We start from the raw sequence: 56,090 nt of genomic DNA, 5'->3' as shown, positions 1-56,090 counted from the left end.
CCCACGAGCTCCCGCGACTCGGCGTCCGCCATCAGCTCCTCCTCCAGCACGTGCGCGTACGCCCGCCCGCCACCCGGCAGCTCGACCACCACGTACCCCCGCTCGGCACCCCCGTCCCGCCCATGCGCGACCGTGTACCCGGCCACCACCGCAGCCCCCTCGTACGTGTCGACCACCGGCACCGGCTCCGCCGTGAACACCGGCGCCCCGTCACCCAGCACGCCCCCCGGCTCGGTGGACCACACCGCGTACGCGTGCTTCGTCAGGTGCATGCCGACCCCGGTGACGAGCCCGTGGCCCGGCCAGGCACGCAGCAGCCCGGCCATGGTGGCGGTCGAGTGCAGCACGTAACCGCTGGCCGGCCCGCCCGCGTACGGCAGCCCGCCGGTGACGGTGAGCCCGCGCGCGTCCATCGGATCCAGTCCGATCGCATCGCACGCCTGCCGCAACGCCACAGCGAAACAGCTGTACACGTCCAGCGCGTGCATGTCGTCCAACCTCAGCCCGGCCCGCTCGAACGCGACGCCGGCCGCCCGCCCGATCGCCTCCGACGACCCCAGCGCCGGCCGCGCCGCGACCTCCCAGGTGTCCTCCGCGTACGCCCAGCCCCGCAGATACACCCGCTGATCGGCTGGCACCCCGAGCCGATCGGCCAGAGCCGTGCTGACGAGAACGACGGCCGCCGCCTGATCGACCTCCAGCACCGCCACGGTGTTCCTGGTGTACGGCCACCCGACGAACCGATTGCCCGTCACCAGCTCCTCCGGGCCGCGCACGCTCCGCCGCCACGCGTACGGGTTCGCGGCGGCCACCTCGGTCATCGGCGCCATCATCCGGCCCCGCTCGCGCATCTCCTCCTCGACGGACTGACCGCGCGCCGCCCGCCGCGCCGTCTCCATGATCGCGTACGTGTGCACCGGCAGGAACAGCTCATGCGCGAGCTCAGCGGGATGCGGCGGCCGTTCCCAGCCGTAGGGCGGCTTGGGATCGGCGGCATGACCCCACGGCACCCGCTCCCCCGCCAGCCGGTACGCCCGGCGCGTGGCCAGCGCCTCGGCCCCGACGACGAGCGCCGAGTCGAGGCGCCCCTGGGCGATCTCGCTCGCGGCGGCCCCGATGAGCAGCTGCGGCGCCGTGCCGCTGACCTTGGAGTACACCTGGTGCCGCGGCGTGGCGCCGAGACGCTCGGCAAGCCTGCCGGTGGGCGAGTCGTACTGCCAGGAGTCGGTGTACACGATCTGGATCGAATCGAGCCGCCCGACAGACAACCGCGCCTCCCGGGCAGCGGCGCGGGCCGTCTCCTCCCAGAGGTCGAGCGGTTCGGGACCGGGCTGCTCACGAACAGTGCACTGCGCGACGCCCACGAGGCAGGGGGTGCGTGGATCCATGCCATCATCTAACCAGAACAAGGTTCGGTTGATAAGAAGTGACGTTTGGTAAGTGCGGTTATCTCTGCCGTTCTCAAACAGAGGCGATTTCGCTGGTCCTCAACAAGCCCTAACCGTTCTATCCCATTTACCGCCGCCTCCTGGCCGACTTGCCCAGTTGACGATCCAGTTCTGGAAACCCGGACCGGCTCGAAGCTGCGGCCGATCACGACGCCCCGCATCAACAGCCTGCGCCCGACCAGGGCCGCAAGGGGTACCCAACAGCGTGGGCCACGCCCTCTCCACAAAGTGTGGGCGTCTACTGGATTTTCGCCTTACGCGCGCCGGAAACACCAATCCCCGCAACGGAGGCAACTAAAAGCAATTACGCCACCAGCCGCGCAACATGCACAGCGACTTCACAGCGATGGATGCCTTAGCCAAGCATCACGGTCGACTGAAAGAAGGACCGGCGCGAACGCCGACGGCCTCGACGTCAGTGTCGACGGCCAGGGCTTCACCCGGAACCGCGACGCCAGGGCGACGATGTTCTCCTTCGGCTACCTGCCGGCGGCAACCCTCGCACCGACAGCACGACGGAATGCGGCGAGACCGAGCCGATGCCCGCCTCGGTGGCCAGCACGTCAGCCGCGTTGCTCGTTCACCATCTGCTGCCGGCAGCAGGCAACCGCTGGACCGGCAACATGTCGCAACCAATCAGTATGCCCAGGGGCACCCCTCACCTCTGGACCAGGGCCTTCAGGTGGCGCCGGAAACCGCAGTCGACCTGGGGTGACGTGGTCCAATAAATGATCATTGGCGGCATGTTTGACATGCTCCTTATAGGACACGGGTCACGCTTGATCAGATAACGAATCTCCATCCGAGCTGCAATAAGGGCTGTTGATCTGGAAAAATCCACCCTTACAACCCCAAGAAAGGCAATTCATGATCCCCCGGGCCAGGCATCTGGCGGCCGCCGCGCTCAGCGGCGTGCTGCTGACGCTGCCTGCCCTCACCGGGGTCGCGCCCGCCGCCCAGGCCGCGTCGGCCAGCAAGGTGCAGACCGTCACGCTGGCCAGGACCAAGGCGGACGTGCAGAAGGTCGCCGACTACTGGAAGCCGGACAAGCTCAAGGACGCCGACAGCTACAGTCCCGCCGCGCCCGCCTCCGAGGCCGCGCCCGCCTCGTCGAGCGGCGCCGTGAGCGTGTCGAACCAGGCTATCGCCGCCCTCCGGAAGGCGCAGGGCACCCAGAACGTCGCTCCCGTCGCCCCCAAACAGGGCGCGGCCAAGACCATGGGCAAGGTCTTCTTCCGCTTCGGCGACAAGGAGTACTGGTGCTCGGCCAGCTCCGTCGCCGCCAGGAACCTCAGCGTGGTCGCCACCGCCGCACACTGCGCCTACGACCCGCGACAGGGCAAGGCCGCCGATTACTGGATCTTCGTCCCGAACCCCACCAACAGCGGCGAGATGCCCGACGGCATCTACGTGGGCTCCTCGATCAGCATCCACGAGGACTGGGTCGGCAAGAACGACTACGACTACGACTACGCGTTCGTCACCGTTCACCGGGGCTTCACCTGGGAGAAGCAGGGCGCCAAGTACGTCGCCAAGGACGTCGGCCGGCTACAGGAGAACGTCGGCGGCCAGGGCCTGGAGCTGGGCAAGAAGGCGCCCGTGTCGCGGGTCGACGCCTTCGGGTACCCCGCCGGCCCGCAGCCCGACGGCACCCGCCCGTTCAACGGCACGACACTTCAGACCTGCGTCGGCAGCACCCGCAAGGCCGTCGCCCCCAGCCTGGAGCTGAACTTCGGCGTCCAGCTCGCCCCCTGCAACTTCAGCAAGGGCGCCAGCGGCGGCCCCTGGCTCGTCGACTGGCAGTCCGCGAGGAAGCTCGGCAACCTCGTCGGAGTCAACAGCCTCACCTGGAACCGTGACGCCAAGGGTGAGTTCGACGCGGTGTCGTCCCCGTACTTCGGAGCCGTGACCGGCGACGTCTATCGCCACGCCGCCGCACAGAAGATCCTGTCAAATGTGATGTAAGTCATATGCAACTCCCCAGTAACGGGGGGTGATCAGCTCATACCTGGATCTCGGTACGATCACGGCAACCATTCAGAGGTTTACCTGATCTTCTTTCCGCCCGCATGGCCCGGGTTGGCCCTGTACGGTTCCGGACTGTCCGTTTGCTGACAATCAAAGCGCACGAAGGCGCCGCGTCAGCGTAAGGGAAAGCCTGGAGTTACCTTGAAGCGAATCCTTCTCCCCGTCGGCGGCGCCGCTCTGGCCACCGGCCTGCTGGCGACCGGCCTCACCGGCACCGCAGGGGCCAGCGCCGACGTGGCGATCGACCCCATGGCCAGGAACACGAGTCAGGCGGCCTCCGTCGCGTCCTTCTGGCTGGCCTCGAACGGTGCCGCCCTCCGCCGCGCGACCGCCTACACGTGGGACTCCAAGCAGGTCCGCAAGGTCGTCTCCACCGGCGGTTACAACCCTGACGGCCGTCCCGCCAGCGTCGCCCCGACGAGCAACGGAGGCGGCGGCAGCTCCTCCAACGTGAACCTGCCCAAGACCATCGGCAAGGTCTTCTTCGTCGACGGCAGCGGCAAGTTCCGCTGGTGCTCCGCCACGTCGATCCAGTCGAACTACCGCAACCTGGTCGCCACCGCCGGCCACTGCGTGTACGACACCGACGCCAACCGCGACACGATGGACTACTGGGTCTTCGTCCCCGGCTACTACCAGGGCAAGGCGCCGTGGGGCATCTACGTCGGCAAGACCGCGTACACCCACTACGACTTCGGCGTGTACGAGGACTACGACCGCGACTACGCGTTCGTCACCGTCTACAACGGCATCCAGTTCGAGGGTGCCAAGCGGGTCAGCAAGTCGGAGTACAACCGGTTCAGCGGGCCGAAGCGCTCCTGGGGCGGCCACCACTACATCCTGCTGTCCAAGGACGCCGGCCGCCTCGGCGACAACGTCGGCGGCCAGGGCGTCGCCTGGAACCAGCCGCCGAACCGCACGGTCCGCACCTTCGGCTACCCCTCCGCCCCGCACCCCGACGGCGACAAGCCGTACAGCGGTGTGACGCCGAAGCACTGCTACGGCAAGACCACCTCCAAGACGGTCGGCGCCTCCTGGCTCAAGATCGACGAGCACATCGGCCTCAAGTGCGCCGTGACCCCCGGGTACGACGGCGGCCCCTGGCTGTCGCAGTACAACAACGGCAAGCGCCTCGGCTACGTGAACGGTGTCACCAGCACCTTCGCCGACCAGGACGCCAACGACCGCATCGACTACATCACCTCGCCGTACTTCGACGGTGAGACGGCTTCGATCTACAACGAGGCCAAGAACAAGTGGTCCGGCAAGATCGTCGGCCGCAACGGCGAGCTGTACAAGTAAGCCCCCTCCTCGAAAGGCCCGGCCCTCACGGCCGGGCCTTTCGGCATTCCCGGCCTCCCTCTTCTTGGTACGTCGCCCTACGGCCGCATGGTCCTCGCCCATCAGGCGCTCCGCGCCGCGCCCTGCTCGGGCTGTGCTCCTGGGGCTCCGCCCCGGACGAGGGGCTCCGCCCCTCGCGCACCCCACCCCACGTGGGCCGTCTGGCCACGGAACAGAGGCGAACCATCGATGCCGCCACCGGAACCATGCAGCCGGAGCGGAACACCCCGCGTTCCTTGGGCGAAGCCATGACTCCCCGGATGTGGTCCCGCCGGCCTCACGGGGTGTCCGTCTTCCCTTGCTTCACCGGGGGGCGGGGTGGAGGAGAGGCGACGCCGTAGCCAGGCGTCCAGTTCACTCCGCTCGCCAAGCCGCCCACGCAGGAGCTCCTTTGCGCCTCACGCTCCAGCTGCGGCCGGAGACCGGCCACCACTGCCCGTTGCCCTGGTGGCGTCGCCGAGCAACCGCCCCGCATTGACGTACTCCCCAGCCGATCACCAGGGCCACCGCTGATGGCCGCGGCGTCACCAGGCCGAGCTCCCAGACCTCCAGCACACGAGCAAGCGCGTCGCGAACCGCCCATTCCCTGCCCTAGATGGCCGCCAGAGCGCGCTCGAGGCGTACGCGCGGGCCGACCGTACGACCTCCGGTCAGGCCGAGTTGCACGGGCCCGTGCCTCCAACGCGGAGTCGTCCACGTAGAGGCGACCCGGCCGCCGGGTCTGACCGGCGCAGGACGCTCACAGCCCCGATGCACGAGGCCGAAGGAGGATCAGCCCCCATGCTCTGTCCGAACGCCCCCTTCAGCAGCCGAATGCAGCCAAATCCGAGACAGCGCTCGATGCGGGCGGCAGACGGCACGCACACGTCCGACGCCACTACGGGCGGCCTGAACCCTCGGCACCAGCGGCCGGTGCACGAGATCCGCCACCGGCACCCACCGTTCCGCCCCACCGGCACCCCCGAACGCCCGGAACGGAAGGGAAAGCCGCCACCCTCAAACGGACAAACCGTCACGTATCTCCGACTGCGGAACCCGAACCTGAACGTTCCCTGTGAAGATCAGAGCGAATTAGACGGAACACACGCCAATCCGGTTCCTGTGATCTGAGTCACATTTGACTGGCCACCCTATGCACATGCCCGTTAACGGAACTTCGGCACCATCTGCCACAACCCCGCCATGCCCTGCAAAAACGCATCCAATCGATCACTCGCCGCATTCGACCTTGACTGGTAACGGAATGGTAACGCGAGTCGGGGCCCCAACCGATCGGGTCATTTCGGCTTTCACCTGCGGAGATCACCGCGCTATGTTCCTTGCTATCCCTTTACTGACGCATGGGTCGCACGTTGCGGCCCACGACAGACCAAGGAGCAGTTCCCTTGAAGCGCATCCTCATCCCCGCCGGCGGCGCCGTCCTCGCCACCGGCCTTCTCGCTGCCGGCCTCGCCGGCTCGGCGACGGCCACGAGCGACATCGCCAAGGACCCGATGGCGACGAGCGCTGCCAACGCCAAGGCCATCGCGGACTTCTGGGCGGACAACAACAACGCTGCCCTCAAGGCCGCTACCCAGTCCAACGTCTGGGACAACGCCGACGTCGCCAAGCTGAAGACCGCCGGCGGCTACAGCGCCGACACCAAGCCCGGCTCCGCCGCGCCGATCGGCGAGGAGAAGAAGAGCTCCTCGAAGTCCCAGAACGTCAACATGCCGAAGACCATCGGCAAGGTGTTCTTCGTCAACAAGAAGGGCGAGAAGAAGTGGTGCTCCGCCACTTCTATCCAGTCCAAGTACCGCAACCTGGTCGCCACGGCCGGTCACTGCGTGTACGACACGGCCACCAACGCCGACACGATGGACAAGTGGGTCTTCGTCCCGGGTTACTACCAGGGCAAGACGCCGTACGGCATCTACGTCGGCAAGCAGGCCTTCACCCACTACGACTTCGCCGTCTACGAGGACTACGACCGCGACTACGCGTTCGTGACCGTCTACAACGGCGTGTACCTGGGTGGCGGCAAGGCCAAGCAGGTCTCGAAGTCCGAGTTCGAGAAGCACCAGGGCATCAAGGAGGCCAAGGACGTCGAGATCAGCCGGACCGAGTTCCGGCAGTGCAAGCTCGACCCCACCTCCACGGTCGCCTGCTGGGTGAAGCGTGGCAGCAAGGCTGAGCCCACCGGTCCCGACTACCCCGGCGCCCAGGTCGCCAAGGTCGAAGTCAGCGCCGACAAGTACAAGGACGCTCGCGTCGGCAAGGGCAACGGCTTCAAGTTCGGCGAGCCGGTCACCGACATCGTGACCGACTCCGAGGCGGCTGCTTACAAGAAGAAGCAGGAGCAGAACGCCGAGAAGTACCCGGCGACCGTGAAGCAGGACGCTCGCGGCAACTGGACCATCACGCACTACTACGTGCAGCAGTGGTACAAGCCGGGTTCGGACACGAAGTTCTACAAGACCGTCTTCACGATCATCGAGGGCTACGTCAAGGACGCCGGCCGCCTCGGTGACGTCGTGGGCGGCCAGGGCTTCGCCTGGAACCAGCCCACCGGCAAGTACGTGCGCGTGTTCGGCTACCCGGCCTCCGCGCACCCTGACGGCCACAAGAACTACACCGGCATCACGCCGAAGTGGTGCTACGGCAAGACCACCAAGAAGCTGGTGGGTTCCGCGGCCAAGAAGATCGAAGAGCACGTCGCGCTCAAGTGCGCGATGACCGAGGGCGCCGACGGTGGTCCCTGGCTCTACAACTACAAGAACAGCAAGCGTCTCGGTTACGTGAACGGTGTCACCAGCACCTTCAACGACCAGGACGGCAACAACCGCGTCGACTACATCTCCTCGCCGTACTTCGACGGTGAGACGGCGTCCATCTACAAGGCCGCGGCCAACTCCTGGTCCGGCAAGGTCGTCTAAGTAGTTAGCTCGTCACTGTTCGACACTGTTTGACCCGAAGGGCCCGGCATCCGCCGGGCCCTTCGGCATTCCGGCGGGAAAGTGTTGGGCGTTTGGACGCACGGGAGGCTCAGACGGTGCCATCGAAGCAGTGTGATGTGCGCCACATCGCATCAGGAGAGGGATCGGCGGCGGCACCGGAGGCCCGGTTGTCACGCCAGTATCGCACGGCAAGTGATCTGCGGTTATGCGCCGTAGACGGCCTTTGCCCAGATGATCCGGCACGCTCGTTCAAACATCACAGAACGGTCACGCCCGCCATGTCCCATCTTTTCCTGTCAGATCAGCTACCGGTTCCCAAGATCGACACTGTATGTTCCTGGCTATCCCTTTACTGACGCATGGGACGCAAGAGGCGTTCCACGACAGCGCAAGGAGTTAAAAGTGAAGCGCATCCTCCTCCCCGCCGGTGGCGCCGTTCTGGCCACCGGTCTGCTGGCCGCCGGCCTCGCCGGTTCCGCCACTGCCGCTGCGCCCGACTGGGCGTACGACACGATGGCCAAGGACGCCCCGGCCGCCATCGAGGTGGCCCAGTTCTGGCTGGCCGCCAACGAGCACACCAACAACCTCGCCAAGGCGACTCCCTACACCTGGGAGAACAAGGCGACCTCGAAGCTCAAGGTGAGCGGCGGCTATTCGCCCGACACCAAGGCGACGACGGTTGCGCCGATCGGCGAGGAGAAGAAGGTCGCCTCCAAGACCAAGAACATCAACCTGCCGAAGACCATCGGCAAGGTGTTCTTCGTGGACTCCGAGGGCGACCTCAAGTGGTGCTCCGCGACCTCGATCCAGGGCAAGTACAAGAACCTGGTCGCGACCGCCGGTCACTGCGTCTACGACGAGGGCAAGAACGCCTCCGTCATGGACAACTGGGTCTTCGTGCCGGGCTACTACCAGGGCAAGACGCCTTACGGCATCTACGTTGGTAAGACCGCCTACACGCACTACGACTACGCCGTGTACGAGGACAACGACCGCGACTACGCGTTCGTGACCGTCTACAACGGCATCCAGATCGGTGGCGGCACGCCGAAGCTGGTCTCCAAGGCGGACTACGACAAGTTCGAGGGCGCCAAGGTCGACAAGCACGTCCAGGTTGACAAGGCCGAGTTCGACAAGGGCAAGCTCGACCCCAAGACCCAGGACTACTACTGGTTCGAGCAGGGCTCCAAGTCCCAGCCGACCGGCCCGGACTACCCCGGTGCCGAGGTGACCAAGGTCGAGGTCTCCAAGGCCACCTACGACGCCGCCAAGGTTGGCAAGGGCAACGGTTACAAGTTCGGTGAGCCCATCACCGAGCACGTGACCTTCGCCGAGGCCGACGCTTACCTCAAGAAGCAGCAGGCGAACGCCGAGAAGTACCCGGCGACGGTCGTCAAGAACGAGCAGACCGCGACGATCACGCACTACTACGTGCAGGCGTGGTACAAGCCCGGCAAGGACACCAAGTACTTCCGGACTGACTTCTACATCATCGACGGTTTCCTCAAGGACGTCGGTCGCCTCGGTGACAACGTCGGTGGCCAGGGCATCGCCTGGAACCAGAAGACCGGTTCCAAGGTGTTCGTCTTCGGTTACCCGGCGGACGCCCACCCCGACGGCCACAAGGCCTACACGGGTGTCACGCCGAAGTGGTGCTACGGCGCCACCTCCGGCAAGACCTACGCCTCCGCTGCGTACAAGGCTGAGGAGCACATCGCTCTGAAGTGCGCCATGACCCCGGGTGCCAACGGCGCTCCGTGGCTCATCAAGTACAGCAACGCGAAGCGTCTGGGCTACGTCAACGGTGTTACCAGCCTGTTCCACGACCAGGACGGCAACAACCGCTACGACTACAGCTCCTCGCCGTACTTCGACGGCGAGACCGGTGCGGTCTACGCGCAGGCCGAGAAGAACTGGTCCGGCTCCCTCAAGTAAGCCTTGAGAGAGTCATGAGGGCGGGGGTCCAAACCCCGCACTCACCCCTTGCATCACCCGAAAGGCTCGGCATCCGCCGGGCCTTTCGGCATTTAGAACGGAATCCAGAAGATCCCTTATCGTGTGACCAGAGTGGCGATAGGGTTCTTACGCCCGTTTTGTAAACTTCGTGGAGCACCCCAGTGAAGCGCCTCCTCATCCCCCTCGCCCTCGCCGGACTGAGCGCGGCCACGCTCAGCGCCCCGGCCAACGCCACCGCACCCACCTGGGCCAAAGACCCGCTCGCCCCCAAGCCCGCCGACGCCTACAGCAACGCCTTCTTCTGGCTGGACGCCAACGGCGCCGCCCTCCGCAAGGCCACCCAGTACCGCTGGGACGCCAAGAAGGTGGAGAAGCTCGTCGCCACCGGCAGCAAGACGCCGGACGACGGCAAGCCCGGCATGGTCGCCCCGCCGACCAAGGCCCCCACGCTCAAGGTCAAGAACGTCAACCTGCCGCGCACGATCGGCAAGGTGTTCTTCATCGACCACAAGGGCGAGTACCGCTGGTGCTCGGCCACGTCTGTCCAGTCCCGCCACCGCAACCTGGTCGCCACCGCCGGCCACTGCGTGTTCGAGAACGGCAAGGACGACGTCTTCGACAAGTGGGTCTTCGTGCCCGCCTACTACCAGGGCAAGGCCCCGTACGGCATCTACGCCGGCGCGTACGCCTTCACCTCCTACGACCTCGACACCTACGACGACTACGACGGTGACTTCGCCTTCGTCGCGGTGCACAACGGCTTCCAGTTCGACGGTGAGAAGCGGGTCACCAAGGCCGAGTTCGACAAGTGGCTGGGCGACAAGTGGATCAAGCCGCGCGAGATCGACCGCAAGGAATTCGAGAAGTGCCTGCTGAACCTGGGCGACTGCTACTCGGAGGGTGAGGACAAGCCGTCCGACCTGGTTGGCCCCGACTACCCGGGCGCGGTCCTGGAGAAGGTCGAGGTCAAGCAGGAGACCTACGACGACGCCAAGGTCGGCAAGGGCAACGGCTACAAGTTCGGCGAGCCCGCCGTCGAGCAGGTCACGAAGGACCAGTGGGACGCCTACAAGGGTCCCGGCAAGAAGGGCACCGACCAGACCGGCAACTACACCATCACCCACTACTACACGCAGAAGTGGGTCAAGCCCGGCACGTCCCGTAAGTACTACGAGCCGCAGTACATCCTCGGGATCGCCAAGGACACCGGGCGGGTCGGGGACGTCGTCGGCGGCCAGGGCATCGCCTGGAACCAGCCGCTCGGCGGCAAGGTCATGGCCTTCGGCTACCCGGCCGACCCGCACCCCGACGGTGACAAGCCGTTCACCGGCGTGACCCCCAAGTGGTGCTACGGCAACACGGCCAAGAAGACGTACCAGGCCAACATGTTCCGGGTCGAGACGCACCAGGTGCTCAAGTGCTCGATGACCGGTGGCGCGGACGGCGGCCCCTGGCTGCTGCGCTACAGCAACAGCAAGCGCACCGGCTACCTCAACGGCGTGACGAGCATGTTCCACGACCAGGACGAGAACAACCGCGTGGACTACATCAGCTCGGCCTACTTCGACGGTGAGGTCGCCGACGTCTACAACAAGGCGAACTACGCCGAGACGAAGAAGATCGTCGGCCCGAACGGCGAGCTCCTCAGCTAGACCAGTGCCTGAGGGAGCCCGCCGCACGGGGGCTCCCTCAGACCGGCAAACCTCAGGCCGGCGAAACCTCAGACCGCCGCCAGCTCCCGCGTCCGCTCGTTCAGCGCCCGGACCGCGGGTTCGTTCTTGTACGGCTCCAGCCGCCGGCGCAGGTCGGCCACGTAGGACCGGGACCGGACGGACTGCAGCTCCCCGGCCAGCGTCATGGCGCCGCTCGCCGCCGTGCACGCCTCCTCCAGCTCGCCGCACTGCAACAGCCCGGCGGCCAGCAGCGACAGGTTGAACATCCGCCCGCGCACGAACCGCCCGTCCATGTCGAGGGAGCGCCGCGCCTGCCGTACGGTGCGCTCGCCCTCCCCCAGGTCGCGGAAGCAGTGGGCGAACTTGGCCGACAGGTAGGCCTCGTCGAAGTAGCCCAGCCAGCGCGGCTCGTCGCCCGGGTTGCGGGTGTCGAAGGCGCGTTCGGCCTCGTGCAGCGACGCGGCGCAGGCGCGGGCGTCGCCGAGCCCGGCGTGCGCGTGCGCCTCCAGGACGTGGCCCGAGGAGGCCAGCGTGGAGACGCCCGCGCGGCGGGCCGAGAGCTGGGCGGCGCGCGCCAGGTCGAGCGCGTGCGCCGGCTGGCCCATGTAGATGGCCTGGTGGGCCATCCCGGCGAGGATCTCGCCGCCGAGCGCGTGGTCGTCGGCGCCCCTGGCCAGGCGTAGCGCCTGGATGAGGTAGCGCTGGGCGAGCCCGTGCTGCTCCATGTCGTAGGCCATCCAGCCGGCCAGCCGGGTGAGCTCTGCGGCGGCCGCGGCGAGCTGCCTGCCGGTGGCGTCGCCGTAGGAGCCGTCCTTCAGCAGCGGCGTGACCGCCGTGTCCAGATATTTGACCACGGAGGAGCGGACCCTGCCGCTCCCGAACCTGTTGTCGAGCTCACCGAATGATCGGGTGACCTCGTGGATGGCGGCGATGTCCGCCCTCCCCACGCGGCGGGGGCCCGAGCTGCTCGGGCGCCCCTCCTGTGGTGAGGTCAGCCACCGCACGGCTCCCACGGAGCCCGCGCCGATCGCGAACGTCGAGTCGATCAGGAATCTTCGTCTCTCCACATCGGCCCGCCACAGCGCCGTCACGGTCGCGACCCCCTCCTGCCACGTGTGCGTGAACTCCTGCCCGAGATCGAGGGGTGTAGTGATGGCCGGCATGCCCAGGTCTTCAGAACTGATGGGCCTGCCCAGCCGTAGTGCGAATATCTCGGTAAGGAGGCACGGCACCGGGTCGCGCGGGCGCTGGCCACCGATCCAGCGCAGCACGGAGCTGTGGTCGTACTTCAGCCCGGGGGTGCCGCGGGCGGCACCCAGATCGTTGAGACGCCTGGCCAGTCCCTTGTGGGAGAAGCCAGCCTCCGCGATGAGCTGCTGTAGCAGTCGGTTGGGCTCGCGTTCCATCGCTCTCCTCATAACGGGAGCCGGCGCCCGCATCCTTACAGAGAGCTATGTTTATAGCACGCCGAGTAAAGAGAGTTTGGCGTTTCCCGGAGCTCGTTTTGACGGATGCGGACGCCGCGAGGTCAGGCGCGGGCGACGCCGTCGATTCTGGCCTGGGCGGCGACGGCTGCCGTGACGGCGGGGGCGACCCGGACGTCGAAGGGGCTGGGGATGACGTACTCGGCGGTGAGGTCGTCGCCGACGACGGCGGCGAGCGCGTCGGCGGCGGCCACCTTCATGTTCTCGGTGATCGCGGTGGCGCGAACGTCGAGTGCGCCGCGGAAGACGCCGGGGAAGGCGAGCACGTTGTTGATCTGGTTGGGGAAGTCGGAGCGGCCGGTGGCGACGACGGCGGCGTGCCGGGCGGCGACCTCCGGCAGGACCTCGGGCGTGGGGTTGGACAGGGCGAAGACGATGGCGCCCTCGGCCATGGAGGCGATGGCCTGCTCGGTGACGGTGGAGCCGGACAGCCCGACGAACACGTCGGCGCCGGCCAGGGCCTCCTCGGTTGAGCCGGTGTGGCCGGCCTTGTTGGTGTCGCGGGCCAGGGCCTGCTTGACGGGGTTGAGGCCGTCGCGGCCGTCGTAGATGAGGCCCTTGGAGTCGGAGACGGCGATGTCGCCGATGCCGGCCTCCAGCAGGATGCGGGTGACGGCGACGCCGGAGGCGCCCGCGCCGGCCACGACGGCGCGCAGGTCGCCGAGCGAGCGGCCGGTGAGGCGGGCGGCGTTCTTCAGCGCGGCGAGGGTGACGATGGCGGTGCCGTGCTGGTCGTCGTGGAAGACCGGGATGTCGAGCAGCTCGCGCAGCCGGTCCTCGACCTCGAAGCAGCGCGGCGCGCTGATGTCCTCCAGGTTGATGCCGCCGAACGAGGGCGCGAGCCGGGCGACGGTCTCGACGAGCTCGTCGACGCCGGTGCAGGCCAGGCAGATGGGCACGGCGTCGACGCCGGCGAACTCCTTGAACAGCAGGGCCTTGCCCTCCATGACGGGCATGGCGGCCGACGGGCCGATGTCGCCGAGTCCGAGGACGGCGGTGCCGTCGCTGACGACGGCGACGACGTTGGAGACCCAGGTGTAGTCGTCGGCGAGCGCGGGCGTCTCGGCGATGGCGGTGCAGACGCGCGCCACGCCGGGCGTGTAGGCGAGCGACAGGTCGCCGGCGTCGCGGACGGGGATGGTGGAACGGATTTCGATCTTGCCTCCGCGGTGCAGGGCGAAGGCGGGATCCTGGTCGAGAGATGTGGGTGTGGCAGTCACTGTGACCCCTGTAAGTCGGCGGACGGAAGTGAACCTTCGGCGGACGTGCACGAGGGCTGGCTTCGGTAGGCGCCAGGATCCCCTCGTCAGATCGTCTCGGTGAGGGGTTACGGGGGTCACCCGTTTCTCCATACTGCCACATGCTGAGACGGACACACCCGGTGATCGTGCCCTGGTATCAGGGCCGACGCCGTTCTGTTGACGCATTGTTGCTCACCAGATGACGGACTGCTGCAAAAGCCCATCTAAACTGCACGAAACCCCAACATTCTTGGCATAAACACTGAGGAGGCCACCCATGGCCCTCTGGTCCTTGAACCGCCGAGCCTCCGCCGCCGGCGCGCTCGCCCTCACCGCCGCCCTGGCGCTGTCCGGCTGCGGCAGCGAGTCGTCGTCGAGCGGCGGCACGACCTCCGCCAGCGCCTCGGCGGCCGGTGGCGCCCAGCTGGTGAAGCCCGGCAAGCTCACCGTCTGCACGAACATCCCCTACGAGCCCTTCCAGTTCAAGCAGGGCGCCGACATCGTCGGCTTCGACGTCGACATCGTCGACCTGGTGGCCAAGAAGCTCGGCGTCGAGCAGGAGATCGTCGACATCGACTTCGCCGTGATCAAGAGCGGCGCCGCCATGGCCACCAACAAGTGCGACCTGGCCGCCGCCGGCATGACCATCACCGAGGAGCGCAAGGCCAACATCACCTTCTCGGACCCCTACTTCGACGCCACGCAGGCGCTGCTGGCCAAGAAGGGCACCGGGGCCGCCTCCCTGGAGGACGTCAAGGCCAAGGGGCTGAAGCTGGGCGCCCAGGCCAGCACCACCGGCCTCACCTACGCCACGGAGAAGGGCTTCAACCCGACCGAGTACGCCGACTCGGCCAAGGAGCTGCTCGCCCTCCAGGCCGGCCAGGCCGACGTCATCATCCAGGACCTCCCGGTCGTGCTCACCTGGCTGAAGAAGCCGGAGATCGCCGAGAAGTTCGAGCTGATCGCCAGCCTCGACACCGGCGAGCAGTACGGGCTCGGTCTGAAGAAGCAGGCGGACCCGGTCCTGCTCAAGACCATCAACGAGGAGCTCGCCAAGGCCAAGTCGGACGGCACGTACGAGAAGATCTTCGTGAAGTGGTTCGACAAGAAGCCCGGCGAGCTGGGCTGACCCCATGGCGGACGAGCCGAAGACGGCTGAGCCGGGACGCGCCCGGCTCAGCCCCCGCAAGAGACAGCGGATCAGCCGCGGCGTCCAGTACGCCGTCCTGACCGTCGCCTTCGTCGCCCTGGTCGTGTACGCCGACTGGGGCAGCCTGGCGCAGAACTTCGCCCAGCCGGACGTGGCCGGGCAGATGCTGCCCGAGCTGTTCACGATCGCGCTCAAGAACACGGTCATCTACTCGGTCGGCGGGTTCGCGTTCGCGTTCGTGTTCGGCCTGATCGTGGCGCTGATGCGGCTGTCCACGGTGGGCCCGTACCGGTGGCTCGCGACCCTGTACATCGAGATCTTCCGCGGCCTGCCGGCGCTGCTGGTCTTCCTGATGATCGTCTTCCTGCCGCTGGCGCTGCCCGGCTTCGAGGTGCCCGGCGGCACGTACGGGCAGGCCATCCTCGGCCTGGGCCTGGTCGGCACCGCCTACCAGGCGGAGATCTTCCGGGCGGGCCTGCAGGCGGTCCCCAAGGGGCAGACCGAGGCCGCCAGGTCGCTCGGCATGTCGGCGGCCCGGGCGCAGATCACCGTGGTGATCCCGCAGGCGATCCGGATCGTCATCCCGCCGACGACCAACCAGTTCGTGGCCCTGCTCAAGGACTCCTCGCTGGTGCTGTTCCTGGGCGTCTCGGGAGAGTTCGTGGAGCTGACGAAGTTCGGCAACGACATGGCGTCCACGCACGCCAACGCCACGCCCATCCTGGTCGCCGGCCTGACGTACCTGATCGTCACCATCCCGCTCGGCTACCTGGCGGGACGGCTGGAGAAGCGCAAGGGGACGGCCCGATGACCGAAGCCATCGAGATCGAGGACCTGCACAAGCACTTCGGCCAGAACGAGGTGCTGCGCGGCATCGACCTGACGGTCGGCACCGGCCAGGTCGTCTGCGTGATCGGGCCGTCCGGCTCGGGCAAGTCGACGCTGCTGCGCTGCGTGAACCTGCTGGAGCAGCCCACCAAGGGCACGGTGCGGGTGCGGGGCGTCGAGGTCACCGACCCGGACGTGGACATCGACGAGGTCCGGCGGACCATCGGCATGGTGTTCCAGCAGTTCAACCTCTTCCCGCACATGACCGCGCTGCAGAACGTGATGATCGCCCAGCAGCGGGTGCTGAAGCGGGGCAAGAAGGAAGCCGAGGTCGTCGCCAGGGAGAACCTGGAGAAGGTCGGCGTCGGGGCCAAGTGCGACGCCTTCCCGGCGCAGTTGTCCGGCGGGCAGCAGCAGCGGGTGGCGATCGCCAGGGCGCTGGCGATGAACCCCGACCTGATGCTGTTCGACGAGCCCACCTCGGCGCTCGACCCGGAGCTGGTCGGCGACGTGCTGGCGGTCATGCGCAAGCTGGCCGAGGAGGGCATGACCATGCTGGTCGTCACCCACGAGATGGGCTTCGCCCGTCAGGTGGCCGACCGGGTGGTGTTCATGGACGGCGGCGTCGTGGTCGAGGACGGGCCGCCCGCCCAGGTGATCGGCGATCCGCAGCACGAGCGGACCCGCGCGTTCCTGCACCGGGTGCTGCACCCGGAGGGCTGAGCGCGGGCGGGGCGTCCGGGGATTCCGGGCGCCCCGCCCTTTCGTGTAATACTCCGGCATGGACCTGACCTCTTACGCCGAGTGGGCGGTCCGCCTCGTCAACGATCCCGCTCCCCCGCCCGAGCTGGTGCGGCTGCGGGACGAGCTGGCGGCCGTGTTCGACGCCGCGGCCGACGCCGAGGAGCTGGCCGCCCTGCTCAACGCGCTGCTCGTGCGCTATCCCGTACGCCCGCAGCTCACCGACCACGACGGCCGGGGCTGGCACCTGCACCTGGCCGACCACTCCGGCGCGGCCGCGGTGATGGGCCTGGCCGCGGTCGTGGCCACGCTGGGCGCCGACCGGCTCGGCCGCTGCCTGGAGCCGCGCTGCTCGCGGGCCTTCCTCGACACCTCCTCCAACCGCTCGCGCCGCTACTGCTCGGCCCGCTGCGCCAGCCGCGCCAACGTCGCCGCCTACCGGGCCCGGCGCCGCAGCGGCCAGTAACGCAGCACGACCCGCCCGACGACGTCCTCGACCGGCCCGAAGTCCCAGCTGTCGCGCCGGCCGCCGGCCCGCTGGTTGTCGCTCTCCAGCCACCAGCCGCCCTCGCCGTGCCACTGCGCCCGCTTCACGATCAGCCGGCTCGGGTCGCCGGGCAGCCTCGCCACCACGACGTCGCCGGGGCGCACCCGCGCGCCCCGCCGCACCAGAAGCCAGTCTCCCGGCTCCAGACCCGGCCGCATCGAATCCCCTTCGACACGCACTCTCATCGCCGAGACCCCCTCCTCCACAGGCGTTTGGACCCGAGTAAGGTCGGTACAGGACCAAGCTGATTCGGCATCAAGGAAGGATTTTCTGATGCTCGCACGACTGCTACGACCCAAGCATGTCGCTTCCGCACACTGCGACCTGCCCTGTGGGGTCTACGACCCCGCCCAGGCCCGGATCGAGGCGGAGTCGGTCAAGGCGATCATGGAGAAGTACGCGGGCAACGAGGACCCGGTGTTCCGCGCCCGCGCCATCAAGATCAAGGAGGAGCGGGCCGAGCTGGTCAAGCACCACCTGTGGGTGCTGTGGACCGACTACTTCAAGCCGCCGCACCTGGAGCAGTACCCGCAGCTGCACCAGCTCTTCTGGGAGGCCACCAAGCTGGCCGGGGCCGCGGGCGCCAAGGGCACCGTCGAGGTGGCCAAGGCTGAGGACCTGCTCGGCAAGATCGACGAAATCTCCAAGATCTTCTGGGAGACCAAGGCCGCCTAAAGCGGCACATAAGGCTCTGTGCGGCTACCGCCCGCACAGAGCCTTTTTCGCTGATGGCGAGTCTGAAACCGCCAAGCACCTCCCGGGGGCGGTAAGTTGCAGTAGGCGTCGTATACGCGAGGAGGAACGTGACCGAGGAAACCGAGACGCGTGCGACAGGCGAGGCCGCCATCCGCGACGTGGTGAGCATCAGGCTCCCCGCCGACAGCGCCTACCTGTCCGTGTTGCGTACGGCCACCGCCGGGCTGGCCGCCCGGCTCGACTTCACGCTGGACGAGATCGAGGATCTGCGGATCGCGGTCGACGAGGCGTGCGCCATGCTGCTCAACGAGGCCGTGCCGGGCACCGACCTGACGGCCGAGTTCGAGCTGACCGGGCAGGAGATGCAGGTTCGCGTCGAGGTGGCCACGGTCGGGAGCTCCGCGCCCAAACGCGATGACTTCGCCTGGATGGTGCTGACCGCCCTGGCCGACGACGTCGACGCGGTGACCGACTCCCCCGATCGCATGGCGATCGTCCTGCGTAAGCGCCGAGGCGCGGCGAGGCCGGCGTGACGGAAAGGACTGGAGCCATGGCCACCAGCGAACACGCCGTGCCCGACAGGGTGCGGGCTCGCATGCTCTTCGCCGAGCTGTCCGAGCTCGGCCCCGACGAGCCTCGGCGCCAGCGCATCAGGGACGAGCTGGTCGAGCTCCACCTTCCGCTGGTCGAATACCTCGCGCGCCGCTTCCGCAACCGCGGCGAATGGCTCGACGACCTGACCCAGGTCGCCACGATCGGCCTGATCAAGTCCATCGACCGGTTCGACCTCAACCGCGGCGTGGAGTTCTCCACCTACGCCACGCCCACCATCGTCGGCGAGATCAAGCGGCACTTCCGCGACAAGGGCTGGGCGGTGCGCGTGCCGCGCCGCCTGCAGGAGCTCAAGCTCTCGCTGACGAAGGCCATCAGCGAGCTGTCGCAGCGCGAGGGCCGCGCGCCCACCGTGGCCGAGCTCGCCGCCTACCTCAAGATGACCGAGGAGGAGGTGCTGGAGGGCCTGGAGTCGGCCAACGCCTACTCCACCGTGTCCCTCGACGCGCCCGACTCCGGCGACGACGACGCCCCCGCGGTGTCCGACTCGCTGGGCATCGTGGACGAGTCGCTGGAGGGGGTCGAATACCGCGAATCGCTCAAGCCGCTGCTGGAGCGGCTGCCGCCGCGCGAGAAGCGCATCCTGCTGCTGCGGTTCTTCGGCAACATGACCCAGTCGCAGATCGCCACCGAGCTCGGCATCTCGCAGATGCACGTCTCGCGGCTGCTGGCCCGCACCCTGGCCCAGCTCCGCGAGGGCCTGACGGCCGACGACTAACCCGCGGGAGCGGCTTCGGCCGCTTCCGTTCTTCTCGCTCCCGCCCGCGCCGCCACGGCGAGCACGAGCAGCAGCGCGGCCACCGGCCAGCCCGCGCCCCATTCGGCGCCGGACGCCGGCGCGAACGTGCTGCCGAGCCCGGCCCGGTCGATCACCGCCGCCGTGGCCGTCCTGGTCAGCCAGGGACCGGCGACGACGGCCACGATCACCGCGAGGGCGATCCAGCCGAGCCGCGCCGCCTCCCCCCTCCCCAGAGGCCGTCCCGCCGTGAGGGCGCGCAGCACCCCGGGCAGCAGCAGCGCGGCCACTCCCGCGCTCAGCCCGGCGAGCAGCACGTCGGCCCGTGACAGCAACTGTTCCGCCGGCGTGGAGCCCCAGACGTCCAGCACGCTCTCCTCGCGCCGGACCTCACCGGTGACCTTCCGGGACAGCACCGTGACGGTGACGTAGCCGCCGGTCCTGGTCATCGCGTTGATCGTGTACGCGACTGCCCCGATCGGCGCGATCACCCCGGCGAACCTCGTCAGATGTACGACCAGACGGCCCATGGCCGCATTATGGGCGCCGTGGCCGCGCCCGTACAGGTCAGGACTCGTCGCCGTAGAGCGCGCGGGTGGTGGGCGGGGCGAGCAGGCCGACGAGGCCGACCAGGGCCACCACCAGGAGGGGGATGCCGAGCTCGGGGCGGCCGGAGTCGAAGAGCGTGACGGAGATGGGGATCAGGAAGATCTGCGCGAGCACGGCCGGCGCCCGCCCCCAGCGCTCGGCGGCCAGCAGGCCACCCCAGGCGACCCAGAGCAGCCCCGCGCCGATCAGCAGCCCGAAGGCGGCCTCGGCCAGCGCGGCGGTCAGGTTGGCCGGGGTCCCGGACACCGTCTCCACCCCGACGTAGACGCCCAGCCCGAGCGCGATCAGCCCTTCGAGGGCGACGACGAGGGCGGCGGCAACCAGGCTCCACGGACGCTTCGACACACCCCGCACCCTATCCGCCGCCATCGCTGCCCCGTTCGCCGCCGTACACACCCGATGAATGGGATTTTTCACGACAATATCGACAGGCACCACCGGTTACGCTGGCCATATGCGCGCGATGCTCCTGGTCAACCCCAAGGCCACCACCACCAACGCCCGCACCCGCGACGTGCTCATCCGGGCGTTCGGCGCGGCCGTGGACCTCAGCGTCGAGGAGACCGCCTACCGGGGGCACGCGGCGATGCTCGCGGCCACCGCGCGGGCCAAGGGGTTCGACATGGTGGCCGTGCTGGGCGGCGACGGGACGATCAACGAGACCGTCAACGGGCTGCTGAACCCGGTCGACGGCGACGACACCGGCCGCCCGGCGCTCGTCGTCATCCCGGGCGGCAGCGCGAACGTGTTCGCCAGGGCGCTCGGGCTGCCCAACGATCCGGTCGAGGCCACGGGCGCGGTGCTGGAGGCGCTGCGCGACGGGCGGCGGCGCGGCGTGGGCCTGGGGCAGGCGCTGTGGGACGGCGAGAGCCGCTACTTCACGTTCTGCTCGGGGATGGGCTACGACGCCGAGGTCGTAAGGGCCGTGGAGGGCCTGCGCGGAGCGGGACGGAAGGCTACCCCTGGCCGGTATGTGAACACGGCTCTGAGGCACTATCTGGCCACGGACAAGAGGCATCCCGCGATGACGCTGACCGGTCCCGGCATCCCGGCGGCCGAGGGGCTGTTCATGGCGATCGTGTCCAACACCTCGCCGTGGACGTACGTGGGCACACGGCCGGTCCGGCCGACCCCGTGGGCCTCGTTCGAGACGGGGCTCGACCTGCTCGGGCTGCGCCGGATCGGTCCGCTGACGCTGGCCCCGGTGATCCGTCACATCCTCACGGAGAGTGAGCGCCTTCCGGGCGGCCGGCACCTCGTCCAGTTGCACGACGAGGCCGAGTTCACGCTCACCGCGGCCCGCCCGGTGGCCTTCCAACTGGACGGGGACTACCTGGGAGAACGCGAATCCGTAACGTTCCGGTCTATCCCGAACGCATTACAAGTTCTGGTCTAGCTGGTTACATTCGGTCATTGTGTGACGCATCCGACATCCATTACCGCCAAAACTTCGGCCGTACCCTCTTGCGTGCACTCTCCGTGGCTGAAAAGCTCAACACTGACGTCGGAACGTAGGACCTTTAACAACCCCCAAGGGTCCTCCGCCGTCCGCGGGCATCCCCGGTTCACCTGATCCGGGGACTTGTTCGCACGGGTTAGTGAAACCTTTCACAAAGGATGCCGCACGGAGCCCATCTCAGGCTCCATCTACTAAGGAGTGGACGCATGGACTGGCGCCACCGAGCTGCCTGCCGTGACGTGGACCCCGAGCTGTTCTTCCCGATCGGGAACACCGGACCGGCACTCATGCAGATCGAAGAGGCCAAGCAGGTCTGCCGTTCCTGTTCGGCCATGGAAGCCTGCCTGAAGTGGGCGCTGGAGTCCGGCCAGGACGCGGGCGTCTGGGGCGGCCTCAGCGAGGACGAGCGTCGCGCGCTCAAGCGCCGCAGTGCCCGTGCCCGCGCCCGCGCGACTGCCTGAGCCCGCCAGAAGGAGACCCGCCTGAAACCCGCAGCGAGCCGAACCGCCTGGTGCGATCGACTGTCCGCCAGGACCACGCCGCGTCCCTGATCGAAGGGACGCGGCGTTCAGCTCATCTGGCGCTCATGACGCGGGCAGCGGGATCGACAGCGTGACCTCCGTGCCGCCGCCCTCGCGCGGCAGGACCGACAGCTTGCCCGACAGCTCCCCCTCGACGAGCGTGCGCACGATCTGCAGCCCGAGGCTGGTCGAACTGTCGAGGTCGAAGTCCGCGGGCAGCCCCTGACCGTCGTCCCAGACGACCACGTGCAGGCGCTCGGGCCCCGGCTCCACCATCACCTGAAGCCGCTCCGGCCGGCCGTGCTGCAACGCGTTCTGCAGCAGCTCGGTGAGCGCCATGGCCAGCGGCGTGGCGATGAGCGACGGCAGCACGCCGAACGCCCCCACCCGGCGCGGCGTCACCGCCGCCTCCGGCGCCGACACCTCGCCCGCCATCGCGATCACCCGGTCGGCGATGTCGTCGAAGTCGACGAACTCCTCGGGCGCGTGCGAGAGCGTCTCGTGCACGATCGCGATCGAGCCGACCCGCCGCACCGCCTCCTCCAGCGCCTCGCGGCCCTCCGGCACCCGCAGCCGCCTGGCCTGCAACCGCAGCAGCGCGGCCACGGTCTGCAGGTTGTTCTTCACCCGGTGGTGGATCTCGCGGATCGTCGCGTCCTTGGTCATCAGCTCGCGCTCGCGCCGCCGCAGCTCGGTCACGTCGCGGATGAGCACCAGCGCGCCGATCCGGCCGCCGCCGACGATCAGCGGGATCGCCCGGAGCTGCACGATCGTGCCGCCGGACTCCACCTCGGTCTCCTTGGCCGCCCGCCCGCTGGCCACGATCATCAGGTCTTCGTTGATCGGCTCGTCGGAGTAGCACAGCGTCGCGGTCACCCGGCCGAGCTCGGCCCCCACCAGGTCGGCGTGCAGCCCCAGCCGCCGGTAGGCCGACAGCGCGTTGGGCGAGGCGTAGGTCACCCGCCCGGCCCGGTCGAGCCGCAGCAGCCCGTCGCCGACGCGCGGCGAGCGGACCAGGATCGGCTCCTCGCCGGAGAACGGGAACCGCCCCTCGGCCACCATCTGCGCCAGGTCAGAGGCGCTCTGCAGATAGGTCAGCTCCAGCCGCGACGGGGTGCGCGCGGACGACAGGTTCGTCGAACGCTGGATCACCCCGAGGAACCGGGCCTCGCCGTCGGGGACGGCACGCCGTACGGGAATCGTCTCCTCGCGCACGGGCACGCCCGTGGACCAGTCGGGGTCGCCCTCGCGGCAGATGCGCCGCTCGTCCCAGGCCGTGTCGATCAGCGGGCGCTCGCCCTTGGCCACCACCGTGCCGACGACGTCGTCGTGGTAGACCGTCGGCCCGGTCGTGGGCCGCATCTGCGCGATCGCGATCCAGCCGCCCTCGCCCAGCAGCGGCGCCCACAGGATGAGGTCCGCGAACGACAGATCGGCCAGCAGCTGCCAGTCGGAGACCAGCGAATGCAGCCAGTCGAGATCCGCCCCGTCGAGCGCGGTGTGGCGGACGACGAGGTCGCTGAGAGTCGGCACGAGTGCATCATGCGTGCTGTCGGGGCCAACAGCCAAACCGCCGCCGCCTTTTCGGGCGGGTCAGGGGCTGTGAAGACCATCACAGCGGTTGCGGCCTGGCCTGCCGCAGCGGTTATCCTTCACCATCAGCCTGAGCTGCCCGGATTGGCGCTCGGCAGAAGTGAAGGTGAGAGCGTGACAGACGACGGCCCTCGCGTACCGAAGTACTACGACGTGAAACGGGCCCTGCTCGAGCTGACCAAGACGCTCGCGCCGGGTTCCGCGCTGCCGCCCGAGCGGACGCTCGCCGTACGCTTCGAGACCTCGCGCACCACGGTCAGGCAGGCGCTGACCGAGCTGGTCGTGGAGGGCCGGCTGCTGCGCATCCAGGGCAAGGGCACGTTCGTCGCGCAACCCAAGGTCGCGCAGGTGCTGCAGCTCACCTCCTACATCGGCGACCTGCGCACGGCCGGCCTGGAGCCCGACACCAAGATCCTGGAGATCGGCTACATCACCGCCGACGAGGCGCTGGCCCGCCGCCTGGCGATCAACCCGGGCGGCCGCGTGCTGCGCATCCACCGGCTGCGGCTGGCCAACGGCGAGCCGGTCTCGGTCGACACCACGCACCTGTCGGCGCGGCGCTTCCCGCGCCTGCGCCGCGAGCTCGAGGTGCACTCCTCCCTGTACGAGACGCTGCACAACGCCTACAACGTACGGCTCACCGACGCCGAGGAGATCATCGAGACCGTCCTCGCCACGCCGTACGACGCGAAGCTGCTGGGCGTGGACGTGGGGCTGCCCATGTTGCTGCTGACCCGCCACGCCTTCGACGCCGACGGCAATCCGGTGGAGTGGGCGCAGTCGCTCTACCGGGGCGACCGCTACAAGTTCGTCACCAGGCTGCGCCGCCCCTGACTACGCTTGGCCGCGTGAGCGTGATCGTGGTCAGCGGGACCGACTCCGGGGTGGGCAAGACGGTCGTGTGCGCCGCCCTGGCCGTGCTGGCGCGGGGCCGGGGGGCGAGCGTGGCCGTGGTGAAACCCGCCCAGACCGGCGTCGCCCCCGGCGGTCCCGGCGACGTGGACGAGGTCATCCGGATGTCGGGGGTGACGACCACGTTCGAGTTCGCCCGCTTCGACGCGCCGCTGTCGCCGGCCGCCGCGGCGCGGGCCGCCGGGCTGCCCCCGGTGTCGATGCCGCAGGCCGCCCGCCGGATCCGCGAGCTGGCCGAGAGCAACCGGCTGGTCGTCGTGGAGGGCTCCGGCGGGCTGCTGGTGCGCTACGACGAGGACGGCGCGACGATCGCCGACCTGGCCAGGCTGCTGGGCGCGCCGGTGCTCGTGGTGGCCCCGGCCGGGCGCGGCACGCTCAACCACACCGCGCTGACGCTGGAGGCGCTCGCGCACCGCGGCCTCGACCTGGCGGGCGTGGTCATCGGCGCGTGGCCGGCCGAGCCGGGGATCGCCGAGCGGAGCAACGTGACCGACCTGGAGATGCTGGCCGCCCGGCCGCTGGCCGGCGCGCTGCCCGAAGGGGCCGGGCGGCTGTCCGGCGACGCCTTCGCCGACGCGGCGCGGCGCGGGCTCGCCGTGACGCTCGGCGGCGCCTTCGACCCGGCCGCGTTCCGGGGGACCTTGCGCTGAGCCGCCGGATGTGGCAAGTTCTGTTGCTCTTTCCGGGATGCTGGAGACGTCATGGACAACATCGCCGCGATCGAAGAGGTGCTCGCCCAGGTCGGCCCGCGGCTCAAACGGCTGCGCGCCGAGCGCGGCCTGACGCTGTCGGCGCTGGCCGAGGCCACCGGCATCTCCACGAGCACCCTGTCGCGCCTGGAGTCCGGGCAGCGGCGGCCCAGCCTCGAGCTGCTGCTGCCGGTCGCCCAGGCCTACCAGGTGCCCCTGGAGGAGCTGGTGGGCGCGCCGGAGGTGGGCGACCCGAGGGTGCGCGCCGTGCCGCGCAAGATGCACGGCCGCACCGTCCTGCCGCTGACCCGCCAGCCCGGGGCGCTGCAGGCGTTCAAGATGGTCATCATGCCGGAGCCGGGCGTCCCCGAGCAGCAGACGCACGAGGGCTACGAGTGGATGTACGTGCTGTCCGGGCGGCTGCGGCTGCTGCTGGCCGACCGTGACCTGGTGATGAAGGCGGGCGAGGCCGCCGAGTTCGACACGCGGCTGCCGCACTGGTTCGGCAGCGCCGACGACCAGCCGGTGGAGATCCTCAGCCTGTTCGGCCGCCAGGGCGAGCGGATGCACGTGCGCGCCCGGCCGGCCAGCCGCGCCTAGCGTCGGGGGGTGGGGCTAGCCCCACCCTGGTCGCGCACACCAGGCCCATGTCCGGCAGCTCCCAGGAGTCAATACCGTGGAGGCATGAAACGACCCCGGGTGGCCACGGCGTGGCTCGACACGGCCCACGTGATGACCGGGCTGCCCGTCGCGTTCGCGCTCGCCGTGCTGACGCTCGCGTCGGCCGTGGCCCCGCCCGTGCTGCGGCGCGGCGTGCCCTGGTTCACGCGGGTGCAGCGCTCCCGGTTCGAGGCGTTTCTGGGCGAGCGCATCCCGCCGGTGCCGCCCGCGCGCAGCTGGCGCACCTCCAGCCTGTGGCGGCAGATCGCCTACCATCTGCTGTCGCCGCTGGTCAGCGGGCTGGCGGTGTTCCTGGTCGCGGCGACGTGGGGCGCGGCGCTGGTGGGGCTGCTGGCCTTCCTGCCGCCGCTGATCCAACCGCCGCCGCTGACCTTCCTGTTCGACCTGCGGGACCCGAACGTGGTCACCACCTACATCGTGGCGGGGGCCGTACTCCTGCTGATCGCGCCCGTGCTGGCGCGCGGGATGGCGATGCTGGACCTGTCGGTGGCGCGGGCGCTGCTCGGCCCCAGCCGCGACGAGCTGGGGCGGCGCATCGAGACGCTGACCGAGAGCCGCGCCGGCGTGATCGACGCCGCCGACGCCGAGCGGCGGCGCATCGAGCGTGACCTGCACGACGGCGCCCAGCAGCGGCTGGTGTCACTGGCGATGAACCTGGGCCTGGCCCGCGCCACGCTCACCGACCTGCCGGAACCGGCCCGCGAGGCCATCGAGCACGCGCACGAGGAGGCCAAGCAGGCGCTCAAGGAGCTGCGCGACTTCGTCCGCGGCCTGCATCCGGCCGTGCTCAACGACCAGGGCCTCGACGCGGCGCTGTCCGGCGTGGCCGCGCGGGCCCCCATCCCGGTGCGGTTGCGCGTCGACATCGAGCGCCGCGCCACTCCGACGATCGAGGCGGTGGCATTCTTCATCGTGTCCGAGGCACTGACCAACATCGCCAAGCACGCCGCGGCCACCAAGGCCGAGGTGAGCGTGCGGCGCGAGCGTGACCGGCTGCACGTGCTCGTCTATGACGACGGCTGCGGCGGGGCCCGCCTCGACAGCGGCACCGGGCTGCGCGGTCTGGCGCAGCGCATCGACGCCGTGGACGGCAGGCTGCGGCTGAGCAGCCCGCTCGGCGGCCCGACGACGATCGAGGTGGACCTGCCGTGCGAGTAGTGCTCGCCGAGGACTCCGTGCTGCTGCGCGAGGGGCTCGTCCGGCTGCTGGAGGCGGCCGGGCTGGAGATCGTGGCCGCCGTGGCCGAGGCCGAAGGGCTGCTGCGGGCCGCCGAGGAGCACCGGCCCGACCTGGTGCTCACCGACGTGCGGATGCCGCCCACGCACACCGACGAGGGGCTGCGGGCCGCGCTCGTGCTGCGCCGCCAGCAGCCGTCGCTGGCCGTGCTGGTGCTCTCCCAGTACGTCGAGGAGCGCTACGCCGCCCAGCTTCTCGCCTCGGCCGCCGGCGGCGTCGGCTACCTGCTGAAGGACCGGGTGGCGGACGTGGCCGAGTTCGTCGACGCGCTGCGCCGGGTGGCGGGCGGCGGCACCGCGCTGGACCCCGAGGTGGTCTCCCAGCTCCTGCTGCGCGGCCACAGCGACCCGCTGGACCGGCTGACGCCGCGCGAGCACGAGGTGCTCAAGCTCATGGCCGAGGGCCGCTCCAACGCGGGCATCGGCGCGCAGCTCGTGCTCAGCGAGGGCGCCGTGGGCAAGCACATCGGCAACATCTTCGCCAAGCTCGACCTGCCTCCGGCCGAGGGCGACCACCGTCGGGTGCTGGCCGTGCTCCAGTTCCTCAAGATCAGGAGCATACCGTGAGAGCGCTCTGGCTGACCCTCGGCTCGGTGCTGACCGTGATCGCGGTGACGGTGTCGACCGCGATCATCTGGCGCGGGTTCGCCACCGCCCGTGAGCCCACCGAGACCACCGAGCGCGTCATCGCGGTCGAGGCGCTGACCACGCTGCGCGTGATCGGGGAGGGGGCCGTGAGCGTGCAGGTCCATCGGGGCGAAGCCGGGCAGATCCTCCTCGTCCGGTCGATGCGCTGGTCACAGGAGAAGCCCAGCGTGGCGGAGGACTGGGACGGCCGGACCCTGCGCCTGGACTCCTCCTGCCCCGGCGCCGGCTACCTGACGGCGCCGGTCTGCGAGATCGGCTACCAGATCCTGGTGCCGCAGCACGTCAGCGTGGACGCCAGGACCGCCTCCGGCTTCCTGGCCGTCGACGACATCGCCGGTGACGTCCGCGTCGCCACCGTCTCCGGCGCCGTCCGCCTGGACGACCTGCCCGGCAAGGTGCACGCCAGGAGCGGATCGGGCAGCGTCCGGGGCGACTCCCTGCGCAGCGAGCAGGTGGACGTGGAGGTGAGCTCGGGCGACCTCGACCTGTCGTTCATGACGCAGCCCAGCGAGGTGCGCGCGATCGTCAAGACCTCCGGCAACATCGACATGGAGCTTCCACCCGGCGCCTACGACCTGACGACCAGCGCGCCACAGGTGATCACGACGCCGGTCAGCGACCCAGGCTCGTCCAGGAAGATCACTGTGTCGACGCCCGACGGCGAGGTGTCCATATGCTGCTGAAGCTCTGTTTACTTTTGTGACTGGTTGGTAAGTTCCCGGCATGGAGTCTGCGAAGCATGCCGGTGACGCCGCTGTCGCCGTGTCCAAGGCCTATGGTGTCGAGACCATGTTCACCCTGTCGGGCGGGCATGTCTTCCCCCTTTACGACGGCGCCCAGCACGAGGGCATGCGCATCCTCGACGTGCGCCACGAGCAGAGCGCGGTCTTCGCCGCGGAGGCCACCGCCCGGCTGACCCGCAACCCCGGCCTGGCGGTGCTGACCGCCGGACCCGGCATCACCAACGGCGTCAGCGGCGTGGCCACCGCGCACTTCAACGGCTCCCCCGTCGTCGTCCTGGGTGGGCGCGCCCCGCAGTCGCGCTGGGGCAGCGGCGCCCTCCAGGAGATGGACCACCCGCCGCTGTTCACGCCGATCACCAAGCTGGCGTTCACCGCCTCCGGCGCCGACTCCGTCGGCCAGGACGTCGAGACCGCCTTCCGCACCGCCGTCGCGCCGCACCGCGGCCCCGTCTTCCTCGACGTCCACATGGACCACCTGTTCTCGCCCGCCCCCGTGCCGGAGCCCAGCACCCAGTCGCCGTCGCCGCTGGAGCCCGACCCCGACGACCTGCGCGCCATCGCCGCCCTGATCGCCGAGGCCGAGCGGCCCGTGCTCGTGTACGGGTCCGACGTGTGGATGGACCGGGCCGAGGAGGCCGCCCGCGACTTCGCCGAGACCTGGCGGCTGCCCGTCATCCCCAACGGCCAGGGCCGCGGCATCCTGCCCGCCGGGCACGACCTGCTCGTCACCCGCGCCCGCGGCCTCGCCTTCGCCCAGGCCGACCTGGTCGTCGTCATCGGCACCCCGCTCGACTTCCGCCTCGGCTACGGCTGGTTCGGCGGCAAGGACGGCGCTCCGCTGGCCAAGGTGGTGCACATCGCCGACGCGCCGTCCGGCATCACCACCCACATGAAGCCCGTCGCCTCCGCCGCCGGCGACCTGTCGGTCGTCCTGTGGAGCCTCGGCACGGCCTGCGGCGAAGCCGGCGTCAAGCCGAGCCGCTACGAGAGCTGGGTCAGCACGCTCGGCGACACCGCCGCGGCCGCCATCGCCGGCGACGCCGCCCTGCTCGCCTCCGACTCCGACCCGATCCACCCCATGCGCATCTACGGCGAGCTCGGCAAGGTCCTCGCCGACGACGCCGTGGTGATCGGCGACGGCGGCGACTTCGTGTCCTACGCGGGCAAGTACGTCGAGCCCCGCCGGCCCGGCAACTGGCTCGACCCCGGCCCGTACGGCTGCCTCGGCACCGGGCTCGGCTACAGCATCGCCGCCCGCCTGGCCAGGCCGTCCTCCCAGGTGGTGCTGCTGCTCGGCGACGGCGCGGCGGGCTTCTCCCTCATGGACGTCGACACGCTCGTCCGGCACCGGCTCCCGGTCGTCATGATCTGCGGCAACAACGGCATCTGGGGGCTGGAGAAGCACCCGATGCAGCTCCTGTACGGCTACGACGTGGCCGCCGAGCTGCAGCCGCAGTGCCGCTACGACCAGGTCGTCACCGCGCTGGGCGGCGGCGGCGAGCTGGTCACCAAGGCGTCGGAGATCGGGCCCGCGCTGCGCCGCGCCTTCGACTCCGGCATCCCGTACATGGTCAACATCGCGACCGACCCGCAGGTCGCCTACCCCCGCAACACCACGGGGGTGTGACTACGGCTTGACCGTGGTCGTGGCGGTCACGGTCGGGGTGGGCGTGTTACAGGTCGGGGTGGGGATCAGCACCGCCTCGACCGTCTTGCCCACCTCCAGCATCTCGCCGCCGTTGGGGAAGCTCTGGCCGACCATCTTGCACATGTCGGGCAGGGTGCCGTCGGTCTGGTCGTCGGCCTTGAACCCGAAACCGGCCTGCTTGATCTTGGCCACGGCCTGTGGGTAAGGCATGTTGACGATGTACGGCACCTCCTTCTTCGGCTTGGGCGTCGGCGAGGGGGACTTCGTGGTCGTCTTCGTCGGGGTGGGCGTGGGAGTCGGGGTCGGAGACTCGGTGGGCTCGGTCTCCTCGGGGGTGGGCGTCGTCTTGTCGCCGATCGACTGCTCCCTCGGCGGCTTGGTCGACGGCCTCACCCGGGGGGTCCTCGTCGGCTTCTCCGTCGGCTTCTTCGGCTTGGACTCGGTGACCGTCGGCGTCGGGGTCGGCTGGGCGATCCGGTCGCCCTCGGCGCTCATGTTGGTGAGCGCGACCGCGCCCGCGCCCACGCCGAGCACCAGCACGGCGGCGAGCCCGGCCACCAGGCCGCCCCGGCGCGGGGCCTTGGCCGCGCGGCGGCTGCCCTGGCGCTGGCCCGCCACGGTCGTGGCCTCGGGAGGAGCCTGCACCGCGCCCGTCTGATACGCCTCGGGCGGCGGGGCCATGGTGGCGCCGGTGGTCGGCAGGGCCGCCTGGGTCATCGGGATCTCGCCGGTGGCGACCATGCGGGCCGCGTCGCTCATCGCCCTGGCGCTGGGGAAGCGCCGCGCCGGGTCCTTCGACAGGGCCCGCTCGACCAGCGCGCGCACCGGCCCGGGGATGTCGGGCGGCAGCGGCGGCGGCGCCTCGCGGATGTGCTTGAGCGCGATCGTGACCGGGCTGTCGCCGTCGAACGGCCGCTGACCGGCCAGGCACTCGTAGGCGACGACGCCGAGCGCGTAGATGTCGACGGCCGGCGTGACGGGGGCGCCCTCGGCCTGCTCGGGCGCGCAGTAGGCGGCGGTGCCGAGCACCATGCCGGCGTCGGTGAGCCGGTTGGCCAGGTCGGAACGGGCGATGCCGAAGTCGGTGATGACGAGCGTGCCGTCGCGCTGCACCAGCAGGTTGCCCGGCTTGACGTCGCGGTGCACGATGCCCTGGTCGTGCACGGCCTGGAGCGCCGAGGCGGCCTGGGCGATGAGCTCCATGGCGGGCTGCGGCGAGATCCGGCCGAGCCGGCCCAGCAGGCGGTCGAGCGGTTCGCCGTCGACGAACTTCATCACCAGGTAGACGGTGTCGCCGCTGACCCCGTAGTCGTAGACGTCGACCACGCCGGGGTGGTTGATCGTCGCCATCGCGCGCGCTTCCCCCTGGAAGCGGGCGAGGAAACCGGGGTCCTGCATACGGCCCGGGAGCAGCACCTTGACGGCGACGGTCCGCGCGAGGACGGTGTCTTCGCCGCGCCAAACCTCGCCCATTCCTCCGGCGCCGATGCGGGTATCCAGGCGATACCGCCCCGCAAGCGTCGTCCCTTGGGCCACCATGACTCCCCCGCTACCCCCTGCCTCTAGACCCTCTCCCACCCCAGGGTTCTCAACAAAGCGAACTTGTGTCGCGGTGCGGTCACACGGAGGTCACGGAACTCGGAGAGTGTACGACTCACATTCCTCACACGCCACACAAATGCCACAAGTTGTCCCACCCTATCCTGCGGCCTGCGAACCCTGCTTGTCCCCGTTTTCGGACAGATCACCGCGCCACACTAAGCTGACGGCATGACGCTCGCTCCGGGTCTCCGCTCCCAGCTGCTCACCATGGTCGAGCGGAGCGACACCGCCGAGAAGATCGGCAGCGGCGACGTGCCCGTGCTCGCCACGCCGCGCCTGCTGGCGCTGGCCGAGCAGGCCACCCTCCAGGCCGCGGCCCCGCACCTCAAGCCGGGCGAGACGTCGGTCGGCACCCGGGTCGAGCTCGAACACCTGGCGGCCAGCCCCGTCGGCGCCCACGTGAGCATCGGCGTGGAGCTGACCGAGGTCGACGGCAGGCGGCTGGTCTTCGGCTTCCAGGCCAGCGACAAACACGCGCTCGTCGCCAGAGGCGTGATCGAGCGCGTCGTCGTCGACCGCGAGAGGTTCCTGGCGCGCGTCACTCGATGACGGCGATCAGGTCGCCTTCCTGGATCACGTCGCCCTCGGCCACCTTGAGCTGGGCCACCACGCCGTCGTCCTCGGCGAGCACCGGGATCTCCATCTTCATCGACTCCAGGATGACCAGCGTGTCACCGTCGGAGACCTCGTCGCCCTCCCGGACGACGACCTTCCACACGTTCGCCACCATCTCAGCTCGGACCTCAGCCACCGCGACTCCCCTCTTCCAATGATTCAACAGTCTTACGCACGCTTGGCGCGCATCCGCCCTACCAGGCCCGTGTCATAGTCGCCGGTGACGAACTCGTCGTTGTCCAGCAGCTCCGCGCAGAACGGCAGGTTGTTCTTGGGCCCCTCGACGGTGAACCCGGCCACCGCCTCGCGGGCCCGCTCCAGCGCCTCGGCGCGGGTGGCGCCGTGCACACAGAGCTTGGCCATGAGCGGGTCGTAGAACGGGGTGACCGTGTTGCCCGACTCGTAGCCCGAGTCGACGCGCACGCCGTCGCCCGCGGGCTCGGTCCATGCGGTGATCTTGCCAGGTCCGGGGAAGAACCGCTTGGGGTCCTCGGCGTACACGCGGAACTCGATGGCGTGCCCGCTGACCTCGGGCGTGATCTCGGGGCTCTCCCCGGCGGCGACCCGCAGCTGCAGCTCGACCAGGTCGAGGCCGGTGACGAGCTCGGTGACCGGGTGCTCCACCTGGAGCCGGGTGTTCATCTCCAGGAAGACGAAGTCCTGGGCGTCGGCGTCGACCAGGCACTCCACGGTGCCGGCGCCGAGATAGCGGACGGCCTCGCCGGCGCGCACGGCCGCGGCCAGCATGCGCTCGCGCAGCTCGGGCGTGATGCCGGGCGACGGCGTCTCTTCCACGACCTTCTGGTGGCGGCGCTGCACCGAGCAGTCGCGCTCGCCCAGCGCCACGACGGTGCCGTCGGGGCGGCCGAGGATCTGCACCTCGACGTGGCGGGCCCGCTCGATGTAGCGCTCCAGCAGGATGGCCGGACCGGCGAGCACGTCGCCCGCGCCGCCCGCCGCCGCAGCCGCCGCGAACCGCAGCGCCGCCCGGGACGCCTGGTCGAACGCCTTGGCCAGCTCGTCGTCGTCATGCGCGACGCTCATGCCGATCCCGCCGCCGCCTCCGGCGGTCTTGACCATGACGGGATAGCCGATCTCCTTGGCCGCCGTCATGGCCAGGCCCAGGTCGGTGACGGGCTCACGGGTGCCGGCGGCCACCGGGACGCCGGCGTCCTCCATGAGGTTACGGGCGTTGATCTTGTCGCCCATCCGGTCGATGGCCTCGGGGGCGGGGCCGATCCACACCATGCCCGCGGCGATGACGGCCTCGGCGAAGCCCGCGTTCTCGGCCAGGAACCCGTAGCCGGGGTGGATGGACCGGGCGCCCGTGGCGCGGGCCGCCTCCAGCACCTTGACCGGGTCGAGGTAGCTCTGCGCGGGGTTGGCCGGCCCGATCAGCACGGCCTCGTCGGCCTCGCGCACGTACGGCAGGTCGGCGTCGGCCTCGGAGTGGACCGCTATGGCGCGCAGGCCCAGCCGCTGGACCGTGCGGATGATCCGGCGCGCGATCTCCCCTCGGTTGGCGATCAGGACGGGTCCGAGCGTCTCATTAAGCACGTCGCCAACCCTACGACCGCCGGGGCCGCCAGCCCTTTCCCCCGAAACCACCGATCCGGACAATCGGATCTGTAGGTTTCCTACAAATGAGGCAGTGCCGAAACCCGTGGGCGGGCGCGCCGTACTGCGAGGACCTACAGCGCCGTGGCACGTGCGCGAAGGGGCCGTAGTGCGGGAATCTACAGGACCGAAACCCCGCCGTCAGCGCCGCAGGGCCGTGCGGCCGGTGACGCGGGCCAGCGCCTCGACCGCCTCCGCATCGTACGCGGTGCCGGCGGCGAGCCTGAGCCGCTCCAGGGCGGCGCCCGCGCGGTCGCGGTCGGTCGAGCCGCCGAGCAGGTCGTCGTAGGCGTTGGCCACCTTGATGATGCGGCTCGACAGCGGCGGGTCCTCGCTCACCGGGTCGCACTGGCGGCTGACCAGATCGGCCACCCGGTCGAGCACGCCGGTCTGCCTGATCACCTCGGCGCCCAGCTCGGCGATGCTGCGGGCCTGCTCGGGGTCGGTCAGGACGGTCGCGCCGCCGGGGATCGGGTCGCGCAGCGAGAGCTGGCCGATGTCGTGCATGAGCGCGGCGTACTCCAGCTCCAGCAGCTCCGGCTCGGCCATGCCCAGCTCTCTGCCGATCGCCACGGCCAGGCGGCTGACCCGGCGCGAGTGGCCGGGCTCGACGTAGCCGCCGACCTCGGTGACCCGCGACAGGGCGCGCACGGTCTGCAGATAGGTGGCGCGGATGCCGGCGTACTTGCGGAAGGCCACCTGGGTGACGAGCAGCGGGGCCGCGAAGACGAGCAGCGCCACCAGGTCCATGCTGTGGGTGGCCAGCGCGAGCAGCACGCCGGAGGAGGCGACGGCGACCCCGAGCGGGAAGGCGACGTTGATCTCGTCGCGCACGGCCACCCGGAACGCGGTGCGCATCTCCTCGGCCCGCAGCATCGCGGCGACCACCACGTCGATCAGCAGCGAGAGGCTGGTGAGCGCCACCATCAGGCCGAGAGCCGGCCACCACGTGCCCGACTCGCCCTGGGTGAGCCGGTAGAGGGGGTCGGCCAGCGGGCGGAAGGCGAAGGCCAGCAGCGCGGCGGTGAGCAGGCGGCGGGCCATGGCGTCGAGGCGCGGCGGACGCCCGACGGCCAGGTGGGGCAGCGCGCCCGCGATCATGCCGACCGCGATCACGGCCACGACCTGGAGCGCGGAGTGGCGCAGCGGGACCTGGCTGAGGTCGAGCAGCAGCGTGTAGCCGAGCGCGGCGGCGGCGCCGATCGGGGCGACCTCGCGGTTGCCCGGCATGGTGAGCCTGGCCAGCTCGCCGACCGCGATCAGCGCGCCGAACCCGACCGCGATCTCCGGCCGGTCGAGCCCGACGGCCGAGGTGTGCGCGATCCCGGCCACGGAGACGAGCCCGGCCGCGCCGACGAGGAGGAGCCGGCCGGTGCCCAGCCGCTGGTAGGTCACTGCCCCGTCACCACTTCGATGGGCATCGTCGGGTCGTCGTGGTCCTTGATGTGCGTCTCGGCGTCCTCGGGCGTCGGCGGGTCGACGCGGCGCGGCGGCTGCCACGGGTCGTGCTCCAGCGCCTTGACGAACGCGGCCACCATGACCGGGTCGAACTGGGTGCCGGCGCCCTTGCGCAGCTCCTCCACCGCCACCTCGACCGGCCGGGCGCCCCGGTAGGAGCGGTCGGAGGTCATCGAGTCGAACGCGTCGGCCACGGCGATGATCCGGGCGAACTCCGGGATCTCGTCGGCGGCCAGCCCCATCGGGTAGCCCTTGCCGTCGTGGCGCTCGTGGTGGTGCATGATCCCGGCGAACGCCTCGTCGAGGAAGTCGATGCCCTGCACGATCTCCAGCCCGCGCATCGGATGGAGCTGGATCGCGGCGAACTCCTCCTCGGTCAGCGGCCCGTCCTTCTGCAGCACCTTGGTCGGCACGCCGAGCTTGCCCACGTCGTGCAGCATGCCGGCGTAGCGGATGGCGCGCAGCCGTTCCATGCCCATGCCGACCTCCTGCGCGATCATGGTGGAGGCGAGCGAGACCCGGGTGCAGTGGCCTCTGGTGTAGTAGTCCTTGGTCTCCACGGCCTGGCACAGGGCGGCCATCGTGGCGTCGTAGGAGCGCTGCTGCGCGTGATACTGGCCGAAGGCCCAGCGCGCGACGAACAGCGGCACCAGCACGAGCACGGCCGAGATCGACTGCACGGTCGCCCACAGCCCGGCCACCAGCAGCCCGAACGTGCCGTAGCCCAGGTAGGACAGCAGGAACTGGGCCAGCCCGCGCAGCGGCACCTCCTCGGCCCTGACGTGCGTGGCCAGCCTGATCATGGTGAGCGTGAGCAGGATGTTGAGCGGCACGAACACGGCGGTGGCCGCGGCGTAGGGGCCGATCAGGTCGTCGAAGGCGGCGACCTCGGGCACGCCGACCGCGCCGCCGAGCCACACGTACACGCCGCCGGCCGCGAAGCCGCAGATGGCGAACTGGGCCCCGTTGAACACCCGTTTGATCAGCGGCAGCCCGGGGCGGACGCTGAGCACGGCGGTGAGCCCGACGAGCGCCGCCCCCTCCGGGCCGATCAGCACCACCGCGGCCAGCGCGGCCGAGAAGCTGACCGACACCGCGAACTGCTCCACGTTGAGCAGCGTCGGCATCGACTCGCACACCAGGAACAGCAGCACGAGCACGAGCAGCACGTCGAGATTGTCCGGCGCCACCAGCGCGCCGGAGGTGACCACGCTGCGCCCGATGAGGGCCGCCGCGGCGCCGATGACGCCCAGCAGGTAGACCCTCGCGGGCCACGGCAGATCACGCATTGCGGCCCCCCACGCGCATCAGGTCCAGGAAACCCCTGGCGGCAGCGCTCCGCCCGCGATCACCGCGACCACGGGGGCGATGAGCACGGCGGCCGTGAACAGCCTGGCGACCATTGCCTTCAACATCCACTCGCCTCCACGTCGACTCCTGGGGCTCACGCTACAGAAGAAGGACAGCCCGTACGGGCGGAGTCACGAATCGCAAGCAAAGCGTAACCAAGCCACTACCGGAGGCGACTACGCGCCCACTCCACCGTGAGCTTCACACCAGTGGACAAATCGGTGCGCGGTTCCCAGCCGAGCCCCTCGAACGCGGGCACCGGGTCGACCGCCATCGCCGGCAGGTCACCCACGCGCGGCTGCGCGAACCCGGGCTTGTCGGGCGCGCCGGCCGCGTCGGCGATCAGCGAGTGCAGCCGCCGGTCGGTGGTCTGGATGCCGGTGCCGAGGTTGAACCTGCGGCCGTTGCCGTCGGAGCCGCACGCCCGGACGAAGCCGTCGACCACGTCGTCGACGTAGACGTAGTCGCGGGTCTGCGTGCCGTCGCCGTAGAGGACCGTGGGCGTGCCGTTGAGCAGCCCGTCGGTGAAGATCGACACGACCCCGGCCTCGCCCTCGGGCGACTGGCGCGGCCCGTAGACGTTGGACAGCACCAGCGTGGTGTACTCGATCCCGTAAAGGGCGCGGAACGTCGCCAGGTAGGTCTCGCCGCTCAGCTTGGAGGCGGCGTACGGGGAGCGCGGGTCGGTGGGGGCGTCACCCGGCACCGGGATCGTCGCCGGGCGGCCGTAGACCGCGACGGACGAGGCGAACACCACCTTGCGGGTGCTGCCCTCGTGGGCCGCGGTCAGCACCGACGCGGTGCCCTCGACGTTGAGGCTGGCGTCGTGCACCGGGTCGGCGACGCTCTTGCGCACGCTGATCTGCGCGGCCAGATGGCAGATCACCTCCGGCCGGAGGTCGGCGGCCAGCTCCCGCAGCGCGGGGTCGCGCACGTCGAGCTCGTGCAGCGTGAACCGGTCGCTACGCGCGGCCGAGGCCAGGTTGTCGCGGCTGCCCGAGGACAGGTCGTCGACCACGGCCACCTCGTGCCCGCCCGCGAGCAGACGGTCGACGAGATTGGACCCGATGAACCCGGCACCCCCGGTAACAAGCACGCGCATGGGGGAATCCTAGTCGGCCAGATCCGCCCGTACCTGCGCGATGCGCGCCAGAACCTTGGCGCGCAGGTCTTCCGGGACCGGATCGCAGCCGCACTTCTTGGCCACGATCTGCTTGATCGCCTTGTCCAGGTCGTACTCCTGGAGGCAGGGACCGCACTCGTCGAGGTGGACGCGGATGCCCGCCACGTCGTGCTCGGTCAGCTCGCCGTCGAGGTAGGCGTAGACCTTGTCGAGGACCTCGCGGCAGTCGGTGTCATGCGGGTTGCCACAGCTCATTTCGATCCCTCCGTCGGGACCAGGCCACGCTCGCGAGCATAGTCCTCAAGGAGGCTTCTGAGCTGCCTGCGCCCACGGTGCAGCCTCGACATCACGGTGCCGATCGGAGTCCCCATGATGTCGGCGATCTCCTTGTACGGGAAGCCCTCGACGTCGGCGAGGTAGACCGCGATCCGGAACTCCTCGGGCAGTGCCGCGAGTGCTTGCTTGACGTCACCGTCGGGCAGGTGCTCCAGCGCCTCCACCTCGGCGGACTTCAAGCCGCTCGAAGTGTGGGACTCGGCCCGGGCGAGCTGCCAGTCCTCGATCTCCTCGGTGCCGGACTGCTTCGGCTCACGCTGCTTCTTGCGATAGGTGTTGATGAACGTGTTCGTCAGGATCCGGTAGAGCCACGCCTTGAGGTTGGTGCCCTGCTGGAACTGATGGAACGACGCGAACGCCTTCGCGAAGGTCTCCTGCAGCAGGTCCTCCGCGTCCGCCGGGTTTCGGGTCATCCGGAGGGCGGCCGAGTAGAGCTGCTCGAGATAAGGCATCACGTCGCGTTCGAAACGCTCGCTCCGCTGCTCCAGAGTCTCCGCGCCTGTCGCGGGCACCGGGCCCACCCCCCTAAGATCACCGGTGGCCTGCTGAGGCGGGACACCGTACTCAGGGGAGAATACCCGCTTGTCAGCGACCGGCCGGTCACCGGGGAGGGAGTCGAGCAATGTGAGCATGCTCGTCGCAACACACCCGCGCCTTCGTCTGTTCCCGCAAGATAGAAGGTGACGAACAACCCGGTGCGGGGAAAACCATACGTACCGGCTGGTAGCCATTTTCCGGAACCCAGGAGTCGCGTGTGCTGCCCATTCCGGCCGAGGAACTCAACGGCTCAGGGACGCTGGGGCCGTACTGGACCTTCTATCACGCCGTCGTCGCCGAACAGCTCACCAGATGGCTCCCTGACGAACCCTCCGTGGTCCTCGACCTGTCCGGCGGGCGTGGCCGCTGGTCCGGGCACGCGGCCAGGGCCGGCCACCGGGTGATCGAGGTGCTCGACTTCCGCCGCACCGCCGAGGGGCACCACCGGCTGCGCGACGCCGACCTCGTCCGTCACGTACGCGCCGACGACCTGTCCTTCCTGCCCGACGAGAGCGTCGACGCGGTCGTCGCCGAGGAACGGGCGATGTCGATCGAGCTCATGGCCGAGTCGGCGATGAGCGACGTGGCGCGGGTGCTGCGCCCCGGCGGGCGGGCGCTGGTGTGCGTCGACTCGCTCGTGCTCGGCATGGCGATCCTGGCCGAGCAGGGCCAGTGGCAGCACCTGCGGCAGACGGGCGAGGTCATGCTCGTGCCGTGGCCCGACGGCAGCATCACCCGCTGCTTCAGCAGCGGCCAGCTGCGCGAGCTGCTGGCCGGCGCCGGGCTGGAGGTGGAGTGGATGCGCCCGCGCACGGTGCTGTCGCCGTCGACGGTCGACCACGTGCTCGGCGGCGACACGCGGACCCTGGCCTATCTCGTGCGCACCGAGCTGGAGGCCAAGCCCGCCGACGACGACACGGTGGGCATCCACCTGGTGGCCAGCGCCCGCAAGAGCGGAGCGCCCGCGGGCGACGGCTAGCGGCCCCGGCGCTCCCGCTTGCCCTGGCACTGCACGCACCGGGCGGCCTCGGGGCGCGCCTCCAGGCGGCCCTCGGGCACCGGGCTGGCGCAGTCGACGCACTTGCCGTAGGTGCCCTCGTCCAGCCGCTTGAGCGCCTCGACGACCGCCCGGCGCTGCGTGGTGGCCACGGCCACCATGGCCTGCGCGCGGTCGGCGTCGGTCAGGTCCGCGCCCGCGTCGGCCGCCGAGCGCTCGCGGATCGCCACCGGATCGCCCTGGAGCACCGCGATCGACCGATCCAGCTCTGCCAGCATCTCTTCCAGCCGCTCACGAGCGGTCGTGACGTCCACGAATCCGCACCTCCGGGAAAGTGAGGGCAACCCGCGGCGGAAAGATCCCCGGTAATCCCGCCCGGCGCTGTTTGTATAGGGGTGATTCCGTGTGAACGGATGTAAAGCTTTCCTCACCGGATGCCCACTACACGCGCTCCTTACACCTTTACGAATCCCCTTCGGGCAAGGGCTTGATGAGGTCCGGGCCATTGTTGCGGACATTGTTGACCTCGGTGCTGACCGGATGCGCGGTCAGCCGCCCGGGATCGGCCGGCACCAGCAGCCCCGAGGCCGCCTTGGTGTCGGTCAGCTTCGGGTCGAGCCACTCGGCCCACCGCTCCGGCTCGATCATCATCGGCATCCGGTCATGGATGCGCCCCAGCTCGTCCTCCGCGTCCGTGGTGATCACCGTGCACGTGACCAGCCACTTCAGCGGATCGTCGTCGTCGCGCGAGGGGTCCTTCCAGAACTCGTACAGCCCCGCCATCGCCAGCACCCCGCCGTCGGCCGGATGGATGAAGTACGGCTGTTTCTTCTTCTTGTCACCCTCGACCGGCATCCACTCGAAGTAGCCGTCGGCCGGGAGCAGGCAGCGCCGCTTGGCGAACGCCTGCCGGTAGGACGGCTTCTCCGCCACAGTCTCGATCCTGGCGTTGATCATCCGTGACCCGACGGACGGATCCTTCGCCCAGGCCGGCACCAGCCCCCACTTCACGACCCGCAACTGCCGCACCGCCCGCTCGGCGTCCTTCGGGACCCGGCTGAGCACGGCGTAGACGTTCTTCGTCGGCGCCACGTTGTAGTCGGGCGCCAGCTCCTTGTCCGGCTCGGCGTCCAGCTCCACCTGGAACTCCTCCAGCAGCTGGTGCTTGTCCCGCGCCGACGCGTATCTCCCGCACATGCCCTCACACTGCCACGTACGCCTTTCGCCTGCATGTGCGAACCCGTGCCGAAGGCCCTCCGAGCCGCTCGTCCACAGGCGCCCCCTGCTTGTCCACAGGGCACCGCTCCCCCGCACGCGGGGCCAGTAGTCTTTGGCCATGCCCAACGCGCACTGGCCCGCCCCGCTCGCCACCGCACCCGTCGTCGCCACCGTCCCGCTGCCCGGGTCCAAGTCGGTGACCAACCGCGCCCTCCTGCTCGCCGCGCTCGCCGACAGCCCCGGTTCCGTACGCCAGGCGCTCCGCAGCCGTGACGCCGATCTGATGGCGGCGGCCCTGCGCGCCCTGGGCGCCACGCTCACGGCCACGGCCGAGACCCCGTCCAGCGTCGACTGGCAGGTGACGCCCGGCCCCGTCCGCGCGGGCGCCTCCATCGACGCCGGTCTCGCGGGCACGGTCATGCGTTTCGTCCCCCCGATGGCCGCGCTCGCCGACGGCCCCGTCTCCTTCGACGGCGACCCGCACGCCCGCAAGCGCCCGATGGGCCCCATCCTCGACGCCCTGCGCGCCCTCGGCGCCCGCGTCGACAACGACGCGCTGCCGTTCACCGTCCACGGCCCCCTGACCGGCGGCGAGGTCACGCTCGACGCCTCGGCCTCCTCGCAGTTCGTCTCCGGGCTGCTGCTGACGGCCGCCCGGTTCGGCAAGGGCGTCACGATCCGCCACGTCGGCCCGCCGGTCCCGTCCCAGCCGCACATCGAGATGACGATCCACATGCTGCGCGAGGCGGGCGTCCGCGTCGACGACAGCGAGCCCGACGTGTGGCGCGTCGAGCCCGGCCCCATCGCGGCCCGCGACTGGGTGGTGGAGCCCGACCTGTCCAACGCCGCCCCGTTCCTGTCGGCCGCCCTCGTCACCGGCGGCACGGTCACCGTCCCGCACTGGCCGCTCAGGACCACGCAGCCGGGTGACGCCCTGCGCACCCTGCTCACCGACATGGGCGCCCGGGTGGCCTGGGGAGGCGCCCCGTCCGGCGGCGTCGACGACCTGGTCGTCACCGGCACCGGCGAGATCCGCGGCATCGACGCCGACCTGCGCGCGGTCGGCGAGCTCACCCCGACGATCGCCGCCCTGGCCGCCCTGGCCGTCTCCCCCACCCGCCTGCGCGGCATCGCCCACCTGCGCGGCCACGAGACCAACCGGCTCGCCGCCCTCGTCACCGAGATCAACGCCCTGGGCGGCGACGCCGAGGAGACCGACGACGGCCTCGTCGTCCGGCCCCGGCCCCTGCACGGCGGCACCTTCCACAGCTACGACGACCACCGCATGGCCACGGCCGGCGCCGTCATCGGCCTCGCGGTCCCGGGCATCGAGGTCGAGAACATCGCCACGACCGCCAAGACCCTGCCGGAGTTCGCCCAGATGTGGACCACCATGCTGGCCCCCCGATGACCGGGCAACCACCCACGCCCAGCACCATGCCCGCCTACCGGAGCCCGAGAACGCCCCCGCATGGCCACGGCGAGCGACACCCCTGTACACGAGGCTGCCTCGACCGCCCCGCCGGACCGCCCGCACGGACGGTCCGCGCCGTGCGGGCGCGTCACGCCCGCTGGGGCCTTCAGGGGCGGCGCACTGCCCCGGACGGGCGGGTCACCGTGCCGGCCGGTTGCGCCGGCTGGGGCCTTCAGGTGGGGGCGCCCGGCCCCGGGTGGGCGGGGCTTCGTCGCCGTGGTGTGGGGCTGCTTCCCCGCGGTGGAGGTGGTTACGGTGGGGGATGCCGTTCCCGGGGGATACCGGGTGTGAAGCGGGCATAGGTCCGCAGTGGGCCGGGCGCCCGTGAGGGGCGACGGCGGACGAGGATCGAGCGAGCACATGGGAGTGGACCGCTGAGAAAGCGGGAGTACGACGAGGACGACGTGCGGGTCAGGCCGGGCAAGGGTTCGAGGCCGCGGACCCGGATTCGGCCTGCGCACGAGGATGCCGTTGAGGGGTTCGTGGTCGCCGTGGACCGGGGCCGCTACACGACGCTGGTGGAGCCGGAGCGGGCCAAGGGCTCGGCGGCCAAGCGCAGGCAGCAGGCGTCCAGGCTGGTCGTGGCCATGAAGGCGCGGGAGCTGGGCCGTAAGGGGATCGTGGTCGGCGACCGGGTGGCGCTGGTGGGCGACGTGTCGGGGCAGCCTGACACGCTGGCCCGGGTGGTCCGGGTGGAGCCGCGGACGTCGATGCTGCGGCGTTCGGCGGACGACACGGACGACACGGACGGGATCGAGCGGCCGGTGGTGGCGAACGCCGACCAGCTCGTGATCGTGACGGCGCTGGCCGATCCGCCGCCCCGGCCGCGCATGATCGACCGCATGCTGGTGGCGGCGTTCGACGCGGAGATCGACGCGCTGCTGTGCCTGACGAAGTCGGACCTGGCGCCGCCGGACGAGCTGGTGGCGCTGTACGAGCCGCTGGGGGTCCCGCATGTGGTGGTGCGCAAGGGCGGGGCACTGGACGAGTTGCGCGAGCTGCTGACGGGCCGGATCAGCGTGCTGGTGGGGCATTCGGGAGTGGGCAAGTCGACGCTGGTCAACAGCCTCGTCCCGGACGCGAACCGCGCGGTGTCGCATGTCAACGCCGTGACGGGCCGGGGGCGGCACACGTCCACGTCGGCTGTGGCGCTGGAGCTGCCGGAGGGCGGCTGGATCATCGACACGCCGGGGGTGCGGAGTTTCGGGCTGGCGCACGTGTCCGTGGAGACGGTGCTGGCGTCGTTCCCCGACCTGGTGGAGGGCACGGTCGACTGCCCGAAGGGGTGCACGCATCTGGCCGACGGCTGTGCGCTGGACGCCTGGGTGGCGCAGGGGCACGCCGATCCGGCGCGGCTGGAGTCGTTGCGCCGTCTGCTCTCCAGCCGCGAGGGCGCTCCGGACGACCCGGCCTGACGGCGGAGAGCCGGTCAGGCGCGGTTCGGCCGGAGGGTCCAGGTGACGGTGAGGGTGGCGACGGTGGTGCCGCCGGCGTCGCGCACGTCGACCTCGACACCGAACTCGGCCCGCTCGCCCGCGTCGAGCCGGGCCACGACGTCCGCGCGTTCGGCCCGCAGGTGCGCCTCGGCGGTGATCTCGCCCTTGGCGAGCTTGACGTAGCGGACGGCGGAGGTGGCGACGAGCGGGACTGCCCGGTCGAGCTGGTCGCCGAACACCGAGAGCATGGCGGCGCCGGACGCCGACTCGGCGAGCGTGAACATGGCTCCGGCGTGCGGTCCGCCGATGTGGTTGTGCAGGTCCGGCCGGTCAGGCAGCACGCAGGTGGCGCGGCCGTCGCCGGTCGAGGAGAACGTGATGCCGAGGGTGCGGGCGAAGGGCACCGTCTGGAGCAGCAGGTCGCCGACGTCGAGTGACATACCTCTTACCCTACTGGCCGGTAACCACAAGACCCACGCCTGGAACGGGACTTACCAGAAAAGGCGCGCCCGTCGCCTGATGCTCGGCATACCCGGCACGGTAGCGTGGCTGTCCGTGCAGGGTTACAACGACGATCTACGCCTCGCGCATGTCATGGCGGACGCCGCCGACGACCTGACCATGCGCCGGTTCAAGGCGGTCGACCTCAAGGTCGAGACGAAGCCCGACCTGACTCCGGTCAGCGACGCCGACCGGGCCGTGGAGGAGGCGATCCGGGGCACGCTGCGCCGAGCCAGGCCGCGTGACGCGGTCGTGGGCGAGGAGTACGGCGAGACCGGCTGGGGCGCCAGGTCGTGGATCATCGACCCCATCGACGGCACGAAGAACTACGTGCGCGGCGTCCCGGTGTGGGCGACGCTGATCGCGCTGATGGAGTACGGCAAGGTCGTCGTCGGCCTGGTGTCGGCCCCGGCGCTGGGCCGCAGATGGTGGGCGGCGGCCGGGGGCGGCGCGTGGACCGGCAAGAGCCTGACCAAGGCGAGCCGGATGCGCGTGTCGCAGGTCTCGACGCTGGAGGACGCCTCGTTCTCCTACTCCAGCTTCGGCGGCTGGGAGAAGATCGGCCGCCTGGACAACTTCCTGGACCTGGGCGGCGCCTGCTGGCGGACGCGGGCGTACGGGGACTTCTGGTCGCACATGATGGTCGCCGAGGGCTCGGTGGACGTGTCGGCCGAGCCGGAGCTGTCGCCGTGGGACATGGCGGCGCTGACGGTGATCGTCGAGGAGGCGGGCGGCCGCTGGACCGACGTGTCGGGCGTGCGCGGCATGGAGGGCGGCAGCCTGGTGTGCACGAACGGCCTCCTGCACGACGAGGTCATCCACCGCCTCACAGCGCCAGCACGTTCCTGACGGCCGCCATCAGCCCGTCGCGGTACGCGCCGCCGTACAGCACGACGTGCACGAGCAGCGGGTGGAGCTGGTGCAGCGGCACCCGCTCCCGCCAGCCGTCGGCGAGCGGCGCCTCCTCGCGGTAGGCGCCGAGGATCCGGTCCAGGTACGGGGCGCCGAACAGGGCGAGCATGGCCAGATCGGTCTCACGGTGCCCGCCGTGCGCCGCCGGGTCGACGAGCACGCCGGTGCCCGCCGACCACAGCAGGTTGCCGCTCCACAGGTCGCCGTGGATGCGCGCGGGGGGCTCGGGCGCACCGGCGACCTCGCCGAACCGCTCGACGGCGCGCTCGATCAGATGAACGTCCCGTGAAGCGAGCCGCGCCCGCCGTACGAACGGCAGGACGCGGCGGGTGGCGTAGAAGGACGGCCAGTCGGGCGCGGCCGAGTTGTCCATGGGCAGCTCGGCGATGAAGCCCGGCCAGGGCGCGCCGAAGGCGGGCGCCCCGGCGCGGTGCATGCGGGCCAGGTCGCGCCCGAAGCGTTCGGCGGCCCCGGCGGTGGGCGACTCCTCCTCCACCCACGACAGCACGAGCCGGTCATCGGCGGCCTCGATCACCTCGGGGACCGTGACGGCCTCGCCGAGCCAGCGCAGCCCGGCCGCCTCGGAGGTGAACACCGGAGAAACGGCCCCGATCTTGGCGAAGACCACGCGCCCGTCGTCGAGCACGCCCCGCTGCAGCCGCCACCCGTGGGACGCGCCGAGGTCCTCAGCCGATCTCATCGGCGATGTGGTCGGCCACGCCCTCGGCGGCCGCCTCGACCAGCGCGAGGACTTCCACGAAGCCCTCGTCGCCGCCGTAGTAGGGGTCGGGGACCTCGGCGCCGTCGGGGGCCGCCGGGTCGAAGGAGCGGAACAGCCGCACCTCCACCCCGGCGGGCGCCATCCGGCGCAGGAACGCCTGGTTGTCGCGGTCCATGGCAAGGACCAGGTCATATCGGTCGAACCAGTCACGGGTGAACTGCCGGGCGCTGTGGTCCGCGCCGTCGTAGCCGTGCTCGGCCAGGACGCGCAGGGCCCGCTCGTCCATCGGCCCGCCGGCGTGCCAGCCGCCGGTGCCGGCGCTCTCCACGATCACCCGGTCGGCCAGGCCGCGATCGGCCACGACCTTGCGGAGAACCGACTCGGCCATCGGCGAGCGGCAAATGTTTCCCATGCATACGACACATACGCGGTACGTCAGTGAGGTCATGTCTTCAATCATGAGGTGTTCACCGTCCGTTCACCCTCGTTAGGGGATCGAGTCACCTTGGCTGCATAGCTTCGTGGACGTCTAAGGATCGAAGTGGGAGAGGAACCCATCGTGAAGTATGCAGGCCGGCTCGCCGCCGTCGCCGTCGTCGGCGCGCTCTCGCTCGCTGCGTGCGGCACAGATAACAACTCGCCGGCTGGCAGCACCAGCTCGGCCGCCGCCACCTCCGCCGCGAGCGGTGACAGCAGCCTGAGCGGATCGATCAACGCCGCCGGCTCCTCGGCCCAGGCCAACGCGATCGACCAGTGGAAGAAGGACTTCCAGGGCGCCAACTCCGGGGTCAGCGTCAACTACCAGCCCAGCGGTTCGGGCGCCGGCATCCAGGCGTTCATCGCCGGCACGGTGGCGTTCGCGGGTTCCGACTCGGCGCTGAAGGAGGACGAGCCCGCCCAGGCCGACGCGCGCTGCAAGACCGGCAAGGCCATCAACATCCCGATGGTGACCGGCCCGGTCGCGGTGGTCTACAACCTGCCCGGCGTCGAGGGCGTGCAGCTGTCGCCGAAGACGCTCGCCGGCATCTTCAACAGCAAGATCACCAAGTGGGACGACCCGGCCATCAAGGCCGAGAACCCCGAGGCGCAGCTTCCCTCGACCCCGATCCAGGCGTTCCACCGCTCGGACGAGTCGGGCACCAGCGACAACTTCACCAAGTTCCTCAAGGCCACCTCCGACTGGCCGTACGAGCCGGGCAAGGCGTGGCCGGCCGAGGCCAAGGGCCAGGGCGCCAAGGGCTCCGACCAGGTCGCCGCCAGCGTCAAGGGCACCGAGGGCGCGATCGGTTACGTCGAACTCTCCTACGCCGAGAACTCCGAGCTCCAGAAGGCCAAGGTGGCCAACGGCAGCGGCGAGTTCGTCGAGCTGACCCCGGAGAGCGCGGCCAAGACGGTCGAGACCGCCGAGATCACCGGCACCGGCAACGACCTCAAGCTCTCGATCGACTACGCCACCAAGACGCCGGGCGCCTACCCGATCGTCCTGGTCACGTACGAGATCACCTGCGAGAAGGGCCTGCCCGCCGAGGACGCCAAGCTGGTCAAGGCCTTCCTGACCTACACCGCCAGCGACGCGGGCCAAAAGGCGCTGACCGACCTGGGTTACGCCCCGCTGTCGGGCGACCTGCTGGTCAAGGTCCGCTCCGCCGTCGAGGCCATCTCCTAGTCACCGATGACGACCAAAGTCGAAATTCGCGAGGGCGGACCGGCCACGAGCCGGCCCGCCCCGCGGCGCACCTCCAGTGAGGGCCTGTTCCGCTGGCTGTCCACCGGTTCGGGCATCGTCCTGCTGGGCATCATGGCGGCCATCGCGGTCTTCCTCGTCGCCGAGGCGATCCCCGCGCTGTCCGCCAACAAGGCCAACTTCTTCACGGAGCTGACCTGGGACCCCAACGGCAGCCTGGTGTTCGGCATCGGCGCGCTCGCGTTCGGCACCGTGCTCAGCTCGGCGATCGCGCTGGTCATCGCCACGCCGGTCGCGGTGGGCGTCGCGCTGTTCATCTCCCACTACGCGCCGCGCAAGCTGGCGGCGGGCCTGGGCTACCTGATCGACCTGCTGGCCGCGGTGCCGAGTGTGATCTACGGCCTGTGGGGCGTGGCGTTCCTGGTGCCGCTGCTGAAGACGCCGTCGGAGTGGCTGAACGCCACGTTCGGCTGGTTCCCGCTGTTCGCCGGTGACGGCGCGATCGGCGGCAAGACCATGCTCGCGGGCGGCATCGTCCTGGCGATCATGATCCTGCCGATCATCGCGGCCATCTCCCGCGAGGTCTTCCTCCAGGCTCCCAAGATGAACGAGGAGGCCGCGCTCGCCCTCGGCGCCACCCGCTGGGAGATGATCCGGATGGCCGTGCTGCCGTTCGGCCGTCCCGGCGTGATCAGCGCCGCGATGCTCGGCCTGGGCCGCGCGATGGGCGAGACGATCGCGGTGGCGCTGATCTTCCCGGCGACGTTCGGCATCAGCTTCCAGATCCTCACCCCGCAGGGCAACAGCATCGCCGCCAACATCGCCAACGGCTTCGGCGAGGCGGGCGACATCGGCCGGGGCGCGCTGATCGCCTCCGGTCTCGTGCTGTTCGTCATCACCCTGCTCGTCAACATGGCTGCTCGCATGATCATCAACCGACGCAAAGAGTTCATGAAGGCCGGCACATGACCACCATCCAGCACATCTCGACCGGCCGCCGGGTCAAGGACCGCATCGTCCAGGGCCTGGTCTATCTGGCGTTCGCGCTGGCCGTGGTGCCGCTCGTCTCCGTGCTCTGGCTGGTGATCTCCAACGGCCTGGCGCGCTTCGACATGGAATTCCTCACCCACTCGATGCGCAACATCGGCGCACGCGACGCGGGCGGCGGCGCCTACCACGCCATCATCGGCACCCTGGAACAGGTTCTGCTGGCCTCGGTGATCTCGGTTCCGATCGGCCTGCTGACCGCCATCTACCTGGTGGAGTACGGCAACGGCGGCCGGCTCAGCCGGGCCATCAGCTTCTTCGTCGACGTCATGACCGGCATCCCCTCGGTGGTCGCCGGTCTGTTCGTGCTGGCGTTCTGGATCCTGTTCCTGGGCATGCCCTACTCGGGTTTCGCGGGCGCGATGGCGCTGTCGATCCTGATGATGCCGACCGTGGTGCGGTCGGCCGAGGAGATGCTCCGCCTGGTGCCGGGCGACCTGCGCGAGGCCTCGTACGCGCTGGGCGTGCCCAAGTGGCGCACGATCGTCAAGGTCGTGCTGCCGACGGCGCTCACCGGCATCATCACCGGCGTCATGCTGGCCGTGGCCCGGGTGGCCGGCGAGACCGCGCCGCTGCTGCTGACCGTCTTCTTCACCGACTCCATCAACAACGACCCGTTCAGCGGGCCGCAGATGGGGCTCCCCCTCTTCGTGTTCGACCAGGCGGCGCGTCCCAACGACACCGCCATCGACCGGGCCTGGACCGGAGCCCTCACGCTCATTCTGATCGTCATGCTGTTCAACCTGGTGGCGCGCCTGATCGCCTGGTGGCGCTCGCCCGCCAGGGGCCGATAGGGGGAACTCCGCGACATGTCCAAGCAAATCCAGGTCTCCGGACTCGACGCCTACTACGGCGGGCACAAGGCCATCGAGGATGTCTCGATGACCATCGAGCCGCGCTCGATCACGGCCTTCATCGGCCCGTCCGGGTGCGGCAAGTCGACGTTCCTGCGCACCCTCAACCGCATGCACGAGGTCATCCCGGGCGCGCGAGTCGAGGGCAAGGTGCTGCTCGACGGCGAGGACCTCTACGCCCCCACGGTCGAGCCCGTCTCGGTGCGCCGCATGATCGGCATGGTCTTCCAGCGGCCCAACCCGTTCCCCACCATGTCCATCTACGAGAACGTGGCCGCCGGCCTGCGCCTCAACGGCCGCGTCTCCAAGTCCGAGATGGACGGCGTGGTCGAGGAGTCGCTCAAGGGCGCCAACCTCTGGAACGAGGTCAAGGACCGGCTCAGCAAGCCCGGCGCCGGCCTGTCCGGCGGTCAGCAGCAGCGGCTGTGCATCGCCCGCGCGATCGCGGTCAAGCCGCAGGTGCTGCTCATGGACGAGCCCTGCTCGGCCCTCGACCCGATCTCCACGCTGGCGATCGAGGACCTGATGGCCAAGCTCAAGGACGACTACACGATCGTCATCGTCACCCACAACATGCAGCAGGCCGCCCGGGTGAGCGACCGCACCGCGTTCTTCAACCTGGCCGAGCAGGGCAAGCCCGGCAAGGTCATCGAGATGGACGAGACCTCCCGCATGTTCACCAACCCCTCCGAAAAGGCCACCGAGGACTACATCACCGGGCGCTTCGGCTGATGATCGACCAGGCGGCAAGCACGGTGAACGGGGATACGCGGACGAAACCCGTACTCCTCATCGCCGACCCCGATGCCGAGGTCGTGCAGGATGTCGCCGCCGCCCTCGAACGCGAGGGCGTAGCGGTCACGGGCGCCCCCGACGGCGCCCAGGGGCTGCTCCAGGCAGGCGCGCTGCAGCCGGACGTGGTGCTGGTCTCGGCGACCCTCCCGGTGATCGACGCGGTCGACTTCGTCCAGGCGGTACGGCGCTCCCGGGTCGTGCCCGTCCTTCTCGGCGTCGGTGAGGGGCACGCCGAGCAGGCGGTGCGCGCGCTCGCCGCCGGCGCCGCCGCGTGCGTGGCGCGCCCGTACCGGGTGCCGGAGCTGCTGCCGTTCATCCACGCCGCGTCCCCGGAGGCGCGCAAGGTGCTCGCCGTCGGCGGCGTGGAGCTGGACGTGCACGCCTATCAGGTACGGGTCGACGGGCGGGTCGTGCATCTGCCGTTGCGCGAGTTCGAGCTGCTGCACTATCTGATGCGCAACGCGGACCGGACGGTCACCCGCGAGCAGATCATGCGCCACGTGTGGCACGCGGCGGCCAGCACGTCGACCAACACGATCGCGGTGCACGTCAAGCGGCTGCGGGCGCGGCTGGGCGACGACGACGACCGGCTCATCCAGACCGTGCGCGGCGTCGGCTACCGGCTGGTCACGCCCGGCACTTCCGGAACGACCGCATGATCCGCGTGGTCACCCCTTCGACGGTCGCGATCCCGTAGCCGGCCTCCGGGCTGCCCTCGGTGAGCACCGCGATCGCGTAGTCGTGACCGCGGGCGCGGAGCAGGCCGGCGCTGACGACGGCCCAGCGCTTGGTCGAGACGCGCTTCAGCCAGCCGTTCTTCAGCGCCACGCGGTCGCCCCGGCACCTGGCGGCGCTGATGCCCCAGTTCTGCCCGTCGATCACGCCGCCCATGAGCCTGAGCACCTGTTCGCGGTCCGCGGCGGGCAGCGCACTGCGCTCCGCGACGAGCGCCCGCATGAGCCGGACCTGGTCCTCGGCCGACGTCCGGGTGATGCCCCAGCAGTAGAGGTCGACGCACGAGCCGGGCACGCCCGCCGTGTGGCGCAGGCCGAGCTTCCGTCCCGCCCGGGTGAAGCCGGGCGCGCCGCCGATGCGCAGCCACAGCCGGTCGGCGGCGTGGTTGTCGCTGTAACGGATCATCAGGTCGGCGTCGCACCTGACCTGCGCGGGAAGCTTCTTCCACGGGGTGCGCAGCAGCAGCGCGGCGAGGATCTGGACCTTGGCGGTGCTGGCGGTGATGAGCCGCTCGTCGCGGTGATAGCGATACTGCCTCCCGGTGGTCAGGTCCTTGACCATCGCGGTGACGGGCCCCGGCCGGCCGGCCAGGAAGCGGTCCAGCAGGGCGGTGACGCGCTTGGCGTCGACGCGCGGCTCCTTGCGGCGGGCCGCCCGCCTGCCGCCGGGCGCGGGAACCGGCGGCCCGAGCGCCTCGGCGGCCCGCCCGGGGCCCGTCACCGCGCGCGTCACGCCCTGCCGGGGCGCCGCGGCGGCGGCGCCGGTGGGGAGGCTCGAGACAGCGTGGGGAGTCAGCAGGGCGAACGCCAGGACGATTCGTGACAACGCGCGCCCCGGGCCCGCGATCATTCGAGCATTATCACGAAATGTCAGGCTGGCGCGCTAGGAGCTGGTGGCGACCAGTTTCGCGATCGAGTCGTCGTCGCAGGTCGCCCAGAAGTCACCCACGACGTCCTCCAGGTGCCCGAGCGAGTCGGCCTGGAACAGCACGTCCTGATATTTCGTGATGTCGTAGTGGGTGGTACCCATGGCCGCCACGTCCAGCGGCCGGATGTCCATCCCCCTGAACTCCTCGATCTCCCCGTACGAGGACAGAATCCCCGCCCCGTACGCCCGCAGCTCGCCGCCCTCCCGCATCACGCCGAACTCCAGCGTGAACCAGAACACCTTCGAGACGAACTCCAGCGCCTCCTCGCCCTCCACCCGGCGCGCCGCCTGGCCCGCCAGCCGGTAGAGCGCCGCGTAACGGTCACTGGCCAGCGCGTTGGCGTGCCCGATCACCTCGTGCACCACGTCCGGCTCCGGCGTGTAGAACGGCACGGAATGGTGGCGGATGTACTGCGTCGAGTGGAAGTACCCGTCGGCCAGCACCCCGTAGAAGTCACGCAGCGGCACCAGCCCGGCCGCCGGCAGGTAGCGGAACCCGGTGAGCGGTTCGAGCAGCTCGCTCACCTCCTGGAGCTGCGGGATCCGCTCACGCGGCAGCCCCAGCCGCTCGACCCCGGCCAGATACTCGGCCGTGGCGTAGGCGCGGTGCTTGACGCCCAGTTCCCTGGTGACCAGCGCCCAGACCTCGTGCTCCTGCTCGGTGTACTCGGCGAGGGGGATCGGCTCCCCACGCCGATGGTTGACGGCCAGCCCGGCGATCGCGTTGCGCCGCGCCCGATACACCGGATCGGCGAACCCCGGGTGCGACGAGGCCAGCTCGACCACCACCGAGCCGTCGTCCTGGGTAGCGATCGGGGCGAAGTACTGTGCTTCCTCGAACATGTCTCAGATGACAGCAAGTCCCCCGATCCCTGGCAAGAGCGCGCAGTTTCCCTGCGCGATACGCTGGATTTCGTACGACTTTTGCTGGTATTTCTAGTCGAATCGCACAGCCTTCGAGGAGGCCGCCGTGGACGATCTCGACGCCCGACTGCTCGTCACCATGCGGGCCCACCCGCGTGTCGGCCTGACCGAGCTCGCCCGCCTGCTCGGCGTCGCCCGCGGCACCGTACAGGCCCGGGTGGACAAGCTCACGGCCCGCGGCGTGATCCAGGACTTCGGCCCCACCGTGTCACCCGCCCAGGCGGGACACCCCATCCTGGCGTTCGTGTGGCTGCAGATCGCCCAGGGCCGGCTGGCGGAGGCCGTCGAGTCGCTGCGCGCCGTGCCGCAGATCCTGGAGGCCCACGGCACCAGCGGCCAGCACGACCTGCTCTGCCGCGTGGTCGCCACCAGCACCGACCACCTGCAGGAGATCATCGCGCACATCCTGACCTCCCCCGCCGTGCAGCGCACCGACTCCACGATCGCCCTCTCCACCCAGATCCCGTACCGGATCGAACCCCTGCTCCAAGCCCGCTGATAGCATCCCCCCGGCCCTCGCCGCCGTCGGCCGTGAGCCGCGCGGGGCTGCCCCGGTGCCCGTCACCAGGAGCTCACCGCCCTGGGCGAGGGCCGTGGCCGGACGCCCGCCGCGCACCCGCCACGCCAGGAAGCAGCACACCTGATCGGGGACACCGCATGACCAACCCGCCCACCCCCGCTGGGGACTTCGGAGGGCCCCCGGGGGACGACGCCACCTCGCCACCGGTCCTGGACGCCACCTCGTTCCCGGTCCTGGGCGCCGCCTCGCCCCCGGTCCTGGGCGACCCCGGGACCACGCCCCCCGCCGGCACCAGGCCACCCACCGACACCACACCATCCACCGACACCACGCCCCCGGACTCGCCCGCCCCCTGGTCACCCCCGGACCAGCCTGGCGAGCCCCCGCAGACACCGTGGTCCGCCCCCTCGTCCCCACCGCCGCCCTTCCCCCCACCCCACGGAACACCACCTCCCCCGCCACCCGGCCAGCCGTCACCGCCGGGGCACATCGCCCCGCCGCCGTCCGGCCAGCCGATGCCGCCCGGGCACGTCGGTCCGCCCCTGTTCGGTCAGCCGATGCCGCCACCGCCGGGGCAGCCGTCTCCGCAGCCGTGGAACCCGTACGGGTCGCCACCATCGCCCAACGCCGGACCGCCTCTGCCCCCGCCCCCACAGGGACCGACCCCCTACGAGCCCGCCCCGTACGTCGCCGCCTCCCACGAGCCCGCCCCGGACGGCGCCGCACCCGACAAGCCGGCCCCGTACGAGCCTGCTCCGTACAAGCCAGCACCGTACGAGCCTGTCCCGTACGGGCCTGTGCCTCCGAACGGCGGTCCGCCCGCGTACCGGCCACCCGCAGCCCGGGAGACCGCCCCGCGCGGCTCGGCCCCGCAGGCGCAGCTGTACCTCCGGGGCAAGGCGGGAACGGCTCGAGGCCAGGGGCCGTGGGGCGGCCAGCCCCAGCAACCGCCTCGGCGCAAGGGCAAGACCGCCCTCATCGCGACCTTCAGCGCACTGGCGCTGCTCGGGACGGGCGGCGGCATCGCCTGGTACGTGACGCAGTCCGGCACCCCGAACCCGGTGGCCGCGACCAGCCCCGACCCCCAGAAGCCCGAGGAACCGAAGAAGGCCGAGCCCGGGGTGCCCGAATGGTCGGTGCCCCTCGCCGGGCACGGCACCATGGACTTCACCGCCGGCATGGCATTCGCTAGCTGGCTGACCGACACCACGGTCATCAGAGCCCAGAAGGACGCCGTCCTCGCATACGCCCTGAACACCGGCAAACAAGCCTGGAACCTCCCCGCACCCGGCAAGCAGCTCTGCGGCGCCACCCCGGAGCTGTCCGAGAACGCCGCCGCCATCGCGTACATGACCGACGGCCGCTGCGACCAGCTCGCCGGTCTCGACGCCGCCACCGGCAAGCTCACCTGGAAGACCGGGATCTCGTCCGAGAAGAGCTCCCTGAGCGGATCGCTGACGGTGCCGACCATCATGTCGACGGCGAACATGGCCGTCGTCCAGGTCGACGACACGCTCACCAGCTACCGGCTCTCCGACGGCGGCAATGCCTGGACCTGGTCCCCCCGGAAGGGCTGCTACCTGAAGGACGCCAACTCCGCCCCCGACCGCGTGGTGGTCCTGCTCGACTGCGATGGCGGCAAGCGCAACAGCGTCCAGGTCCTGCACCCGGCGACCGGCCGCGTCGCCGGCAAATACCCCATCGGCGACATCCCACTGATGAACGGCGTCCTGTCGGCGAAGCCGATCGTCATCCATCGCAAGGCCCGCAGCGGCGACGTGTTCACGGTGTACGCGTCGACGGGCAAGGTGAGCGAGTTCAACGCGGGCAGCGCCGACATGCGCACGCTCAACAGCGTCGCGCTCGTCCGGGGCGGCCACGAGCGCCGCTCGTACGCGGTGCACGGCGACCGCCTCTACCTGGCGACCAAGCTGGAGCACCTGCCCAAGGACGGAGGCGGCTACCGCAACAAGGCTCTCGCCTTCGACCTCAAGACCGGCCGCCGCCTCTGGCAGTCGACGGGCACCAGCAAGACGACGCTCTCCTTCATCCGCGCCGACGAACAAGGACTCCTGGCTCTGGAAGTCGGCGACTGGCGCGAGCTCGCCCCCCGCCTCGTCCGCTTCGACCCCGCCACCGGCAAGGCCCAGGAACTCGCGACGCTCCCCCTGAAATACGGCACCGAGGCCGACCGGGGCCAAGTGTACGAGCGCGACGGCGCGGTCATCATCGTCCCCTGGACCTCAGTGGTCAGCAAGAACGCGGTCAGCTACATCGACACGAACCAGTCCTGACCAACCGACTCCGTACGTGGTGACGGACCGGGCCGGTAGTTACGCCGGGCCCGTCACCACTAGAAGCCGGCCCTGAAACACGAAAAGGCTCCCAGTCTCCTGGAAGCCTTATCGTAAACGCAGAGAGGGCCCCGACACTGAATGTCGGGGCCTTCTCTAAAAAATTGTCCGGCGGTGACCTACTCTCCCACACCCTCCCGAGTGCAGTACCATCGGCGCAGGGAAGCTTAACTTCCGGGTTCGGAATGTAACCGGGTG

The 56,090-nt window shown here is 70.2% G+C and carries 55 protein-coding genes and 1 rRNA gene (1 of these 56 running past the window's edge); 33 read left to right on the top strand and 23 right to left on the bottom strand.

Annotation, left to right across the window (positions count from 1 at the left end; genetic code table 11):
* A protein-coding gene (locus tag AB0J53_RS23660) for an acetyl-CoA synthetase (protein ID WP_364175757.1) crosses the window boundary here: on the bottom strand, positions 1-1,388 show its 5' portion. The gene continues 52 nt to the left of window position 1, outside the view; the window shows 1,388 of its 1,440 coding nt (coding positions 1-1,388); the start codon lies at positions 1,386-1,388; its stop codon lies off the left edge, out of view.
* A gap of 927 nt (positions 1,389-2,315) precedes the next feature.
* Between AB0J53_RS23660 and AB0J53_RS23655 the strand changes: the two genes are divergently transcribed.
* The 5 genes from AB0J53_RS23655 (at position 2,316) to AB0J53_RS23635 (ending at position 11,361) form a co-directional block, all read left to right on the top strand.
* The gene (locus tag AB0J53_RS23655) at positions 2,316-3,413 is read left to right on the top strand and encodes a trypsin-like serine protease (protein WP_219500877.1); all 1,098 of its coding nucleotides are present in this window, start codon (positions 2,316-2,318) and stop codon (positions 3,411-3,413) included.
* A 204-nt stretch (positions 3,414-3,617) separates the two neighbouring features.
* Entirely contained in the window at positions 3,618-4,778 is a 1,161-nt protein-coding gene (locus tag AB0J53_RS23650) for a hypothetical protein (protein ID WP_219500875.1), read from the top strand.
* Between the two features lie 1,424 nt (positions 4,779-6,202).
* A complete protein-coding gene (locus tag AB0J53_RS23645) occupies positions 6,203-7,732 on the top strand; it encodes a hypothetical protein (RefSeq protein ID WP_364175752.1) in 1,530 nt (509 codons plus the stop codon).
* A gap of 423 nt (positions 7,733-8,155) precedes the next feature.
* Positions 8,156-9,688: a hypothetical protein gene (locus tag AB0J53_RS23640; RefSeq protein WP_364175750.1), complete on the top strand. Its 1,533-nt coding sequence runs from the start codon at positions 8,156-8,158 to the stop codon at positions 9,686-9,688.
* A 182-nt stretch (positions 9,689-9,870) separates the two neighbouring features.
* On the top strand, positions 9,871-11,361 hold the full coding sequence (locus AB0J53_RS23635; protein WP_364175747.1) for a hypothetical protein: 1,491 nt from the start codon (positions 9,871-9,873) through the stop codon (positions 11,359-11,361).
* Positions 11,362-11,429: 68 nt separating this feature from the next.
* On the opposite strand, the gene AB0J53_RS23630 is transcribed toward AB0J53_RS23635, so the two are convergent.
* Both AB0J53_RS23630 and AB0J53_RS23625 read right to left on the bottom strand, forming a co-directional pair.
* Positions 11,430-12,788 carry a hypothetical protein gene (locus AB0J53_RS23630; RefSeq protein WP_364175745.1) on the bottom strand — a complete coding sequence of 453 codons (1,359 nt, stop codon included), beginning with the start codon at positions 12,786-12,788 and terminating at the stop codon, positions 11,430-11,432.
* Between the two features lie 122 nt (positions 12,789-12,910).
* Positions 12,911-14,086, bottom strand: a complete 1,176-nt coding sequence (locus tag AB0J53_RS23625; RefSeq protein ID WP_364175742.1) for an NADP-dependent malic enzyme — start codon at positions 14,084-14,086, stop codon at positions 12,911-12,913.
* Positions 14,087-14,384: 298 nt separating this feature from the next.
* Between AB0J53_RS23625 and AB0J53_RS23620 the strand changes: the two genes are divergently transcribed.
* From AB0J53_RS23620 to AB0J53_RS23605, 4 genes are read left to right on the top strand one after another with little or no spacing between them, the layout of a single operon-like run.
* Complete coding sequence (locus AB0J53_RS23620) at positions 14,385-15,236, top strand: ABC transporter substrate-binding protein (RefSeq protein WP_364175739.1); 852 nt, start codon at positions 14,385-14,387, stop codon at positions 15,234-15,236.
* Positions 15,237-15,240: 4 nt separating this feature from the next.
* Positions 15,241-16,068 carry an amino acid ABC transporter permease gene (locus tag AB0J53_RS23615; protein WP_364175736.1) on the top strand — a complete coding sequence of 276 codons (828 nt, stop codon included), beginning with the start codon at positions 15,241-15,243 and terminating at the stop codon, positions 16,066-16,068.
* Complete coding sequence (locus tag AB0J53_RS23610) at positions 16,065-16,808, top strand: amino acid ABC transporter ATP-binding protein (protein ID WP_364175732.1); 744 nt, start codon at positions 16,065-16,067, stop codon at positions 16,806-16,808. Before AB0J53_RS23615 ends, AB0J53_RS23610 begins: the two co-directional genes overlap by 4 nt.
* Before the next feature lie 58 nt (positions 16,809-16,866).
* A complete protein-coding gene (locus AB0J53_RS23605; protein WP_219500863.1) occupies positions 16,867-17,292 on the top strand; it encodes a CGNR zinc finger domain-containing protein in 426 nt (141 codons plus the stop codon).
* On the opposite strand, the gene AB0J53_RS23600 is transcribed toward AB0J53_RS23605, so the two are convergent.
* Positions 17,262-17,579 carry a S24 family peptidase gene (locus AB0J53_RS23600; protein ID WP_308125621.1) on the bottom strand — a complete coding sequence of 106 codons (318 nt, stop codon included), beginning with the start codon at positions 17,577-17,579 and terminating at the stop codon, positions 17,262-17,264. The two genes, AB0J53_RS23605 and AB0J53_RS23600, sit on opposite strands and share 31 nt — an antisense overlap.
* Before the next feature lie 67 nt (positions 17,580-17,646).
* On the opposite strand from AB0J53_RS23600, the gene sodN reads away from it, so the two are divergent.
* From sodN to AB0J53_RS23585, 3 genes are all read left to right on the top strand, one after another.
* The gene (sodN, locus tag AB0J53_RS23595) at positions 17,647-18,048 is read left to right on the top strand and encodes a superoxide dismutase, Ni (protein ID WP_082310527.1); all 402 of its coding nucleotides are present in this window, start codon (positions 17,647-17,649) and stop codon (positions 18,046-18,048) included.
* A 128-nt stretch (positions 18,049-18,176) separates the two neighbouring features.
* The gene (locus AB0J53_RS23590) at positions 18,177-18,602 is read left to right on the top strand and encodes an anti-sigma factor (protein WP_049569269.1); all 426 of its coding nucleotides are present in this window, start codon (positions 18,177-18,179) and stop codon (positions 18,600-18,602) included.
* Between the two features lie 17 nt (positions 18,603-18,619).
* A complete protein-coding gene (locus AB0J53_RS23585; RefSeq protein ID WP_197093938.1) occupies positions 18,620-19,399 on the top strand; it encodes an RNA polymerase sigma factor SigF in 780 nt (259 codons plus the stop codon).
* Here AB0J53_RS23585 and AB0J53_RS23580 read toward each other — a convergent pair.
* On the bottom strand, positions 19,396-19,947 hold the full coding sequence (locus tag AB0J53_RS23580) for a hypothetical protein (protein WP_364175729.1): 552 nt from the start codon (positions 19,945-19,947) through the stop codon (positions 19,396-19,398). The genes AB0J53_RS23585 and AB0J53_RS23580 overlap by 4 nt on opposite strands.
* 37 nt (positions 19,948-19,984) lie before the next feature.
* A complete protein-coding gene (locus tag AB0J53_RS23575; RefSeq protein WP_364175726.1) occupies positions 19,985-20,371 on the bottom strand; it encodes a hypothetical protein in 387 nt (128 codons plus the stop codon).
* 109 nt (positions 20,372-20,480) lie between these two features.
* Here AB0J53_RS23575 and AB0J53_RS23570 point away from each other — a divergent pair, with 109 nt between their 5' ends.
* Positions 20,481-21,422, top strand: a complete 942-nt coding sequence (locus tag AB0J53_RS23570; protein WP_219500853.1) for a diacylglycerol kinase family protein — start codon at positions 20,481-20,483, stop codon at positions 21,420-21,422.
* Positions 21,423-21,691: 269 nt separating this feature from the next.
* Positions 21,692-21,946, top strand: a complete 255-nt coding sequence (locus AB0J53_RS23565; protein WP_049569263.1) for a WhiB family transcriptional regulator — start codon at positions 21,692-21,694, stop codon at positions 21,944-21,946.
* Between the two features lie 123 nt (positions 21,947-22,069).
* Here AB0J53_RS23565 and AB0J53_RS23560 read toward each other — a convergent pair whose 3' ends face one another.
* Positions 22,070-23,539, bottom strand: a complete 1,470-nt coding sequence (locus AB0J53_RS23560; RefSeq protein ID WP_357590230.1) for a histidine kinase N-terminal domain-containing protein — start codon at positions 23,537-23,539, stop codon at positions 22,070-22,072.
* Between the two features lie 174 nt (positions 23,540-23,713).
* Between AB0J53_RS23560 and AB0J53_RS23555 the strand changes: the two genes are divergently transcribed.
* From AB0J53_RS23555 to AB0J53_RS23525, 7 genes are all read left to right on the top strand, one after another.
* Positions 23,714-24,433, top strand: coding sequence for a GntR family transcriptional regulator (locus tag AB0J53_RS23555; RefSeq protein ID WP_049569261.1), 720 nt, complete (start codon positions 23,714-23,716; stop codon positions 24,431-24,433).
* Between the two features lie 14 nt (positions 24,434-24,447).
* Positions 24,448-25,161 carry a dethiobiotin synthase gene (gene bioD / locus AB0J53_RS23550; RefSeq protein WP_364175720.1) on the top strand — a complete coding sequence of 238 codons (714 nt, stop codon included), beginning with the start codon at positions 24,448-24,450 and terminating at the stop codon, positions 25,159-25,161.
* A gap of 51 nt (positions 25,162-25,212) precedes the next feature.
* Positions 25,213-25,800, top strand: coding sequence for a helix-turn-helix domain-containing protein (locus AB0J53_RS23545; protein WP_219500846.1), 588 nt, complete (start codon positions 25,213-25,215; stop codon positions 25,798-25,800).
* 84 nt (positions 25,801-25,884) lie between these two features.
* Complete coding sequence (locus AB0J53_RS23540) at positions 25,885-27,039, top strand: sensor histidine kinase (protein WP_219500844.1); 1,155 nt, start codon at positions 25,885-25,887, stop codon at positions 27,037-27,039.
* Entirely contained in the window at positions 27,030-27,683 is a 654-nt protein-coding gene (locus AB0J53_RS23535; RefSeq protein WP_364175716.1) for a response regulator transcription factor, read from the top strand. Before AB0J53_RS23540 ends, AB0J53_RS23535 begins: the two co-directional genes overlap by 10 nt.
* Positions 27,680-28,447, top strand: coding sequence for a DUF4097 family beta strand repeat-containing protein (locus tag AB0J53_RS23530; RefSeq protein ID WP_364175713.1), 768 nt, complete (start codon positions 27,680-27,682; stop codon positions 28,445-28,447). Before AB0J53_RS23535 ends, AB0J53_RS23530 begins: the two co-directional genes overlap by 4 nt.
* Before the next feature lie 40 nt (positions 28,448-28,487).
* Entirely contained in the window at positions 28,488-30,134 is a 1,647-nt protein-coding gene (locus AB0J53_RS23525) for an acetolactate synthase (RefSeq protein WP_364175710.1), read from the top strand.
* Here the strand turns inward: AB0J53_RS23525 and AB0J53_RS23520 are convergent, their stop codons facing one another.
* On the bottom strand, positions 30,135-31,694 hold the full coding sequence (locus AB0J53_RS23520; protein ID WP_364175707.1) for a serine/threonine-protein kinase: 1,560 nt from the start codon (positions 31,692-31,694) through the stop codon (positions 30,135-30,137).
* Positions 31,695-31,925: 231 nt separating this feature from the next.
* Between AB0J53_RS23520 and AB0J53_RS23515 the strand changes: the two genes are divergently transcribed.
* A complete protein-coding gene (locus AB0J53_RS23515; RefSeq protein WP_246644102.1) occupies positions 31,926-32,306 on the top strand; it encodes a thioesterase family protein in 381 nt (126 codons plus the stop codon).
* Here AB0J53_RS23515 and AB0J53_RS23510 read toward each other — a convergent pair.
* The 7 genes from AB0J53_RS23510 to AB0J53_RS23480 form a co-directional block, all read right to left on the bottom strand.
* On the bottom strand, positions 32,296-32,508 hold the full coding sequence (locus tag AB0J53_RS23510; protein WP_156325834.1) for a biotin/lipoyl-binding carrier protein: 213 nt from the start codon (positions 32,506-32,508) through the stop codon (positions 32,296-32,298). The two genes, AB0J53_RS23515 and AB0J53_RS23510, sit on opposite strands and share 11 nt — an antisense overlap.
* A gap of 32 nt (positions 32,509-32,540) precedes the next feature.
* Complete coding sequence (locus AB0J53_RS23505; RefSeq protein ID WP_364175702.1) at positions 32,541-33,929, bottom strand: biotin carboxylase N-terminal domain-containing protein; 1,389 nt, start codon at positions 33,927-33,929, stop codon at positions 32,541-32,543.
* A 201-nt stretch (positions 33,930-34,130) separates the two neighbouring features.
* Positions 34,131-35,384, bottom strand: coding sequence for an HD domain-containing phosphohydrolase (locus tag AB0J53_RS23500; RefSeq protein ID WP_219500832.1), 1,254 nt, complete (start codon positions 35,382-35,384; stop codon positions 34,131-34,133).
* Positions 35,381-36,736 (bottom strand): HD-GYP domain-containing protein, encoded by a 1,356-nt coding sequence (locus AB0J53_RS23495; protein ID WP_364175699.1) that lies wholly within the window; start codon positions 36,734-36,736, stop codon positions 35,381-35,383. The genes AB0J53_RS23500 and AB0J53_RS23495 overlap by 4 nt, the downstream gene beginning before the upstream one ends.
* 224 nt (positions 36,737-36,960) lie before the next feature.
* Entirely contained in the window at positions 36,961-37,899 is a 939-nt protein-coding gene (locus AB0J53_RS23490; protein WP_219500828.1) for an NAD-dependent epimerase/dehydratase family protein, read from the bottom strand.
* A gap of 9 nt (positions 37,900-37,908) precedes the next feature.
* Positions 37,909-38,175: a mycothiol system anti-sigma-R factor gene (rsrA, locus tag AB0J53_RS23485; protein WP_219500826.1), complete on the bottom strand. Its 267-nt coding sequence runs from the start codon at positions 38,173-38,175 to the stop codon at positions 37,909-37,911.
* Positions 38,172-38,777 carry a sigma-70 family RNA polymerase sigma factor gene (locus tag AB0J53_RS23480; protein WP_219501184.1) on the bottom strand — a complete coding sequence of 202 codons (606 nt, stop codon included), beginning with the start codon at positions 38,775-38,777 and terminating at the stop codon, positions 38,172-38,174. Before AB0J53_RS23480 ends, rsrA begins: the two co-directional genes overlap by 4 nt.
* Before the next feature lie 233 nt (positions 38,778-39,010).
* Here AB0J53_RS23480 and AB0J53_RS23475 point away from each other — a divergent pair, with 233 nt between their 5' ends.
* The gene (locus tag AB0J53_RS23475) at positions 39,011-39,772 is read left to right on the top strand and encodes a methyltransferase domain-containing protein (RefSeq protein WP_219500824.1); all 762 of its coding nucleotides are present in this window, start codon (positions 39,011-39,013) and stop codon (positions 39,770-39,772) included.
* Here AB0J53_RS23475 and AB0J53_RS23470 read toward each other — a convergent pair.
* Complete coding sequence (locus AB0J53_RS23470) at positions 39,769-40,104, bottom strand: TraR/DksA family transcriptional regulator (RefSeq protein ID WP_219500822.1); 336 nt, start codon at positions 40,102-40,104, stop codon at positions 39,769-39,771. The genes AB0J53_RS23475 and AB0J53_RS23470 overlap by 4 nt on opposite strands.
* 148 nt (positions 40,105-40,252) lie before the next feature.
* Positions 40,253-40,987, bottom strand: coding sequence for an SOS response-associated peptidase (locus AB0J53_RS23465; RefSeq protein WP_219500820.1), 735 nt, complete (start codon positions 40,985-40,987; stop codon positions 40,253-40,255).
* Between the two features lie 139 nt (positions 40,988-41,126).
* Here AB0J53_RS23465 and aroA point away from each other — a divergent pair, with 139 nt between their 5' ends.
* Together aroA and rsgA are read left to right on the top strand one after the other, a co-directional pair.
* Positions 41,127-42,419, top strand: a complete 1,293-nt coding sequence (aroA, locus tag AB0J53_RS23460; protein WP_364175693.1) for a 3-phosphoshikimate 1-carboxyvinyltransferase — start codon at positions 41,127-41,129, stop codon at positions 42,417-42,419.
* Between the two features lie 437 nt (positions 42,420-42,856).
* Positions 42,857-43,897, top strand: a complete 1,041-nt coding sequence (rsgA, locus tag AB0J53_RS23455; RefSeq protein ID WP_364176448.1) for a ribosome small subunit-dependent GTPase A — start codon at positions 42,857-42,859, stop codon at positions 43,895-43,897.
* Between the two features lie 14 nt (positions 43,898-43,911).
* Here the strand turns inward: rsgA and AB0J53_RS23450 are convergent, their stop codons facing one another.
* Positions 43,912-44,358: a DUF4442 domain-containing protein gene (locus tag AB0J53_RS23450; RefSeq protein ID WP_364175690.1), complete on the bottom strand. Its 447-nt coding sequence runs from the start codon at positions 44,356-44,358 to the stop codon at positions 43,912-43,914.
* A gap of 115 nt (positions 44,359-44,473) precedes the next feature.
* Here AB0J53_RS23450 and hisN point away from each other — a divergent pair, with 115 nt between their 5' ends.
* The gene (gene hisN, locus AB0J53_RS23445; RefSeq protein WP_219500813.1) at positions 44,474-45,268 is read left to right on the top strand and encodes a histidinol-phosphatase; all 795 of its coding nucleotides are present in this window, start codon (positions 44,474-44,476) and stop codon (positions 45,266-45,268) included.
* Here hisN and AB0J53_RS23440 read toward each other — a convergent pair.
* On the bottom strand, positions 45,246-46,031 hold the full coding sequence (locus AB0J53_RS23440) for a fructosamine kinase family protein (RefSeq protein WP_364175687.1): 786 nt from the start codon (positions 46,029-46,031) through the stop codon (positions 45,246-45,248). The genes hisN and AB0J53_RS23440 overlap by 23 nt on opposite strands.
* Positions 46,018-46,500 (bottom strand): low molecular weight protein-tyrosine-phosphatase, encoded by a 483-nt coding sequence (locus AB0J53_RS23435; RefSeq protein WP_364175684.1) that lies wholly within the window; start codon positions 46,498-46,500, stop codon positions 46,018-46,020. Before AB0J53_RS23435 ends, AB0J53_RS23440 begins: the two co-directional genes overlap by 14 nt.
* A gap of 111 nt (positions 46,501-46,611) precedes the next feature.
* On the opposite strand from AB0J53_RS23435, the gene pstS reads away from it, so the two are divergent.
* The 5 genes from pstS to AB0J53_RS23410 are packed head-to-tail and all read left to right on the top strand — an operon-like array spanning position 46,612 to position 51,091.
* Positions 46,612-47,718 carry a phosphate ABC transporter substrate-binding protein PstS gene (gene pstS, locus AB0J53_RS23430; protein ID WP_219519807.1) on the top strand — a complete coding sequence of 369 codons (1,107 nt, stop codon included), beginning with the start codon at positions 46,612-46,614 and terminating at the stop codon, positions 47,716-47,718.
* A gap of 6 nt (positions 47,719-47,724) precedes the next feature.
* The gene (pstC, locus tag AB0J53_RS23425; RefSeq protein ID WP_219519810.1) at positions 47,725-48,705 is read left to right on the top strand and encodes a phosphate ABC transporter permease subunit PstC; all 981 of its coding nucleotides are present in this window, start codon (positions 47,725-47,727) and stop codon (positions 48,703-48,705) included.
* Positions 48,702-49,577 carry a phosphate ABC transporter permease PstA gene (gene pstA, locus AB0J53_RS23420; protein WP_219519814.1) on the top strand — a complete coding sequence of 292 codons (876 nt, stop codon included), beginning with the start codon at positions 48,702-48,704 and terminating at the stop codon, positions 49,575-49,577. The genes pstC and pstA overlap by 4 nt, the downstream gene beginning before the upstream one ends.
* A gap of 15 nt (positions 49,578-49,592) precedes the next feature.
* Positions 49,593-50,369, top strand: a complete 777-nt coding sequence (gene pstB / locus AB0J53_RS23415; RefSeq protein ID WP_219519817.1) for a phosphate ABC transporter ATP-binding protein PstB — start codon at positions 49,593-49,595, stop codon at positions 50,367-50,369.
* Between the two features lie 23 nt (positions 50,370-50,392).
* Positions 50,393-51,091 (top strand): response regulator transcription factor, encoded by a 699-nt coding sequence (locus AB0J53_RS23410; RefSeq protein ID WP_364175678.1) that lies wholly within the window; start codon positions 50,393-50,395, stop codon positions 51,089-51,091.
* Here AB0J53_RS23410 and AB0J53_RS23405 read toward each other — a convergent pair.
* Entirely contained in the window at positions 51,060-52,016 is a 957-nt protein-coding gene (locus AB0J53_RS23405; RefSeq protein WP_364175675.1) for a serine hydrolase, read from the bottom strand. The genes AB0J53_RS23410 and AB0J53_RS23405 overlap by 32 nt on opposite strands.
* Positions 52,017-52,049: 33 nt before the next feature.
* The gene (locus AB0J53_RS23400) at positions 52,050-52,937 is read right to left on the bottom strand and encodes a phenylalanine 4-monooxygenase (RefSeq protein WP_364175672.1); all 888 of its coding nucleotides are present in this window, start codon (positions 52,935-52,937) and stop codon (positions 52,050-52,052) included.
* A 127-nt stretch (positions 52,938-53,064) separates the two neighbouring features.
* Here AB0J53_RS23400 and AB0J53_RS23395 point away from each other — a divergent pair, with 127 nt between their 5' ends.
* A complete protein-coding gene (locus AB0J53_RS23395) occupies positions 53,065-53,517 on the top strand; it encodes an Lrp/AsnC family transcriptional regulator (RefSeq protein WP_364175669.1) in 453 nt (150 codons plus the stop codon).
* 818 nt (positions 53,518-54,335) lie between these two features.
* Positions 54,336-55,832, top strand: a complete 1,497-nt coding sequence (locus AB0J53_RS23390) for a PQQ-binding-like beta-propeller repeat protein (protein ID WP_364175666.1) — start codon at positions 54,336-54,338, stop codon at positions 55,830-55,832.
* A gap of 166 nt (positions 55,833-55,998) precedes the next feature.
* Here the strand turns inward: AB0J53_RS23390 and rrf are convergent.
* Positions 55,999-56,090, bottom strand: a 5S ribosomal RNA gene (gene rrf, locus AB0J53_RS23385); the annotation flags it as partial.

The organism is Nonomuraea sp. NPDC049725 (genome assembly GCF_040674795.1).
Lineage (GTDB): Bacteria > Actinomycetota > Actinomycetes > Streptosporangiales > Streptosporangiaceae > Nonomuraea > Nonomuraea ceibae.
The sequence above is the reverse complement of the archived record's forward strand: the minus strand, read 5'-3'. Positions and strand labels throughout refer to the sequence as shown.

Bases quoted from the DNA above. Each gene is read 5' to 3' on its own strand.
- AB0J53_RS23520 (WP_364175707.1), bottom strand. From the start codon at position 31,694: ATGGTGGCCCAAGGGACGACGCTTGCGGGGCGGTATCGCCTGGATACC.
- rsrA (WP_219500826.1), bottom strand. From the start codon at position 38,175: ATGAGCTGTGGCAACCCGCATGACACCGACTGCCGCGAGGTCCTCGAC.
- AB0J53_RS23655 (WP_219500877.1), top strand. From the start codon at position 2,316: ATGATCCCCCGGGCCAGGCATCTGGCGGCCGCCGCGCTCAGCGGCGTG.
- AB0J53_RS23540 (WP_219500844.1), top strand. From the start codon at position 25,885: ATGAAACGACCCCGGGTGGCCACGGCGTGGCTCGACACGGCCCACGTG.
- AB0J53_RS23490 (WP_219500828.1), bottom strand. From the start codon at position 37,899: ATGCGCGTGCTTGTTACCGGGGGTGCCGGGTTCATCGGGTCCAATCTC.
- AB0J53_RS23515 (WP_246644102.1), top strand. From the start codon at position 31,926: ATGACGCTCGCTCCGGGTCTCCGCTCCCAGCTGCTCACCATGGTCGAG.
- AB0J53_RS23495 (WP_364175699.1), bottom strand. From the start codon at position 36,736: ATGCGTGATCTGCCGTGGCCCGCGAGGGTCTACCTGCTGGGCGTCATC.
- AB0J53_RS23610 (WP_364175732.1), top strand. From the start codon at position 16,065: ATGACCGAAGCCATCGAGATCGAGGACCTGCACAAGCACTTCGGCCAG.
- AB0J53_RS23405 (WP_364175675.1), bottom strand. From the start codon at position 52,016: ATGATCGCGGGCCCGGGGCGCGCGTTGTCACGAATCGTCCTGGCGTTC.
- sodN (WP_082310527.1), top strand. From the start codon at position 17,647: ATGCTCGCACGACTGCTACGACCCAAGCATGTCGCTTCCGCACACTGC.
- AB0J53_RS23605 (WP_219500863.1), top strand. From the start codon at position 16,867: ATGGACCTGACCTCTTACGCCGAGTGGGCGGTCCGCCTCGTCAACGAT.
- AB0J53_RS23450 (WP_364175690.1), bottom strand. From the start codon at position 44,358: ATGTCACTCGACGTCGGCGACCTGCTGCTCCAGACGGTGCCCTTCGCC.
- AB0J53_RS23400 (WP_364175672.1), bottom strand. From the start codon at position 52,937: ATGTTCGAGGAAGCACAGTACTTCGCCCCGATCGCTACCCAGGACGAC.
- AB0J53_RS23545 (WP_219500846.1), top strand. From the start codon at position 25,213: ATGGACAACATCGCCGCGATCGAAGAGGTGCTCGCCCAGGTCGGCCCG.
- AB0J53_RS23580 (WP_364175729.1), bottom strand. From the start codon at position 19,947: ATGGGCCGTCTGGTCGTACATCTGACGAGGTTCGCCGGGGTGATCGCG.
- AB0J53_RS23620 (WP_364175739.1), top strand. From the start codon at position 14,385: ATGGCCCTCTGGTCCTTGAACCGCCGAGCCTCCGCCGCCGGCGCGCTC.
- AB0J53_RS23465 (WP_219500820.1), bottom strand. From the start codon at position 40,987: ATGTGCGGGAGATACGCGTCGGCGCGGGACAAGCACCAGCTGCTGGAG.
- AB0J53_RS23585 (WP_197093938.1), top strand. From the start codon at position 18,620: ATGGCCACCAGCGAACACGCCGTGCCCGACAGGGTGCGGGCTCGCATG.
- pstC (WP_219519810.1), top strand. From the start codon at position 47,725: ATGACGACCAAAGTCGAAATTCGCGAGGGCGGACCGGCCACGAGCCGG.
- AB0J53_RS23565 (WP_049569263.1), top strand. From the start codon at position 21,692: ATGGACTGGCGCCACCGAGCTGCCTGCCGTGACGTGGACCCCGAGCTG.
- AB0J53_RS23630 (WP_364175745.1), bottom strand. From the start codon at position 12,788: ATGGAACGCGAGCCCAACCGACTGCTACAGCAGCTCATCGCGGAGGCT.
- aroA (WP_364175693.1), top strand. From the start codon at position 41,127: ATGCCCAACGCGCACTGGCCCGCCCCGCTCGCCACCGCACCCGTCGTC.
- AB0J53_RS23525 (WP_364175710.1), top strand. From the start codon at position 28,488: ATGGAGTCTGCGAAGCATGCCGGTGACGCCGCTGTCGCCGTGTCCAAG.
- AB0J53_RS23440 (WP_364175687.1), bottom strand. From the start codon at position 46,031: ATGAGATCGGCTGAGGACCTCGGCGCGTCCCACGGGTGGCGGCTGCAG.
- AB0J53_RS23570 (WP_219500853.1), top strand. From the start codon at position 20,481: ATGCGCGCGATGCTCCTGGTCAACCCCAAGGCCACCACCACCAACGCC.
- AB0J53_RS23615 (WP_364175736.1), top strand. From the start codon at position 15,241: ATGGCGGACGAGCCGAAGACGGCTGAGCCGGGACGCGCCCGGCTCAGC.
- AB0J53_RS23435 (WP_364175684.1), bottom strand. From the start codon at position 46,500: ATGACCTCACTGACGTACCGCGTATGTGTCGTATGCATGGGAAACATT.
- pstA (WP_219519814.1), top strand. From the start codon at position 48,702: ATGACCACCATCCAGCACATCTCGACCGGCCGCCGGGTCAAGGACCGC.
- pstB (WP_219519817.1), top strand. From the start codon at position 49,593: ATGTCCAAGCAAATCCAGGTCTCCGGACTCGACGCCTACTACGGCGGG.